This window comes from Paenibacillus sp. RC73 (genome assembly GCF_044908085.1).
GTDB classification, from domain to species: Bacteria; Bacillota; Bacilli; order Paenibacillales; family Paenibacillaceae; genus Paenibacillus; species Paenibacillus terrae_A.
On sequence record NZ_JBIYCV010000009.1, the window covers coordinates 173,015 to 230,685 of the forward strand.

Annotated in this window: 44 protein-coding genes and 1 pseudogene (2 of these 45 running past the window's edge); 23 read left to right on the forward strand and 22 right to left on the reverse strand. The window is 49.5% G+C overall.

Going from position 1 to position 57,671, the window contains the following annotated elements:
• The 5 genes from ABH897_RS20955 to ABH897_RS20975 all read right to left on the reverse strand — a co-directional run.
• A protein-coding gene (locus ABH897_RS20955) for a GerAB/ArcD/ProY family transporter (RefSeq protein WP_404592662.1) crosses the window boundary here: on the reverse strand, positions 1–560 show its 5' end (the start). It extends 592 nt beyond the left edge of the window; the window shows 560 of its 1,152 coding nt (coding positions 1–560); it begins with the start codon at positions 558–560; its stop codon lies off the left edge, out of view.
• Between the two features lie 15 nt (positions 561–575).
• Entirely contained in the window at positions 576–827 is a 252-nt protein-coding gene (locus ABH897_RS20960) for a hypothetical protein (protein ID WP_283657531.1), read from the reverse strand.
• 23 nt (positions 828–850) lie between these two features.
• Complete coding sequence (locus ABH897_RS20965) at positions 851–2,056, reverse strand: Ger(x)C family spore germination protein (protein WP_283654224.1); 1,206 nt, start codon at positions 2,054–2,056, stop codon at positions 851–853.
• A gap of 40 nt (positions 2,057–2,096) precedes the next feature.
• Positions 2,097–3,692: a spore germination protein gene (locus ABH897_RS20970; protein WP_283657532.1), complete on the reverse strand. Its 1,596-nt coding sequence runs from the start codon at positions 3,690–3,692 to the stop codon at positions 2,097–2,099.
• 154 nt (positions 3,693–3,846) lie between these two features.
• Positions 3,847–4,191, reverse strand: a complete 345-nt coding sequence (locus ABH897_RS20975) for a DUF805 domain-containing protein (protein WP_283654225.1) — start codon at positions 4,189–4,191, stop codon at positions 3,847–3,849.
• A 436-nt stretch (positions 4,192–4,627) separates the two neighbouring features.
• Between ABH897_RS20975 and abnB the strand changes: the two genes are divergently transcribed.
• The 3 genes from abnB to ABH897_RS20990 all read left to right on the forward strand — a co-directional run bounded on the left by abnB (position 4,628) and on the right by ABH897_RS20990 (position 8,010).
• Positions 4,628–7,063: an arabinan endo-1,5-alpha-L-arabinosidase AbnB gene (gene abnB / locus ABH897_RS20980; RefSeq protein ID WP_283654226.1), complete on the forward strand. Its 2,436-nt coding sequence runs from the start codon at positions 4,628–4,630 to the stop codon at positions 7,061–7,063.
• A 399-nt stretch (positions 7,064–7,462) separates the two neighbouring features.
• Positions 7,463–7,663 carry a cold-shock protein CspD gene (gene cspD, locus ABH897_RS20985; protein ID WP_013308356.1) on the forward strand — a complete coding sequence of 67 codons (201 nt, stop codon included), beginning with the start codon at positions 7,463–7,465 and terminating at the stop codon, positions 7,661–7,663.
• 131 nt (positions 7,664–7,794) lie between these two features.
• Positions 7,795–8,010, forward strand: a complete 216-nt coding sequence (locus ABH897_RS20990) for a cold-shock protein (RefSeq protein WP_013308357.1) — start codon at positions 7,795–7,797, stop codon at positions 8,008–8,010.
• 151 nt (positions 8,011–8,161) lie between these two features.
• Here the strand turns inward: ABH897_RS20990 and ABH897_RS20995 are convergent, their stop codons facing one another.
• The gene (locus ABH897_RS20995) at positions 8,162–8,983 is read right to left on the reverse strand and encodes an alpha/beta fold hydrolase (RefSeq protein WP_283654227.1); all 822 of its coding nucleotides are present in this window, start codon (positions 8,981–8,983) and stop codon (positions 8,162–8,164) included.
• 187 nt (positions 8,984–9,170) lie between these two features.
• Here ABH897_RS20995 and ABH897_RS21000 point away from each other — a divergent pair, with 187 nt between their 5' ends.
• The gene (locus tag ABH897_RS21000) at positions 9,171–9,500 is read left to right on the forward strand and encodes a hypothetical protein (RefSeq protein WP_404581260.1); all 330 of its coding nucleotides are present in this window, start codon (positions 9,171–9,173) and stop codon (positions 9,498–9,500) included.
• 271 nt (positions 9,501–9,771) lie between these two features.
• Positions 9,772–9,984, forward strand: coding sequence for a hypothetical protein (locus ABH897_RS21005; RefSeq protein ID WP_283654229.1), 213 nt, complete (start codon positions 9,772–9,774; stop codon positions 9,982–9,984).
• Between the two features lie 97 nt (positions 9,985–10,081).
• Here the strand turns inward: ABH897_RS21005 and ABH897_RS21010 are convergent, their stop codons facing one another.
• On the reverse strand, positions 10,082–13,789 hold the full coding sequence (locus ABH897_RS21010; protein WP_483874959.1) for a collagen-like protein: 3,708 nt from the start codon (positions 13,787–13,789) through the stop codon (positions 10,082–10,084).
• Here ABH897_RS21010 and ABH897_RS21020 point away from each other — a divergent pair.
• Entirely contained in the window at positions 13,683–14,063 is a 381-nt protein-coding gene (locus ABH897_RS21020) for a hypothetical protein (protein ID WP_404529722.1), read from the forward strand. The two genes, ABH897_RS21010 and ABH897_RS21020, sit on opposite strands and share 107 nt — an antisense overlap.
• A gap of 622 nt (positions 14,064–14,685) precedes the next feature.
• Here the strand turns inward: ABH897_RS21020 and ABH897_RS21025 are convergent.
• Complete coding sequence (locus ABH897_RS21025) at positions 14,686–15,456, reverse strand: hypothetical protein (RefSeq protein WP_404521667.1); 771 nt, start codon at positions 15,454–15,456, stop codon at positions 14,686–14,688.
• 218 nt (positions 15,457–15,674) lie between these two features.
• Between ABH897_RS21025 and ABH897_RS21030 the strand changes: the two genes are divergently transcribed.
• From ABH897_RS21030 to ABH897_RS21055, 6 genes are all read left to right on the forward strand, one after another.
• Positions 15,675–16,088, forward strand: a complete 414-nt coding sequence (locus ABH897_RS21030; RefSeq protein WP_283654234.1) for a GntR family transcriptional regulator — start codon at positions 15,675–15,677, stop codon at positions 16,086–16,088.
• Positions 16,085–16,798, forward strand: a complete 714-nt coding sequence (locus tag ABH897_RS21035) for an ABC transporter ATP-binding protein (RefSeq protein ID WP_283654235.1) — start codon at positions 16,085–16,087, stop codon at positions 16,796–16,798. Before ABH897_RS21030 ends, ABH897_RS21035 begins: the two co-directional genes overlap by 4 nt.
• Positions 16,795–17,562 (forward strand): ABC transporter permease subunit, encoded by a 768-nt coding sequence (locus ABH897_RS21040; RefSeq protein ID WP_283654236.1) that lies wholly within the window; start codon positions 16,795–16,797, stop codon positions 17,560–17,562. Before ABH897_RS21035 ends, ABH897_RS21040 begins: the two co-directional genes overlap by 4 nt.
• Positions 17,563–17,603: 41 nt before the next feature.
• Positions 17,604–18,089, forward strand: a complete 486-nt coding sequence (locus ABH897_RS21045) for a cytochrome c biogenesis protein CcdC (protein ID WP_283654237.1) — start codon at positions 17,604–17,606, stop codon at positions 18,087–18,089.
• A gap of 281 nt (positions 18,090–18,370) precedes the next feature.
• Positions 18,371–19,591 (forward strand): stalk domain-containing protein, encoded by a 1,221-nt coding sequence (locus ABH897_RS21050; protein ID WP_283654238.1) that lies wholly within the window; start codon positions 18,371–18,373, stop codon positions 19,589–19,591.
• 95 nt (positions 19,592–19,686) lie between these two features.
• Complete coding sequence (locus tag ABH897_RS21055) at positions 19,687–20,364, forward strand: hypothetical protein (RefSeq protein ID WP_404581262.1); 678 nt, start codon at positions 19,687–19,689, stop codon at positions 20,362–20,364.
• A gap of 102 nt (positions 20,365–20,466) precedes the next feature.
• Here ABH897_RS21055 and ABH897_RS21060 read toward each other — a convergent pair whose 3' ends face one another.
• The 3 genes from ABH897_RS21060 to ABH897_RS21070 all read right to left on the reverse strand — a co-directional run bounded on the left by ABH897_RS21060 (position 20,467) and on the right by ABH897_RS21070 (position 27,284).
• Positions 20,467–21,474 carry a LacI family DNA-binding transcriptional regulator gene (locus ABH897_RS21060; RefSeq protein WP_404521626.1) on the reverse strand — a complete coding sequence of 336 codons (1,008 nt, stop codon included), beginning with the start codon at positions 21,472–21,474 and terminating at the stop codon, positions 20,467–20,469.
• Between the two features lie 181 nt (positions 21,475–21,655).
• A complete protein-coding gene (locus ABH897_RS21065) occupies positions 21,656–25,096 on the reverse strand; it encodes a GH36-type glycosyl hydrolase domain-containing protein (protein ID WP_404592664.1) in 3,441 nt (1,146 codons plus the stop codon).
• Between the two features lie 13 nt (positions 25,097–25,109).
• Positions 25,110–27,284 carry a glycoside hydrolase family 3 N-terminal domain-containing protein gene (locus ABH897_RS21070; protein ID WP_283656172.1) on the reverse strand — a complete coding sequence of 725 codons (2,175 nt, stop codon included), beginning with the start codon at positions 27,282–27,284 and terminating at the stop codon, positions 25,110–25,112.
• A 491-nt stretch (positions 27,285–27,775) separates the two neighbouring features.
• Between ABH897_RS21070 and ABH897_RS21075 the strand changes: the two genes are divergently transcribed.
• From ABH897_RS21075 to ABH897_RS21085, 3 genes are read left to right on the forward strand one after another with little or no spacing between them, the layout of a single operon-like run.
• A complete protein-coding gene (locus ABH897_RS21075; RefSeq protein ID WP_404521629.1) occupies positions 27,776–29,029 on the forward strand; it encodes an extracellular solute-binding protein in 1,254 nt (417 codons plus the stop codon).
• Between the two features lie 36 nt (positions 29,030–29,065).
• Positions 29,066–29,950 carry a carbohydrate ABC transporter permease gene (locus ABH897_RS21080; protein ID WP_283654241.1) on the forward strand — a complete coding sequence of 295 codons (885 nt, stop codon included), beginning with the start codon at positions 29,066–29,068 and terminating at the stop codon, positions 29,948–29,950.
• Between the two features lie 18 nt (positions 29,951–29,968).
• Positions 29,969–30,823: a carbohydrate ABC transporter permease gene (locus tag ABH897_RS21085; RefSeq protein WP_044646507.1), complete on the forward strand. Its 855-nt coding sequence runs from the start codon at positions 29,969–29,971 to the stop codon at positions 30,821–30,823.
• Positions 30,824–30,916: 93 nt separating this feature from the next.
• Here the strand turns inward: ABH897_RS21085 and ABH897_RS21090 are convergent.
• Positions 30,917–31,653 (reverse strand): annotated as a pseudogene (locus tag ABH897_RS21090) (Rpn family recombination-promoting nuclease/putative transposase); the annotation flags it as partial.
• Positions 31,654–31,782: 129 nt separating this feature from the next.
• Between ABH897_RS21090 and ABH897_RS21095 the strand changes: the two are divergent.
• The gene (locus ABH897_RS21095; protein ID WP_404521633.1) at positions 31,783–33,546 is read left to right on the forward strand and encodes a sulfatase family protein; all 1,764 of its coding nucleotides are present in this window, start codon (positions 31,783–31,785) and stop codon (positions 33,544–33,546) included.
• A 162-nt stretch (positions 33,547–33,708) separates the two neighbouring features.
• Here ABH897_RS21095 and ABH897_RS21100 read toward each other — a convergent pair whose 3' ends face one another.
• The 4 genes from ABH897_RS21100 to ABH897_RS21115 all read right to left on the reverse strand — a co-directional run bounded on the left by ABH897_RS21100 (position 33,709) and on the right by ABH897_RS21115 (position 37,945).
• The gene (locus ABH897_RS21100; RefSeq protein WP_283654243.1) at positions 33,709–34,827 is read right to left on the reverse strand and encodes a Gfo/Idh/MocA family protein; all 1,119 of its coding nucleotides are present in this window, start codon (positions 34,825–34,827) and stop codon (positions 33,709–33,711) included.
• Positions 34,828–34,898: 71 nt separating this feature from the next.
• The gene (locus ABH897_RS21105; RefSeq protein WP_283654244.1) at positions 34,899–35,627 is read right to left on the reverse strand and encodes a ThuA domain-containing protein; all 729 of its coding nucleotides are present in this window, start codon (positions 35,625–35,627) and stop codon (positions 34,899–34,901) included.
• A 37-nt stretch (positions 35,628–35,664) separates the two neighbouring features.
• Entirely contained in the window at positions 35,665–36,837 is a 1,173-nt protein-coding gene (locus ABH897_RS21110; protein ID WP_283654245.1) for a Gfo/Idh/MocA family protein, read from the reverse strand.
• A gap of 52 nt (positions 36,838–36,889) precedes the next feature.
• Complete coding sequence (locus tag ABH897_RS21115; protein WP_404521666.1) at positions 36,890–37,945, reverse strand: LacI family DNA-binding transcriptional regulator; 1,056 nt, start codon at positions 37,943–37,945, stop codon at positions 36,890–36,892.
• A 490-nt stretch (positions 37,946–38,435) separates the two neighbouring features.
• On the opposite strand from ABH897_RS21115, the gene arfA reads away from it, so the two are divergent.
• From arfA to ABH897_RS21135, 4 genes are all read left to right on the forward strand, one after another.
• Complete coding sequence (arfA, locus tag ABH897_RS21120; RefSeq protein WP_404592665.1) at positions 38,436–39,950, forward strand: arabinosylfuranosidase ArfA; 1,515 nt, start codon at positions 38,436–38,438, stop codon at positions 39,948–39,950.
• Between the two features lie 420 nt (positions 39,951–40,370).
• A complete protein-coding gene (locus ABH897_RS21125; protein WP_404592666.1) occupies positions 40,371–42,218 on the forward strand; it encodes an HSP90 family protein in 1,848 nt (615 codons plus the stop codon).
• Between the two features lie 26 nt (positions 42,219–42,244).
• Complete coding sequence (locus ABH897_RS21130; RefSeq protein WP_283654249.1) at positions 42,245–43,306, forward strand: hypothetical protein; 1,062 nt, start codon at positions 42,245–42,247, stop codon at positions 43,304–43,306.
• An 88-nt stretch (positions 43,307–43,394) separates the two neighbouring features.
• Positions 43,395–44,141: a glycerophosphodiester phosphodiesterase gene (locus tag ABH897_RS21135; RefSeq protein WP_404521641.1), complete on the forward strand. Its 747-nt coding sequence runs from the start codon at positions 43,395–43,397 to the stop codon at positions 44,139–44,141.
• 172 nt (positions 44,142–44,313) lie between these two features.
• Here ABH897_RS21135 and ABH897_RS21140 read toward each other — a convergent pair whose 3' ends face one another.
• From ABH897_RS21140 to ABH897_RS21160, 5 genes are all read right to left on the reverse strand, one after another.
• On the reverse strand, positions 44,314–45,141 hold the full coding sequence (locus ABH897_RS21140) for a class I SAM-dependent methyltransferase (protein ID WP_404592667.1): 828 nt from the start codon (positions 45,139–45,141) through the stop codon (positions 44,314–44,316).
• 174 nt (positions 45,142–45,315) lie between these two features.
• Positions 45,316–46,191, reverse strand: coding sequence for a UTP--glucose-1-phosphate uridylyltransferase GalU (galU, locus tag ABH897_RS21145; protein ID WP_404592668.1), 876 nt, complete (start codon positions 46,189–46,191; stop codon positions 45,316–45,318).
• Positions 46,188–46,610 carry a GtrA family protein gene (locus ABH897_RS21150; RefSeq protein WP_404592669.1) on the reverse strand — a complete coding sequence of 141 codons (423 nt, stop codon included), beginning with the start codon at positions 46,608–46,610 and terminating at the stop codon, positions 46,188–46,190. Before ABH897_RS21150 ends, galU begins: the two co-directional genes overlap by 4 nt.
• 3 nt (positions 46,611–46,613) lie before the next feature.
• Positions 46,614–47,705 (reverse strand): glycosyltransferase family 2 protein, encoded by a 1,092-nt coding sequence (locus ABH897_RS21155; RefSeq protein ID WP_404592670.1) that lies wholly within the window; start codon positions 47,703–47,705, stop codon positions 46,614–46,616.
• 17 nt (positions 47,706–47,722) lie between these two features.
• Positions 47,723–50,059, reverse strand: a complete 2,337-nt coding sequence (locus tag ABH897_RS21160) for a glycosyltransferase family 39 protein (protein WP_404592671.1) — start codon at positions 50,057–50,059, stop codon at positions 47,723–47,725.
• 287 nt (positions 50,060–50,346) lie between these two features.
• Here ABH897_RS21160 and ABH897_RS21165 point away from each other — a divergent pair, with 287 nt between their 5' ends.
• Both ABH897_RS21165 and ABH897_RS21170 read left to right on the forward strand, forming a co-directional pair.
• Complete coding sequence (locus ABH897_RS21165) at positions 50,347–51,033, forward strand: response regulator transcription factor (RefSeq protein WP_283654255.1); 687 nt, start codon at positions 50,347–50,349, stop codon at positions 51,031–51,033.
• Complete coding sequence (locus tag ABH897_RS21170) at positions 51,030–52,520, forward strand: sensor histidine kinase (RefSeq protein WP_283654256.1); 1,491 nt, start codon at positions 51,030–51,032, stop codon at positions 52,518–52,520. The genes ABH897_RS21165 and ABH897_RS21170 overlap by 4 nt, the downstream gene beginning before the upstream one ends.
• A gap of 60 nt (positions 52,521–52,580) precedes the next feature.
• Here ABH897_RS21170 and ABH897_RS21175 read toward each other — a convergent pair whose 3' ends face one another.
• Entirely contained in the window at positions 52,581–56,873 is a 4,293-nt protein-coding gene (locus ABH897_RS21175; RefSeq protein WP_404592672.1) for a S8 family serine peptidase, read from the reverse strand.
• Between the two features lie 361 nt (positions 56,874–57,234).
• Between ABH897_RS21175 and ABH897_RS21180 the strand changes: the two genes are divergently transcribed.
• Positions 57,235–57,671: the 5' end (the start) of a manganese-dependent inorganic pyrophosphatase gene (locus tag ABH897_RS21180; protein WP_280740281.1), read on the forward strand. The gene runs 499 nt beyond the window's last position; the window shows 437 of its 936 coding nt (coding positions 1–437); it begins with the start codon at positions 57,235–57,237; its stop codon lies beyond the right edge, outside the window.

Below are 57,671 nucleotides of genomic sequence, written 5' to 3' on the forward strand. Positions count from 1 at the left end.
GCAGACCCAATAGGCCCGACTCCAGCCTCCAGTACAGGTTGAACATTTTCCAATTTAATATTGGACACTATCAAACCCGTAAAAGAAATATAAAGCAGAATAAATAACGGAAACATCAGTTCGGCAGAACGAGCTATCACTTCCAGTCCCAGCCGGACAGCCAACAATATAATAAGCGCAAAAAGAATGTTTACCGCTTGAATCGGTGTTTCCGGGATCATTTGAGTGGTCATAAAATTCCCCAGGTAGAATAAAACGGGAATAGGAGCATTGATGAAAAATGTGGCGAAAAACAGAAGACCGACAGCTTTGCCTAGCCACTTTCCGAGCAGGGCTTCCATAATTCCAATCAGGGTCTTCTGCGGATACAGCGACGCAAGCTTGATGTACAAATACAAGACGAGAAGCCCGGCCACGACCCCGACAAGCGCGGCCATCCACGCATCCTGCTTGGCTACCTCCGCCATGCCTGACGGGATGATGAGGATTGCGCTCCCGACCGTATATAAAGTCGTCAAGATCATAAGTTGACGTGCTGAGATTTTGATCTGCCCGGGCACTAATTTCACCTCGTCTTATTTTATTAGACCGATATGGGTCAGGAAATCGCTGAATGGTCTATACACGGCTGCGATCCAATCCAGAGGAGTAGGAATAAACCCACTTAATACCTTGGCACTGCTGATCCCGACCCCAAGAAATAGCAGGATGTAAAACAGCCAAAGTTCTTTTTTTAAACCCTTTTTCCGCATGTACGGGACCTCAAACATGCTGATTGCAACAGCGACCAGCAGTATGCCCAGCACGTTCATTATTTTAGGCAGCATCTTTTAACACCTTCTTTGGTAGGTTACTCCTTCATATCATTCAGGAATGAGCTGCCAATCGTGCCCAAGCGTCGAATTTTGAAATCGACCTTGATATCTACAGGCAATTCTGCGAAATGCTCACGATCCCAATTTTTTTTCAGTGCACTCCAGGTCTTCGGATCAGCACGGTGAATGGCTTCGCCGAATCCGAAAATGTCAGCTTTGTACGATTTTTGAGCTTTTCTGACGGCTGATTTCATAATCCCTTCGACCTTTTCTTCCTCTTTCTTCTCCAGCTCATAAATCGTGCTCACTTTAGTTAAATCCAGGCCCTGACATTCGACTTCTCCCACATTGGCCTCAACATGCATTTTAATATTGATCCGGGGCTCCCCCCTATGCACGTTTCCTTTTATGGCAGTTTGGGTCCGAATGATCTCCGTGACGACTTTTCCGCCTTCGGGGCAGGCCACAAAGCCGACAGAGCTTTGCACTTTGCCGAGAATGAAGTTGTAGCCCCTGCTTTCCGTTTCGTCTAACCATCCGATTAATTTGTCTTTTTTGAACACTGCAAGTCCCGAGTACTGTAAACGGACAGGTGGGTCGATCTGTTGGACATTGCTGTTCGATTCTCCCATTTCGGTATTGCCAACGATCCGAAGTCCTGTCAAGACAGGCTGCATTCCTTCGCTGGTGAGAGCTGCAATCAATTCATCCAGGGTTACCGTCATACTGGGCGACCAGTTTTTCTCTGATGTTTCCAGGGCGGAGAAAAGATCATTCGCCGGAATCGGGTCCAGGGGTGTCATAATTTTCAATGTGTCCTCCGCACTGGTGCCCTTTGACACCACAATATAAAAGTCGGTGCGAAACTGATGATCCCTGGAGAGTAAATCGAGAGCTTTCGCCATCCCTTCCGTTGCTATCGACTCACCGATTACGCATATGCGCAGGTGAGAAAAATACATTTTTCGGGGACTGAGCGTCGTAATTTTCCGGATGGCTTCAAACACAGTATCCGCTTCCGTGGTGTACAACGTGGCTGGAGCCCTACTGCCTGATCCTTTTTTGGATGCTGCTTCTCCGGGGTCCACAACCTGGACGGAGACACGGAATTGATCTCCATGTTTATCGATCCCCATCCCGACGGCGATAGCAAGCTCATTCAGCTCCCTGCGGTTCCAACAGCCCGTCAGAAGCAAGACGAGTGTAAGCATCAGGAACAGAAATGCCGTCTTCTGTTTCATGCTTGTCTACTCCTTTCCGTCTGTTCCTGTCTTCTTCGCTTTATTCCCGTGGTTTCCGAGGCGGGGTGCTGTTTCGGCGATTCACATTTTTCTGATTTATCAGCCGGGGACGTGTAATCATCATCCAGTGAGGAAGCCGAAAGATGGTATCCTTGGTGTCCGACGGTATTAAAGGGGCAAAAGGAGCCATATAGGGAATGCCAAACGAACGAAGGCTGCACATATGCAGGATGAGGGCAATGCCGCCGACGATAATCCCGAATAGTCCAAATGAAGCGGCAAGCCCCATCAAGGGGAAGCGCAGCATACGAAAAGCGATGGACATATTATAGGCAGGCAGGACGAAGCTGGAAATCGCAGTAATGGATACGACAATAACCATCGCCGCTGATATGATCCCGGCCTGGACAGCCGCTTGTCCGATGACGAGCGTGCCTACGATAGAGACGGCTGCCCCGATATACTTTGGCATGCGGACGCCGGCTTCCCGTAATATTTCAAAAGTCAATTCCATCATGAGCGCTTCGATAAAGGCGGGAAAAGGAACGGACTCCCGCTGTGCCGCCAGACCGATCAGCAGTGAGGTTGGCAGCATTTCCTGATGAAACGTAGTGATGCTAACATATAAGGACGGACCAAGCAGGGAAATGAAGACCCCGGTGTAACGAAGAACCCGGATGAAACTGCTGATGTCCGCACGCTGATAATAATCCTCCGCCGCATGTAGAAAGGAAACAAACAGCGCAGGTACGACAAGCACAAACGGGGTTCCATCTATCAGGATCGCGATCTTGCCTTCCAGCAGCTCGGCGGCGATGACGTCCGGGCGTTCGGAGTTGTATACTGTCGGAAAAGGGGTAAATGTTTCGTCCTGAATTAACTCCTCGATATATCCGCTTTCAAGAATGCCGTCTACATCAATGCGATTCAGCCGTTCATGTACTTCTTCGACCAATTTATGGTCCACGATTCCCTTGATATACATGACTGCGACATCGGTTTGGGTCACGCGGCCAATTTGTTTTGTTTCCAGCCACAGGTTCGGATCTTTAATCTTACGTCGGATCAAGGCTGTATTCGTGCGCAGTGTTTCCGAAAATCCTTCCCGCGGCCCACGGACGACATTTTCCGAGGCGGGCTCGGTGACCCCGCGATCCTTCCATCCTCGTGCGCTGGCCACGATTCCCTGCGTCTCACCGTCAACCAAAATGATTGCATCTCCGGATAACAGAGCGTTATATAAGGTTTCAAAGTCGGTAACATCCCGGATGTCCCCGATGGTCAGGGCGTAATCTTTTAAAATCTGCAATACATGGGAGGAGGTTTGGATGCTACGCTCCACGTCGCTGGACAAGCTGCTATCCAGCATCATCGACTCCATAATGAAGTCAGAGACTATATTTTTATCCGCCAAACCGTCGGTATAGAGGATCGCAATGATTTGTTCACCATCCTTGCCGATACGAACCTCTCTTATGATGATGTCGGTGCTGTTACCGAGTGCTTGTCTGATCCGCTGAAGATTTGACCCGATATTTGGACTGAGCTGCGCCTCTGAATGTGCAGGCTTACTCTCGGTGTGCTGGACAGGTGGCTTTTTAAACTTGTTGTGGATGCTTCTATTCCGAAAACGCATGAATGTTCGCCCTCTCCTTGCGGATGTTTTTTAATCCAGTATGGACGCAGTGGGCTTCTCATAAACTTACTATTGGAATTTCGATGGGTAGAAGGGGAATATGAAAAGAACCTCTTTCACAAGAATGAAAGAGGTTCTCAGGCATTTGCACCAATTACAATTTAGGATTTTTTCCATATTTGTTCTCAGCGGGTTGACTGTCTTGGCATAAGAATACAATCAGGATAATAGTACCAACAAGAGGGATTAAACTGATCAAAATCCACCATCCGGTTCTGCCTGTGTCGTGCAGTCTACGGGCTATAACGGCCAGAGACGGCAACAGGACAGCCAAAGAATAAAGGTACGTCAAGATCGGAGTTAAGCCCACAAGACCATCGATCAAACCGATTATAAAAGCCGCGATCACATTGAACAGAGCAAACATCCAGTATTCTGTACGTCGTGCTCTACCTTGGAATCCTACATAGTTTTTTAATCCATTTAAATACCATTGCATATATTTTCACCTCCTCAAAAAAATTTAAAGGTTTACTTTAAGGTAATTCAAAATTGTTCTTTTAGGTATATCGGCAGGAAGGAAATAGAATTTTACTTGTAAAATTATGGTTCTAAAATGGGCGTATACACAACTAATTTATTAATGTTAATAATTTAATGAATAATTTATAAAAATATAAAATTATATATTGAATTTTCCACATTCATTGAATAATATAGAGGTACGGTTAACCGTCAGGTTTGAATCCGCCTTCTTAACAGAAGGTACTTTTATTTTCCGAATGAATTGAAAGCGCTTAAATTCAAGATGGGGGGATGAGCGACATTTAATTCGAGGGTGAAGATGCTAATACAAACATAATCCTGACCGCCTTACTTAATATCGTCTTATGTTTAACAATCAGGTATGTTCAAAAACGAGAGGAGATTAGTTTATGAAGCCATTATTTTTTCGCAAGGTAACGGCAGCTTCTCTGGCGGGTGCGCTGCTGCTGCCTGCCTCTTATGCAGGCGCCGAACAAATGCTCAATCCGGATACAGATGGGATTCAAGCTGCAGGGCAGATTACCCTTCAAGATCAAAACCAAGAGAACATTTCCATTCAAAGCAAAAAGACCGTTTCTTTCAAGGAAACTTCCGTACATGATCCATCCATTCTGAAAGTGAAAGATACATTTTACATTTTTGGTTCCCATCTTGCTGCTGCCAAGTCCAAGGACCTCATGAATTGGGATACGATTGCCACAGGAGTAGCGAATGGTAATGTATTGATTCCCAACGTCAAAGAGGAATTAAAAGAAGCGCTGGATTGGGCCCAGACAGACACGCTGTGGGCAGCGGATGTCATTCAACTGGCCAATGGAAAGTTTTACATGTACTATAACGCCTGCAAGGGTGACTCCCCGCGTTCAGCAATGGGTCTAGCAGTTGCCGATAAAATTGAAGGGCCTTATAAGAATAAAGGCATTTTCCTGAAATCTGGCATGTGGGGTCAACTGGGTGAGGATGGGACGATCTATGACGCAACCAAGCATCCGAATGTCGTGGACCCGGACACTTTTTACGATAAGAGCGGCAAGCTCTGGATGGTATACGGCTCCTACTCAGGAGGCATTTTCATTCTGGAAATGGATGAAAAAACAGGGAAGCCGCTGCCCGGACAAGGCTACGGGAAAAAGCTGACAGGCGGTAACCATGCCCGTATGGAAGGGTCGTACATACAGTACAGTCCGCAAACGGACTATTATTACTTGTTCCTGTCTTATGGGGGCTTATCGGCAGATGGAGGATACAACCTTCGTGTGGCTCGATCCAAAACACCGGATGGTCCTTTTTACGATGCTGAGGGCAACGATATGATCAAGGTCAAGGCGAATCCTGACAAGCCTCTTTTTGATGACGCTTCCATTGAGCCGTACGGTGTCAAGCTGATAGGGAACTATCTGATTCCAAGAGAAATTGGGGACTCGGGTACTGGACTGGGTACAGGCTATGTTTCACCCGGACATAACTCGGCTTATTACGATCCCAAAACGAAAAAGCATTTTCTGATTTTTCACTCCCGTTTCCCGGGCAGAGGCGAACAGTTTGAAGTGCGGGTGCATGAAATGTTTATGAACGCTGACGGTTGGCCTGTAGTTGCTCCTTATCGTTATTCTGGGGATGAGGATTCACTGAAGAAGTTGTCGGAAAAGGATGTCCTCGGTCAATACTCGTATGTAAATCACGGGAAAGAAATCTCGGCCAATATTAAGCAAGCCGTGACCGTCAGTTTGGAAAGCGGCGGCAAACTGTCCGGCGGCGCGAGCGGTACATGGAAGCTTGGTACAGGTAATCAGCTGGAGATTACGGCGGATGGCACGAAGTACAAAGGTGTATTCCTGCGGCATCTTGATCCAGATACGGGCACCAAGACGCTTGCCTTCACTGCCCTGTCCTCCAAGGGTGTTGCGGTCTGGGGTACGTTGAAGCCTGAGCAGAAGGCCAGCAAAATTGTAGCCGCGGTGCAGAAGGATTTGAGCTTGGGCGATACGAGCAACGTTTTTTATAATCTGACGCTTCCTACTCAGGGAACACAAGATACCACCATTTCGTGGGAGTCCTCACGTCCCGAGAACATTTCCGTGACAGGTGAAGTGTACCGTCCAGAAGCGGGCTCCCAGCCTGCAACGGTCACATTGACCGCGACCATAAAAAAAGACAAAGCAACAGCGAAGAAAAGCTTTATAGCCACGGTTCCCGAGCAGGCTCAGGGTCCGCAGCTCGCGCACTATTCATGGAGTGAGGATCAAGGGACAACGGTCGTGGATAGCACATACAACAACTATGATGGCAAGGCATTTGGGGGAGCCACATGGGACAAGGAAGGGAAGTCCGGCGGAGCTCTTGTTTTGAACGGCAAGGATGGTTACGTGCAGCTGCCGGGCATGGTAACGGATGCCGAGGACTTTACTTTTTCCGCGTGGGTAAACTGGAAGGGCGGCGCAGCCTGGCAGCGGATTTTTGACTTTGGAAATGGACAGAGCCGCCATATGTTCCTGACTTCATCCCAAGGAAGCGGAGTGCTACAGTTTACGATCCATGAAGGTACGGATCAAAGCTTGCTTTCGAAAGCACCGCTGCCATTGAACCAATGGACGCATGTAGCGGTTACACTGGAGGGGAACACTGGAAAGCTGTATGTAAACGGTGAAGAGGTAGCTGTTAATGATAGCGTTACCTTTAACCCGAGAGAACTGCTGACGAGCGAGGCTTATCTCGGCAAAAGCCGCTTTGCTGCCGATGCCAACTTTAATGGCAGTCTGGATGAGGTTCAATTGTATAACAAAGCGCTTACAACAGATGAAATTAAGGCATTGGCAGGTCTTTGATGCTGGTAAAACAATAACGTAACCGAGTAGATGCAGGAGACGGGCTTATTATAAAAAAAGTTCGTTTCCTGCATAAGTTTTATATATTTATTTTTCTTTTGCTGGTATAATAATAAGCAGTCGTGGATATACTGTTTTAAGTAGGCGTTGATGAATGACTTTCGCCTCATGAATACGGCTTAGAAACGTAAATAGATGACAAGAGCACTCTGCATAATTTAAATTCCCCAGTGCTTGCGTTTTCAATACACTTATGGTAATATGAGTATATTGAAATTGTGACCTGAGATTCGCATATTGTAGAGGGTTATTGTTTTAGGTTGAAATAACCTTGTACAATATGTGAATTTTTATTTGTAAAAAATAAAGGTCATATAAATATATTTTGGAGGTAATTCCATGCAAACAGGTACAGTTAAATGGTTTAACGCAGAAAAAGGTTTTGGTTTCATCGAGGTTGAAGGTGGAAGCGACGTATTCGTACATTTCTCCGCAATCCAAGGCGACGGCTTCAAATCTTTGGACGAAGGCCAACGCGTAGAATTCAACGTAGTTGAAGGAAACCGTGGACCACAAGCTGAGAACGTTGTAAAACTGTAATTTAAAATTACAGCCTACTTCAAATGCCCCGAACATAGCGTTTGGGGCATTTGTTTTTATCTGTTCACAGGGCCGTTTTTGAACTGATTACATCTTATCGCTTTATAAATCATGAAGAAAGAGGGATGTTTATGTACAATTCACGGAAAAAGCCAATGGATGAGATTCCTGAGGAAATTACAACTGTCTGGAATTGCGCCAGTGATACGTGCAACGGATGGATGCGGGATAATTTCGCTTTTTCTGTCGAGCCGACATGCCCCATTTGCGGTTCTGCCATGGTGAAGGGCGAGAAAAAGCTGGCCGTTTTGAATAATACGAGCTTTAATCATACCAAACAATCCTAATTGGATATATGTTTGTAGTAAAGGATGCCCCATAGCCGCTAACGGCGCTGAGGCGTCTTTTTTGTTTTTTGGAGAATGCACCGCAAGGTGCTATTTTTTTGTACATCAGGATTTTGCAAAATCCTCACGTATGAATGTCTTGGTTCTCCGATTATGGCATGGGGGAAGGTTGAGATAGTATGCTCAGTAAGGTGGAATTAAATTCGGGGAGCGCGTCGTAGAATACAGCATGACCGCTTCGTTCAAAAGGAATAAGCCTCGATCCGGCAATTCCTTTTTGGGTTTCGATTGCCAGCGGGAAAGGGCAGACCTGATCCAGCTTCCCGTGTAAAATCCAGGTAGGTACACGGATATATGGCAGATCCGGACGTAAATCAGAATCACGCAGTGAATATAAAGTGAAGGCCATGCTGTTGACAGAGGATGCAAAGCCTTGGTCACGTATCCAATCGCGTAAGCTCTGGCTGACGGGGTTGGCAAACAATAGTTCGCCAAATGAAGTGACCAGTTGCGGTCGATCTGTATAGGCTTGCTTGATGAGCTTATCCACCTCCGTGACCGGAGTGCCTTGAGGAAAGTCGCTGGATTGAGTGAAACGGGGCGTAGCTGCTCCAAGAAGAATAAGCTGAGTGACTCCAAATCCCCGGTGCCTGCTCATATAGCGTACGACAACAGCCCCTCCCATGGAAAAACCAATCAGCCGCACCTGTCTTAGCTGGAGCGACTGAATGACAGCTAGCAGATCGTCCGCAAGCCGATCATAGTTATAGCTTTGCCACGGTCGATCTGACCTGCCGAATCCCCGAAGATCCACCTGAATACAGCGATACCCGTAAGAAGGCAGCAGAGCCGCCTGATATTCGTACATTCGATGATCCAGCGGCCATCCGTGCACCATCAGAATGGGGATGCCATCTCCTGTATCTTCTACATACAGCTTGACGCCGCGTTCTACCTCAACATAATATCCCATTGCTTTCACCCCTTTAGAGTCACGAAAATTCGTTCTTTTTCACATATATGTACCCGGGGCTTAGCTCATTCGAAAAAGGGATGGCAGCAGTCACGATTTGAACGTATTGATTGTTAAAAAATGTATGTCATCCCGTATAGCGATAAGATATAATGATGGGATGAAATAGCAACGGGAGAGTGGAACCATGGCACCATCGAAAACTTTAAAATGGATTACAGGCGGTTTAGAGATATTTTTAGCTATTCCTGTTTTGGGCGGCCTAATCGTCTTGAACTCTGCGTATACCGTGTTGTTTTTTATGATGATTTTCCATATTGTTACATTAGTGCTCTCGGTGGTAAACAAGGAGGCCTATTATGGATCTATCTTAGGGATCGTGACCTCTGTTGTCGGATGGATTCCGTTCGTGGGATGGTTAATGCATTTGTTTTCAGGTATATTTTTGATGATTACCGCAGCACAGCAGCCGCGTTATCAAGATCGCAACTCCTATGATGATTATTATCGTTACTAAAGTACAGAAAGTTGAATCAGCAACCTGCTCTGTGGGATTACGCCGCTTGTGAACATTTTGTGTGAAGTGAGAAGAAGGCTCTGTTGTTAAGAGAGCTTTGCGAAACGAATACAGTATCTGTAAAATGAAAATATAGTTACTCGTTGTTGCATAAAGCTAGACAAGTAACTACATCATTTCATACAGAGTTGTACAAGCTCGTGCCGGAAGATCCGGTATCGGACGTTTCGCAGTTGTCACGTTTCCGAAATCATCGGTTGGGAAGTACGTATTGAAACATGTGGTCCGTCAGTGCATTGAGCAGGGCCTGGAGATAAGCAAAACCATTCTCATGGACGCGACATACGCGTATGTAGGCAGCCAAAAACAGAGGCCGCTCAACGTACTGGGAGTGCAGCTAAGCGCTGTTTTGCTTCGTCGCCAAACAGCAGTCAAAGCTGGTAAGAAACTGCCCAAGTTGCCGTACGTCAAAAGCAACAAGTAAAGAAAAAATCGAGCAGAGCAAAAGTAGCCCCTCCTCGGTAGAGGATGGACTACTTTTTTTGTATTACATTAGCTTTAATTCCAGTTCTGAGTCTCGTTTATGAAAAAGCTGAGAATCTCGAAATAGCTACATGACCTGAGCTGTTAGCTATTACTGGTGAATTAGCAATGGTAATAGGAAACCCAGATATATTTCTAAATTGAATTGTATCTCCGACAGCAAGAGCCTCAATTTGAACTAAAACCAATTGACCACTTGTTGCCGTGGTTACAGCAGGAGCGAGATATGCTGTAGAATTATTTAGTGATAACCCAATTGTTGCTTCTGGTAGTGTGGCAGTTGCAAGATTTATTACAACACTAATGTTATACAACCCCGCATTTTGTATTGTGAAAACACTTGTTACTGCGTTATAAGTAAGTGCAGTAGATTGGTTTGGAGTAATATTTAAAATGTTTGATCCCGAAGCAATTGTCTGAGGTTGAATATTACCGTTAAAGTATGCGTCTATAAACGTAGGAGGTGGGCCAGTGGGGCCGGTTGAACCTGTTGAACCTGTTATACCAACACCTGTGGCACCAGTAGGTCCAATAGCCCCGGTAGCACCGGTGATGCCAGAAACTCCGGTAAAACCCGTAACGCCAGTAACACCCGTGACGCCAGTAGCCCCGGTAGCGCCAGTGACTCCGGTAACACCCGTGACTCCAGTAGCGCCAGTAGCTCCGGTAGCGCCAGTGACTCCGGTAACACCTGTGACTCCAGTAGCGCCAGTAGCTCCGGTAGCTCCGGTAGCTCCAGTAGCGCCAGTAGCGCCAGTGGCTCCGGTAGCGCCAGTAGCCCCGGTAACGCCAGTAGCTCCGGTAACTCCGGTAGCGCCAGAAACTCCGGTAACTCCAGTGACTCCAGTGACTCCGGTAACACCCGTGACGCCAGTAGCTCCGGTAGCCCCGGTATCACCCGTGACACCAGTAGCCCCGGTAGCGCCAGTGACTCCGGTATCACCCGTGACGCCGGTAACTCCGGTAACTCCGGTAACGCCAGTGGCTCCGGTAGCGCCAGTAGCGCCAGAAACTCCGGTAGCCCCGGTAGCGCCAGTGACTCCGGTATCACCCGTGACGCCGGTGACTCCGGTAACACCCGTGACACCAGTAGCCCCAGTAGCGCCAGTGACTCCGGTAACTCCGGTAACTCCGGTAACGCCAGTGGCTCCGGTAGCGCCAGTAGCGCCAGAAACTCCGGTATCACCCGTGACACCGGTAGCTCCGGTAACGCCAGTAGCTCCAGTAGCTCCAGTAGCGCCAGTAGCGCCAGTAACGCCAGTAACTCCAGTAACTCCAGTAACTCCAGTAACGCCAGTGGCTCCGGTAGCGCCAGTGGCTCCGGTAGCGCCAGTAGCGCCAGTAACTCCAGTAACTCCAGTAACGCCAGTGGCTCCGGTAGCGCCAGTGGCTCCGGTAGCGCCAGTAGCCCCGGTAACGCCAGTAGCTCCGGTAACTCCGGTAGCGCCAGAAACTCCGGTAACTCCAGTGACTCCAGTGACTCCGGTAATACCCGTGACGCCAGTAGCTCCGGTAGCCCCGGTATCACCCGTGACACCAGTAGCCCCGGTAGCCCCAGTGACTCCGGTAACACCCGTGACTCCAGTAGCGCCAGTAGCTCCGGTAGCGCCGGTAGCGCCAGTGACTCCGGTAACACCTGTGACTCCAGTAGCGCCAGTAGCTCCGGTAGCCCCAGTGACTCCGGTATCACCCGTAACGCCAGTAACTCCAGTAACGCCAGTGGCTCCGGTAGCGCCAGTAGCCCCGGTAACGCCAGTAACTCCGGTAGCGCCAGAAACTCCGGTAACTCCAGTGACTCCAGTGACTCCGGTAACACCCGTGACGCCAGTAGCTCCGGTAGCCCCGGTATCACCCGTGACACCAGTAGCCCCGGTAGCGCCAGTGACTCCGGTATCACCCGTGACGCCGGTAACTCCGGTAACTCCGGTAACGCCAGTGGCTCCGGTAGCGCCAGTAGCGCCAGTAGCGCCAGAAACTCCGGTAGCCCCGGTAGCGCCAGTGACTCCGGTATCACCCGTGACGCCGGTAACTCCGGTAACTCCGGTAACTCCGGTAACTCCGGTAACGCCAGTGACTCCGGTAACACCCGTGACACCAGTAGCGCCAGTGACTCCGGTAACTCCGGTAACGCCAGTGGCTCCGGTAGCGCCAGTAGCGCCAGAAACTCCGGTAGCCCCGGTAGCGCCAGTGACCCCAGTAGAACCCGTGACGCCAGTAGCACCAGTAACTCCAGTAACTCCGGTAGCACCTGTGGCTCCAGTAGCTCCAGTAGCGCCAGTAGCGCCAGTAGCGCCAGTAGCGCCAGTAGCGCCAGTAGCGCCAGTAGCGCCAGTAGCTCCGGTAACACCAGTAGCACCAGTAACTCCGGTAGCACCTGTGGCTCCAGTAGCGCCAGTAGCGCCAGTAGCGCCAGTAGCGCCAGTAGCTCCGGTAACACCAGTAGCACCAGTAACTCCGGTAGCACCTGTGGCTCCAGTAGCGCCAGTAGCGCCAGTAGCGCCAGTAGCGCCAGTAGCGCCAGTAGCTCCGGTAACACCTGTAGCGCCAGTGGCTCCAGTAACTCCGGTATCACCCGTAACTCCAGTAACTCCAGTAACTCCAGTGACTCCGGTGACTCCGGTGACTCCGGTGACTCCGGTAACACCCGTGACGCCAGTAGCTCCGGTAGCCCCAGTGACTCCGGTAGCACCTGTAACGCCAGTAGCTCCAGTAGCACCAGTAACTCCGGTAACGCCAGTAACTCCTGTGATGCCAGTGACTCCAGTAGCGCCAGTAGCTCCGGTAACTCCGGTAATTCCGGTATCACCCGTGATGCCAGTAACGCCAGTGACTCCTGTAACACCCGTGACGCCAATAGCTCCGGTAGCCCCGGTGATGCCCGTAGCCCCGGTAGCGCCAATAACACCTGTTACGCCAGTGGCTCCGGTAGCGCCAGTAGCCCCGGTAACGCCAGTAGCTCCGGTAACTCCGGTAGCGCCAGTAACGCCAGTAACGCCAGTAACTCCAGTGACTCCGGTGACTCCGGTAACACCCGTGACGCCAGTAGCTCCGGTAGCCCCAGTGACTCCGGTAGCACCTGTAACGCCAGTAGCTCCAGTAGCACTAGTAACTCCGGTAACGCCAGTAACTCCTGTGATGCCAGTGACTCCAGTAGCGCCAGTAGCTCCGGTAGCTCCGGTAACTCCGGTAACTCCGGTATCACCCGTGATGCCAGTAACTCCAGTAACGCCAGTAGCCCCGGTAGCGCCAGTAACGCCAGTAACTCCAGTAACTCCAGTAACTCCTGTGATGCCAGTAACGCCAGTAACGCCAGTAGCCCCGGTAACGCCAGTAGCGCCAGTGACCCCAGTGACCCCAGTAGAACCCGTGACGCCAGTAGCACCAGTAACTCCGGTAGCACCTGTAGCACCTGTAGCACCTGTAGCACCTGTAGCACCTGTAGCACCTGTAGCTCCAGTAGCGCCAGTAGCTCCTGTGACTCCAGTAGCGCCAGTAGCCCCAGTAACGCCAGTAGCTCCGGTAGCGCCAGTGACTCCGGTATCACCCGTGACGCCAGTAGCGCCAGTAACTCCAGTAGCCCCGGTAACTCCAGTAAAGCCAGTAGCTCCGGTAGCGCCAGTGACTCCGGTAGCCCCCGTGATGCCAGTAACTCCGGCTGCACCTGTTACGCCAGTAAAGCCAGTAGCTCCAGTAGCCCCTGTTACGCCAGTAGCTCCGGTAGCGCCAGTGACCCCGGTAGCACCCATGATTCCAGTAACTCCTGTGACTCCAGTAACGCCAGTGGCCCCCGTAACTCCTGTGGCTCCGGTAGCCCCGGTAACTCCAGTAACGCCAGTAACTCCGGTAGCCCCCGTAACGCCAGTGACTCCGGTTGCACCTATTACGCCAGTAACTCCGGTAACACCCGTAACGCCAGTAGCTCCGGTAACGCCAGTAGCTCCGGTAGCGCCAGTGGCTCCCGTTAGCCCTGTCGGTCCCGCGCCTTTTGCTACAAGCAATTCGGAAGATACAACACGGTGAGCTGTCACTAACTGCCCCATTGAATTTTTACCCCAGACTGAAACTTGAATCTCATTTTCTGTAACACTTTCAGTGGTAAAAACAAACTCAAATGAATTAAAATCAGCATAATAATCTTTTGTAATCACTTCATTTGAATTTACAGTTATAAAATCAAGCACATATAACGTTCTTGTACCATTTAGATAAAAACCCTGAATCAATACCGTAGAAGAATTCACAGTATCACGATTATCAATTTTCACGGTAACTCGATGAGTAGGCCGAATACCACTGACATAATTATTTTCTATGGGTCCAGTTGATATAACCGCCATATATTGGATTCTCCTTTTGTCTAAAGTAACGAAGCTATAATCCTATCACTAATGCCACCTCTTCTATAACTAGTATTGAGATTCGAATGTTCACGATTTATATAATATGTAACATCTATATATACGTGTGGACATTTCCTATGTGATAAAAACCCCTTTTGATAAGGGAGCCTTTTTTGTGGGGCACAAAAAATACCGCTCCGCCTGCCGAAAAAGCAGGGGAGCGGTATTTTTTAATTCGTATGCTTTTGTATGGAAAAGCCGGATCATGAGAAACGTTACGGGTAGCTGTATGTGATGACAGGTTACTTCGTTGCCGCTGACTTAGCTGGAGCTTTACTTGTTCCTACTGGCGGTTGGGACGGTTTAACGCCGTTTACTAAATCCGTAACTATTTTCTCTAGGTTAGAGATTCGATTGTTGTATTCGGTGTCAGTAACTTTACCGTTTTTCTTTTCTTCAGCCATCCTCGATTTCGTGTCGGAAACGAGCAAACTAATGACTTCTTTCACGTTCACGCTTTGTGCCTTTGCGATCGCAGCGAGCGTTTTACCGGCTTTCAATTGTGTGTTCAGTTCGCTGGAAGATAGACCTAGCAGCTTCAAAAGGGCTTTATTCTCCGCATAATTACCGCCCGCCGCTTTCGGGCCGTTGGCATCGCCAGGAAGTACATTCCCTTTGGCGGCGAGCAGTTTCTCGGCCATAGCGGAATAGTCCGTTGTATTGGATGCGTTAGCTCCGGCAGGAGGATTTTCCTTCAGCCATGTGGAGAGATTCGTTTTCAGCTTTTCTTTGGACACGCCTTGCTTCTCAGCCACTTCACCCAAGGTGTTTTGTTTAAGTTGGGTTCTAAGCGCATCGTTATCAAGGGACAATAGCTTGCCCAGCTTGTCCTGAAATTGACCGATTTGTCCAAATTGTCCTTGTGCATCCGTAGGCGGCTTTTGTGAAGCATTAGCAGATTTGTCAGCTGTAGCGGCAGCAGCGTGAACCGCGCCCGCAGAATAAAGTGCTCCACCTCCTAGAAATGCCAATGCCATCGTTCCAGCCAAAATTGCTTTCCTGGTGTTCTTCATCTTCATTTTCCACCTTTCGGTTAGGGTGTGTTTGGTACGAGATTTATCATAAGATATGAACTTGAATGCTGTCTGAGTGCAAGCTGAGCATTTGCTGAATAGGTTTTTTTTGGGCGGCATGACTAAAATTTTAACTGAACATTTACTTGTATTATGTGTATTAAGTGATATAATACACTATATGCACGATAGATGCAGCGGATTAGGGGGAAAAACCCATGGAAGAGCAAAGGGTTGGCTCGCTTCGGTTTTTAATTGATTTTAGCCAGCCATTATATGAACAAATATTAAATCAGGTACGAAGCTCCATTGCCAAAGGGGAGATTGAAATGGGAAGCAAAATGCCGTCCGTTCGTGATCTGGCACAGGAATTGCGTATGAATCCGAATACTGTGATGCGGGCGTATCAGGAGCTGGAGCGGGACGGACTGACTGAGAAGCGGCGCGGCTTGGGAACCTATGTTACGTCGTCCAGTGAGCGGGTAGACAGCTTTCGGGAACAACTGGCCCTGACGTATATAGATCAGTTCCTGGGACAGATGAGCAGTCTGGGGCTGTCATGGGAGGATGTACAGCGGTATATAGGAAGCAAACAGAACGGGAAAGATGACGAAGGAGGCGAAGGGGCATGACGGAATCTATTGTGGTTGCGAGTCATCTGACGAAGCAATATGAAAGTAAAAAAGCGCTGGACCACTTGGATGTCGTCATTCCGGCGGGACGCATTGTAGGGGTGCTTGGACCCAATGGTTGCGGGAAGTCAAGCTTGTTTCGGGCGATCACCGGATTGATTCGGCCGGACGGAGGCGAGCTTTACGTGTTGGGGCAAAAGCCCGGTTGGGAAACCAACCGTGGCATATCCTACCTGCCTGACCGGGCCCGCTGGTACCCCAATCATACGGTGCAGCAGACACTGGAGTGGGGACAGTCCTTTTTGCCCGGCTTTAATATGAAGGATGCGCATAAGCTGGCTGATCATATGGACGTAGAGTTGGAGTTGAAAATGACCGGGTTGAGCCGCGGGCAGGAGGCCCGTGTGCTGCTGATTCTGTGTCTGGCGCGTGAGGTTCCGCTTATGATCCTGGATGAACCCTTTGCTGGCATTGATGTCCTTTCCAGAGAAGCAATCGTGGCCGGTATTATTGATTATTTGGAGGATCGGCAGCAATCCATACTCATGAGTACACATGATATTCAGGAAGTGGAAGGTTTATTTGATTACACGATTATGATGGACCGCGGACGGGTGATATGGTCCGGTGATTCGGATGATCTACGTGGAGAGCATGGATCACTGAATCAGGTGTTCCGCAATTTGTACAAAAAGGAGTGGAAGGCGTGAATTCATCAGGGCTGTTCAAAGATTTGATACGCCATGAATTTCGAAATAAAGGAAGCTGGAGAAAGCAGAGCCGCAATCGACTGCCCAGAACGTGGAGACTTGTATATTTCTCACTATTTCTAATTGCGGCGTTCGTTATTTCCTTGTATTTCGCGCTTCACAACCAACTCGAATTGACAAGGCTGTGGTATGTCACCCTAGGCTTGCCGTACATGATCATTTTCATGGGTGTGGGAAGTCTGAGAAGAGAATGGGAGAATGACACCTACGGATGGTGGCTGACCCTGCCCTATCCGCGCATGTGGCTGATTAGCGCCAAATGGATTGCTGCTATTTTACAAGCCATGGTCGTGACATTGTTCCTGTTTGTGGTAGGTTCTCTGTACGCGCTGTTCATCTCATCAACCATCCAGCCTTATACGTTTGCGGATGCAGCGTCCTTTATTATAGCTGGATTGAACTGGTTTGTGATGATTATCGCTTTCACACCGTTTGTTATTGCGCTGGGTCTGCTGACGGCCAGTACCAAATACAGCACTTTGCGGCCGATTAGCCCGATACTGTGGATTCTTTTGATGGGTGGTGGGAGTGTCTTTTATTGGTCAGGCGATCAGGGGCTTTATGAGCAGTTTGACCATGTTCAGACAGGACAATGGTTTCCTTTTACTTGGCATTTCCCGGTTGCGGTGTTGATCAGTTGGGTTGCTGCATACGCATTAATCCGCTTGAACGCTTATTTGCTGGAGAAAAGGCTGTCAATTTAGCAAACGATCCAATGACATATATATAGGAAGGGAGTTTCACTATGGCGACGATATTCATCTATGCATTGTTGGCTGTTTTGGTGGGGCTGATGATCTGGTTGAGAACCAAAAGACGAGGGGGGCCGGTCAAAGGAAACGGAGTGCGTCTTTTGCTTCCCTTGTTTATAGCATTCCCACTCATGATGATGTCTGTGTACCAATTGATGCATATTCCCGGCCAAACGCATGCGCTTCCCGCCTTTTGGGAGCTGCTGGCTGCCGGGCTGTTAGGTGCGGTGTTTGGTTACGTCATTCTGCTGCATACGGCATATGAGAGACGGGACGACGGACACATTTATCCCAAGCCGAACCAATATTTTAAATACATTATTATCTCCATTATTTTGCTTCGCGTCGTTTTGACCCAGTATCTTAGTAGCTTGGGTACGACCGAGATTAGTCTACTGGCGATTACGATGGCGGTCGTCTACATCTCCATCTGGCGGATTGGGAGCTTCGTTAAGTTTCGGAGAACGTTATCGGTATAAATGGTATAAATCGTGTAAAGAAGCGGGTTTTCTGTTCAAAAGCGTTCATTCGCTTGGTGATAGAACCTGTTTCTTTATGGCTTCATCATAAATTCAACGGGCCACAAGTATAAAAATTTGAAAGGAGGGAGCATTGAGGTTTCAAAAGAATCGATTGGGGTTTAAAGGATAGGAGAGGATGTTGTAAATTATTTTTTTTCGTGGTAAGCTGTAACCATATTAGTTACATAAAAGGGAATCGTTTTCCATATTATTTTATAAGATGAGAGGGGCTTACATTCATGAAAAAACATACGGTTACCGCTGCACTCGCGGGCTTGCTTGTGCTATCTTCTGCTGTACCGGCTTTAGCTGCCGAGGTAAAACCCGCTACAGGTATTCAGGTTTGGGTAGATGGCAAGAAAGAGGCTTATCAGATCGCTCCTATTGTGAGAAATAAGCAGGTCTTAATTCCTTTGAGACAATTGGCCTCCAGTTTGGGAATTCCGCTGGATTCCAAGCATATTACGTTCAACACAGCGCGTCAAAGCACGACAATCCGTTATGGTCAGGCTACCGTTGTCCTGGTATCAGGAAGTCCGGAAGCGCAAATCAATGGAATTAAGGTGCCACTGTCCACTTCGACGATTTTAACCAAACAAGGGGTGACCTATGTTCCGGTGGATGTCGTTAAGGAGGCATGGGGCAAGCAAGTGACTTGGGACCCGGCCAGCCAAACTGTGCAAATCGGGATAAGCAACAAGGATAAGGTTGTTGAGATTCTGACAAGCTTTGAAACCGGAGATACGAAAGCGGCCGAAACTTGGGTTAGCAAGGATCAATATATCCAGCATAATCTGAGCTTTGCCAACGGTAGAGAGGGCCTGATCGAAGGTATTAAACAAATGAAAGGAGCCAATACACAGGTTGATATCCAAAGAATCATTCAGGATGGAGACTATGTAGCCGTTCATTATAAGGAAACTGATGATGGCAAACCAAGCGTATTGTTTGATATTTTCCGGTTCGACAAGAACGGTAAGATTGTTGAGCATTGGGACAATAGTCAGGAGCTGGCTCCAGCCAATCCGAGCGGCCGTACGATGATTGACGGAACGACAGAAATCACAGATCTTAACAAAACCGAAGCGAACAAAGCGTTGATTCGTAAGTTTGTGGATGATGTTCTGGTGGGCAAGAACCGCGCTGCACTGGAAAGCTACTATAACGGTGATCATTACATTCAGCATAATCCTTTCTTCGGGGATGGCGTAGCCAATCTGAAACAAGCATTTCCTGCTGTGAGTACCACGGGAACCACTTCTGGATACGATAAGGTTCACATGATCATTGGAGAAGGGAATTTCGTACTGGTTGTGAGTGAAGCGAAAACGCCTCAAGGTACTTCCGGCGCTGTCTACGATCTGTTCCGGGTGGAGAACGGCAAAGTAGCAGAGCATTGGGATGTAGTTCAGGACATTCCGTCTAAATCTGAGTGGAAAAACACAAACGGCAAGTTTTAAAAATGGCATTCACGGCATGACTGATCCTGAAGGTGATTCCCTAACTACCCTATCCTTGCTAAAATGATGGAAACATGATGAGTGGGGATGGGATGATGGGGAGTTTTAAACAGCGGGTAGGCTGTCTGCATGCGCATCACTCGAACATTGCCTATGTGGAAAGGGCTTTTGCCCCTTATGAGGTGGAAGTGAAGCATTTTGTGGACCCTGCACTCATGTACAGAGTTTCAACTGATCCAGACTTCTCGGCGGTGGATGCCAGTCGAAAGGTAGAAGAGCAACTGGAATGGATGGCTCAAAGCGGCATAGATGTTATTTTGATTACATGCACGAATTATATAGTCTTCGCGGAAAGGGTTCAATTGACGATGCCTACACCCGTGATAACGCTGGATGAACCCTTTTTCCATGAGATATGCGATGATCCGTTGCCACAAACCTTGGTATTTACGAATCCGGCTACTGTAGAGGGGACGATGAAACGTCTTTATCATATAGCGGCCCTGTTAGGTAAGTCAGATATCTCTTCGTTGATAGAGGTCAAGGTGGTGGAGCACGCTTTTGAGCTGATTATGCAAGGTCGCAAAGACGAGTATATGGAAGTGCTGGTCCGTTCATTGCATGAACTGAGAGAGGCTGATCCAGACAGAACGCTGGCTGTGGCGCAGTTATCTATGGTTGATGCTGCATTGCAGGTGGAGCTGGAGACGGGTCAGGCGATTGGCAATCCCTTACGGTCGTTGATGAATTTGCTTGAGAATTTGTTAGGTTGAACAATAAGCATGACCAAAAGAACTTCCAACCCGTATTCCGGGGCAGTGGAAGTTCTTTTTTTGCAGGATAGCGTGTGATTAGGCGTGCTTCTATGGTGTTCGTCATAAGGTATTCTGTTGATCTGGAGTGCTTAGTACTGCGCCTGCTGATTCTCTCTGGATGAGCGTAACGTATAGCCGTTCATGCTCCACGTCTTCCCCCGCTATGATTTTGAGAACTTGTTCGGCAGCTACTGCGCCCCATTTATGTTTGGAGTAATCAATGGTCGTCAGACGGGGCTGAATATATTGTGCCAGCTCGATATTATCAAAGCCAACGATATGAATGTCTTGGCCGATTGTAAGTTCCGACTGAGCCATTCGATTGTAAAAGCCTACTGCCATCTCATCATTGAGGCAGAATACCGCGACGGGTTCAGAATCCGGGCTGACATGTTGCTGTAAAATGATCTCGGCCGCCTGTTCACCGCCCGATTTTTCAAAATCGCCACCAATCTCGATCATTTCGGCGGTGCCGCTGCGCTCGATCGTCTGTTTGACCGCCTGCATCCGCTGCCATGAATCATAAGAGCCGTCCGGCCCGGTGACAACGTACAGCTTGCGGTGTCCCATTTCCAGCAAATGCTCTACCGCAAGAGCGGCACCTGCTTTGTTATCCAGCAGTACCTGATTAATGTTAGGATGATTCAGCTCACGGTCCAGCACGACCATTTTATGCCCGCGCTCGGCGTAATTCAGCAGTTCCTGACTATCGAACGTCTGATCCAGTATGATGGCTCCATCAATCATGCGCTCCGGCAGCATTCGGTGAGACTGCTTGCCGCTGCATACGATGAGGTCATAGTCTTTTCGGTTCAAAATTTCCTTGATGCCGTACAACAAATCTCCATAAACGTCTCCACGGAAATCGGTCAGGAAGACGCCGATAATTTTGGTTTCCCTTTTTTTGAGATTACGCGCGGCGGCATTTGGCACATAGTTAAGCTCTTTGGCAATAGCTAAAATACGTGCGCAGGTCTCTTCCGTTACCTTATCACTGCCGTTCAATGCGTATGAAACGGTAGATATGGAAACGCCCGCCTGTTTGGCGATATCTTTAATGCTGACCACATCGTTTCCTCCTTTTCGCCAGTCTTATACTTGCTATTGTATACCTGATTATTAAACTTGTATTTATTTCGAATATCGTAACTGGACGTGCAAGCAGCAAAGGGCGATCCCGCAAGATCGCCATTGCTTTGTTGCCTATACCTGATTTAGAATCGCTCTTGGGATTTAAGCAAAATGCTCTTTATAAAAAAATCTCCAGACGGTGTACACCGTCATGGTCTGCTAACGCCAGCTCGAAAGTCTTGCGCTTGATGCGCAGGGCACCCGAACGGTAGCGATTGTCGTCGACTGGCTCGCTCTTCAGTGGTGTTCCGTTCAATACCGCGCGGCCTTGCTCATCACTGCTATGCTCTTGCGGCATGCGGTAGACGAAGGTAACGGGTTTACCGGCAAAGGAAAATTCGAATTCCAGTCCGTCGAGATCATCCGGCAGTACAGGGTCCAGGATCAGGTCTTCGCCCGACTGACGGATACCAAGGACATTCGATATGAGCTGATTCATATAGATCCCCGGACCACTGGAGTAAATTCTCCAGCCGCCTTTGACTGGAACGGCTCCTTCACGCAGTTCACCAAACCGCTCTTGTGCTTCGTAGCGGGTATTAAACTTTCCGTCCGAGCTGCTGAAATACGCATTGCTCTGACGCCATTCGGCGTTCGGAACGGACGCGCGAATGCCGACCGGGTTGATGAGCTTCAGGCTGCGCCAAGCGTCATCTTTGCGACCGAGCTTGGCCATGGCTTCCGCGAAGCGGATATGGGCATGCACATATTGCAGCCCGACCTCGCGTCCGAAGTTGGCTGCTTGCTCTGCGCGCTTGAAGTGCGAACTCACACCGCCATCGTACTGTGCAGGGCGGCTCATCAGACGCACGCCATCCGGGCACAGGAACTGCTCGCGGATGAGCTGCTCATGAGCCAATGCTTGCTCCGGCGTGAGCAACTGGCTGATCATGCTGCGTGTCATCGGCAGCAAGCGGTAGTGAATCCCCGTCTCCGTATCGGACGGATGGAGCATCAGCTTGGGCTGACCGGGCTCTTCCATATACACGAAGCCCGGGATAATACCGCTCTCCAGCATGTAGCGGTTAAAGTCCTTGCGGATGCCTTCGGCCATCTGGTGCAGATCCCGTGCGATCTCGGCGGCTCCACTAACGACGCCTGCCGGGGCCTGCTCCAGTGCAGCAGCAAAGTTGCTAACCACCTGATAGGTGAGTGCAACGGTCCAACTGCTCGCCATGTATTGCTTCAGTTGAGCGTTAGCTGGCTGGAGCGTGTCATCCCAATCGCCGTCGCCGTAGGCCGACAAATGTGTATCATGAAGGAAATTCGCCCGAATATATTCGATTTCCTTCATCGCATGTTCCATGAGGGTCGCGGTCTGTTTTGTATAATCAAAAGTATGCCGGTTGGTGTAGGGTACATTTTCTTCCAGAATACTGTAGTCCCGGGTAGCGGTCAAATAATCTCCCAGTACCTTGAGCGGCCAGACGATAATATCGCCATGGCTTTCTTCTTGTTGAACGCGAGTATAGTTGTCAAACATAAACCATTGCGGCCAGTTTCCGCTATCCTCGTACTGATGGCTGAACACGGTCAGTAGAATGGAACGGACTTCGTCAAACTTTTGCACGGCTGAAAAATATTCCACCGGACCCTGACATACATCGCGTGTTCCCCAAGCTGCACCACCGTATTGTTCCAGACCATGAGGCACGGAATAGTGGACAAGCATATTGTGGGTATACCACCAGGCCACCGCATTCACACGGAACAGCTCGCTGGTTTCATGTCCGCTATGCGTCAGATGGAAGCCATTCATCAGCCCGGAAAAATATTGCCGATAGCGCTCGCGCTCAGCTTCGAAAGAGGCATCTTGTTCCGCATGTGCTTGACCTTTTCCGGATGGATAGCCATGCAGCCAGCCTTGTACGGTGCAGGTCCATTCGCTGCTGTCGCCTAGCTCCAGCACGACCAGAGATGCGTCGGGGGAAGCTGTACCCTGTAGCAGCGTGTGAGCGTCGCTCACTTGCTGTAACGGAGCGCCTTGTACCTGCATTCGGTACAACAGGTCCGGATAGGTTTCGGCGCTCAGGGAAGCCTGGTCTGCGCGGAAGAGCAGGTCCTCACCGTCCCGTTCCATATGAAACGGAAGCTCATATTCGTTCACATGCATGGACATTTGCTGAGTAACAAGGAACGGATAAGCTTTGCCGCTTGTCGAGCGAACGTGAAGCTGTACTTCTGGCGTGTCGGCGTTGGTATGGTTTGTAATGATGAGCGTATCGTCAGCAGTTTTGTAATACCAGCGCACATAGTTAAAGCCAATCTCGAACAGGGAAGGCATCGTGAGCAGATGGTATCTCCCGTGGATTCCGACATAGATACGCTGACCGGATGTTTTGGGAATATTGAGTGCATTACGCGCATTTGTGATCATTTTATTGAAATTCGTGTTGCCAATCACAAGCTGGGAATTGAACACTCCGTACATATAGGAGGTAGTTGTAATGGTTTCTTCCTTACCTCCCGCGTAATGCCCGCCCATTAAAATATGCCCATGGGGACGCTCTACACGAAGCTCTTTGGATTTGAGTACGACATGTTCATAGCTGTTTGTGAAAAAGGAGAGCAACGTGTCGTCGTCCCGTTCTTCTTCCTGCCGTTTCGGGAAGAGCTGATCCAGCTCGGCTGCGGTCATATCCAGCGTGCGCAGCGGCTCTCCGATGTTCTGGGCTGGAGCCACCCGCCCAGTTTGGAGATGACTTGTGACGTTCGCCGGGATGGCGGTCCCGGAAGCAGCTTCCATAATAGTCGCTACTTCTTCGCGTGCTTTCGTCACCAGTTCCTGGTATTCCAGCTTTGTAACGGCTGCCGGATGATTCGGCTGGAACAGGCCGTAAAAGGTAAAGTGTGCATCCCCGGCGAGCTTTGCCCGCTCGGATTGCAGCGCCGTATAAGCAAATTCGTATTGGTACACTTCATTGGCAAGCGAATCGCGGCGCAGTGCTTCTGGCTCGTTCGTTTCTTTATACGAAAGCCCAAAGAATTGAAATCCGTCCGTCGAATAACCGACGTTGCGGGTCAACGAGCCTTGCTGGATGTAAGGGAACGCTTGACTTTGCGGCTGGTTTTGACGGGAGCAGACCGTATAGCCTCTTTGTTCGTCATGGTAGACGGTATGGTCGATATATTGAGACAGATAAGCTTCATTACTGCGTACAGCCGCTGTATCCGCAATCCCGATATCCTGACCGTACACGATATCAGCTTCCACGTCATCGCCCTGTAGAGTTACATCCCAGAACCATACCCCAAGACGACTTAGCGTGAATGTCACCTGATAGCCGACACCTGATGTAAAGCCTTCCCAAATAATCTGTTGATCCGTTTGTCGTACTACTCCGGGTGAACGGACTCCCAGCAGAGGAGTGATGCTGACGTCGGACGGACGGTACAGTCGCAAGTACAGGTTGTTCAGGGAACCGTCGACAGAGTTGGTCAGCAGTTGATTAATCATGGTCGAGCCATGGGCGATTTTATATACATCACCGCTGCTCAAGAAGGTGAAGGACAGGTCTCCAACCCGTAGCAAAATATTTTGATCCAGACTTGTATTCATCAAAGGTTACGCCTCACTTTCCTGTTTCTTTCACTAAACGAAAACGTCCTTCGGTAGTATCTCGGCTGTTAGGTCCTGTAAAGACGGCGAATTCACCGCTGTCACTATCAAAGCTCAGGTCTGCATGGTGATAGCGCAGTTGAGGCTCGGCCAATGCAAATTCCACTTCCCGGCTTTCGCCCGGGGCAAGAAGAACCTTGCGGAAATCCTTCAGCTCTTTCATCGGGCGAACCGTATCTCCGCTGATATCACGGACATAGAATTGAACCGTTTCCTCGACAGGACGTGTTCCTGTGTTCGTTACCCGTACCTTCACGGTCAGTGCTTGACCGGGATTGAGGGTGTCGCTGGAAAGCTGTACGCTATCATAGGCTACTTTCGTATAGCTCAAGCCATAGCCAAACGGGAATAAAGGTTCGTTCGGTACGTCCAGGTATTGGGAGACGTAGCGTTCCTTTGTATTTGGGTCCAGCTGAGGACGTCCTGTATTAAAATGATTATAGTACACAGGCACCTGCCCCACCGATTGCGGGAAGGACATCGTCAGACGACCCGTTGGTTCAGCATCGCCGTACAGCAGATCGGCAATCGCCGCGCCGCCTTCACCGCCGGGGAACCAGGCTTCCAGTACGGCGTCTGCTTCTTCAATAACACCGTGCAGATCCAGTGGACGACCGTTGAACAGCACGGCTACCATAGGCTTGTTCAGCGTTTTCAGGCGTTTCACCAGCTCCAGTTGGGCTTGTGGCAGGCGAATATCCGAGCGGCTGCCCGCTTCGCCACTCATATCCGAGCGCTCACCGAGCGCCAGTACGATGACCTCTGCCTGGCTGGCAGCTTGCAGCGCTTTTGCATATTGTTCTTCAGATATTTCGTCTATAGAGCATCCAGTCGCTACCGAGAGCAGCGAGGAGGATATTTTCGATTTGAAGCCGTCAATGACTTGAACAGCTTCTTCTTGCGAACCGCTCCACGACCAGGAGCCAAGGATATCACCACTCTCTGCAAAAGGCCCGATCAGTGCGATATGCTGACTGCGATTCAGTGGAAGAACGGAATCGTTTTTGAGCAGTACGCATGATTTGATCGCCAATTCCTTGGCAACCGCACGGTGAGCTTCGCAGAACACGACTTCACGTTCCCGCTCAGGGTCTGCGCCACGCAGCGGATTATCGAACAAGCCCAGCTTTTGCTTGAGCTTCAATACGCGCATGACCGCCTCGTCGACGAGCGCTTCATCCAGCTGCCCGCTGCGAACCAGCTCAGGCAGATGCCCGTTATAGCAGGAGGTCATCATTTCAATGTCTACGCCCGCCAGCAGTGCTTTCTGTGCTGCCTCGCGCTCATCCTCGGCAATGCCGTGGGGAATAAGCTCCTTGATGGCGGCCCAATCCGAGATGAGCACACCGTCAAAGCCCCACTCGTCGCGAAGCAAATCGCGCATCAGGCGCTTGTTGCCCGTTGCAGCTACACCTTCTACGGTATTGAAGGAGGTCATCACCATTTCGCAGCCTTCATCTAGCGCAGCTTTGTAGGAGGGGAGATAATATTCGCGCAGCTGCCATGCGGACAGATCAACGGTATTGTAATCCCGTCCGCCTTCGCCTGCGCCATATGCGGCAAAATGCTTCACACACGCCGCCACCCGGTCCGTATCGTTCGTCAGGTCTTTGCCTTGAAAGCCGCGTACGAAAGCACGGGCAAATACACTATTGAGGTAAGGGTCTTCCCCTGTAGATTCCATTACACGGCCCCAGCGCGGGTCACGTACCAAGTCCACCATCGGAGCAAAGGTAACATGAACACCGGACACAGAAGCTTCTCTGGCAGCAATGGTAGCGCTCTCTTCTGCGAGCTGCACATTCCATGAACAGCCAATAGCCAACGGTATGGGAAAAATCGTTTTGAAGCCATGTACAATGTCTGCCATAATTAGAAGCGGAATACCTAGACGATTTTTGCTTAGATGTGCTTGTTGAACACGAATAGCTTCCTCGGCTCCTGCGATGCCAAGCACCGATCCGACGTTACGGACCGTTTCTTCTGTGATCCCTAAAGATGCCATAGGTCCGGTAATTTGGCCGTCCGTTTCCGCATCCTCAAAAAAGGCTCCGACGAGTTGGAGCAGTTGATCGACTTTTTCTTCAAGTGTCATATTTTGCAGATAGGAATTCAGTTGTTGTTCCATCATATAATCCTCCGTAAGCTGCTATGGTTGCAGCTTTCTTTTTCAGATCCATGAGATTTTTTGGTAAAGAATGATTCAAAGAAGCGACGAACAGGCTACTTTACATAAAAGCTTAGTTTCCTGTCGTATTATTAATCGAAACGTTTCTATTGTTGAACTCAGTTGGATTATATACGCTTTCAAATAGAGAGTCAAATCGAAATGGAGGGTCATTTTACCGAGAAAATAACTATTTATAGATGAAATGAAAGAAAATTGAGCATAATTCTATACGAATAAAAAATAATATCCCTATTGAATACGGTTTCAATTTGTTTTATAATGACTATCGAAACGTTTCTATTGATGGGTATGGTCCTTAGGCTTTCCACATATTTTTTATAAAAGGCAGGATTTAATTGGCTTTAAACGCTGTATGCTTTATCGTGTGTAATCGAATCCGTTATCATATTTGAATGATCGGTGAGCCGGTCATCTCGGGAGGAATTTGTATGATGAAAAGAACGTTAGGGATCATTTTGGCAAGCACCTTATTACTGGGGGGCGCGTTGGCAGGCTGTTCGTCCAAGGATGAATCATCCGGCAAGGATGCGAATGGAAAAACGACGATTACCCTATGGGGCATGGGGGCGGAAGGTAAGTTGCTGCCTGAGATTGCAAAGGATTTTGAAAAGGAAAATCCTGATATTCATGTAGATGTGCAGGCACTGCCTTGGGATAACGCTCACGATAAGCTGCTGACAGCAGTTGCTTCCAAATCCGGTCCGGATGTGGTTCAGTTGGGTACATCATGGGTTCCGGAGCTTGCATCTGCGGGTGCATTGACGGACATCACCCCTTATATCAGTAAATATCCTGAGCTGGAATCGAAGAATTTCTTCCCGGGTGCTGTGGATACGGCAAAATTTGAGGGAAAACCTGTAGGAGTTCCTTGGTATACCGAAACGAAAGTTTTGTTCTACCGTTCAGATCTATTGAAGCAAGTTGGATATAATGAAGCCCCTAAAACGTGGGAAGAACTTTCTGATGCTGCTCAAAAGCTGGCAGCGCGTGGCAAAGGGAAATATGGTATTGCCATTAATTCGAAGGAGCAGTCTCTGGGCTTTATGTTCGCTCTTCAGAACGGCTCCAAGCTGATCGATGAGCAGGGCAATCCGCTGTTCAACCAGCCACCGTTTGTAGAAGCTGTGAAGTATTTGAACACCTTTTTCCAAAACGGCTCCAATGCCCTTGATCTTGGGATAGATTCCGTTCAGGGATTGCAAGGGGATGGTATCGTTCCTATGTTTATCAGCGGTCCCTTCATGATTAGAGAAATCAAGAGCAAGGCACCTGAGCTGGATGGAAAATGGAATATAGCCGAGCTTCCTGGCAAAGTAAACAATCTGTCTGTTTTGGGAGGGTCGAACCTTTCGATTATGCAGTTTAGCAAGCACCCGGAGGAATCGGCCAAATTCCTGGCTTTCATGAGTAAACCGGAAACGCAGCTGAAATGGATGGAGCTGTCCAGTACCTTGCCTGCCGCTACCAAGTCATGGGAAGATGCAAAACTGAAGAATGATCCGATGCTTCAAACGATTCGTAAGCAGCTCGATCATTCCGCAGCATTACCGCAACTGGCAGCATGGGAAGAGGTTTCTCAGCAATTCATCAAGAGCTTCGAACGCATTTACCGTGGTCAAGCCGACGTACAGAAGGAAATGGATGACTTTAACCAGCAAGCTGCAAGTATTATGAAAAAATAATGATCCGTATCCGTCATTGTCAAAGGGAGTGAAGGCATGAAAGGAAGCTCGCAGAAGCTTGCGCCATACTTGTTTATCGGTCCCTCCATCATTCTGCTGACGCTGTTTTCGCTGTTGCCGATTTTACTGGCACTCGTGATCAGCTTCACAGATATGGATCTGTCAGGACTCGTTAATTATGATAATATTCGCTTTATAGGACTGGAAAATTACAAGAATGTGCTAATAGACCCTTCTTTTCTAAAGTCCATTGGGAACACTCTATTTTTCGTCATCATCGGGGTTCCTTTAGTGCTATTGTTTTCACTCAGCATTGCAATCCTGATTAACATGGGTAAATCACGTACTTTCAAAGTTTTCCGCGTGGTGTTCTATCTGCCGTCCGTAACGAACGTGGTGGCGGTAGCGGTGGTCTGGAGTTATTTGTATAATCCGACCCTCGGGCTTTTCAACTATGTACTGGGCATGATGAATCTGGAGCCTGTCCCTTGGCTGACCGATCCTACGATGGCGAAAATTTCGCTTATTTTATTGGCTGTTTGGCGGGGAATAGGCTTGAATATGATTATTTTCATTGCTGCCATTAAAGGGATTCCGGGTTCTTACTATGAGGCGGCTCAGCTTGACGGGGCCAGCACATGGCAACAAATTCGTTATATTACCCTTCCGCAGCTCCGCTACGCTATTTTCTTCGTGTCCATTACAACGATGATCGGCTGGCTGCAATTTTTCGAGGAACCGTTCGTCATGACCAAAGGGAAACCGCTTGACGGCACACTATCAGCATCCCTGTTTATATACAATAACGGTTTCCAATTTAGTAAATTCGGTTATGCCGCGGCGGGATCGTTCATTCTGTTCTTTGCGATCATCGCGGTGACGCTGATTCAGTTCCGTTTGCAAAATAAAGCGGAGTCCTGATAGAGAGAGGTGATGAACGTGAAAACAGCTGTTCAGCAAGCCCGCGCCAATTCGCGCAGTGGAGAAAAAACATTTCAATGGTTCGTGGCGATTCTCCTGACCGTGGGAGGTCTGTTGATGGTGCTGCCTTTTGCGTGGATGATTTTATCCTCCTTTAAGACGGAGAGCGAGGTAACCCAAATTCCTCCAACCATCTGGCCGCAGCATTTCACATTGGACAATTTTAAAACACTATTTGATAGCATGGCTTTTGGCACCTATCTGACCAATACGCTAGTGATTGTATTAGCTTCCTTTTTTGGATTATTCCTGAACGCCATGGCAGGCTACGGCTTTGCCAAATTCAAATTTAAAGGTAAAGGTTTCCTGTTCTATTTGGTGCTGGCCACGATGATGGTTCCGGGGCAGGTGACGATGATTCCTGTATATTTGATTTTGAACCAGATGGGATTAACCAACACCATGATGGGGATTGTACTTCCCGGCTTGGTAGGCGCCTTCGCCATCTTCCTGTTCAGACAGTTCATGTCCGATATTCCGGAAGAACTGCTGGAGGCAACGCGCCTTGATGGTGCAGGGGAGTTTCGTACTTTCCTGCAAATTGTACTGCCTATCTCAACACCGATTTTGGCAGTACAGGCCATTCTGACCTTTATCGGCGGTTGGAACAGCTTCCTGTGGCCGCTCATTATTGCGAACGATGAGAAGCTGTATACGTTGTCCGTGGGACTGTCGTTGCTCAAAGGTCAAAATGAGAGCCAGTTCGCGCTCCAGATGGCAGGCTCGACCTTCATGGTTGTACCGATCATGATCATATTCATTGTTTTCCAAAAGTATATTATCGAAAATTATACGATTTCGGGCATTAAGTAGTAGTTGTAGCGCGGTGGGTTATAGGCTACACATAGCAACGGCGGAGTTTCTTGGTTTAATACCGAGGAACTCCGCCGTTTTGTTGTTTTACTTTTATACTTGAATGGATTTAATTTCTTGTTCAGATAATCCGGTAGCCTTTGCAATCGTTGCTATGTCCAGGCCCATGGACAGCATGTTTTTGGCGATATTCTTTTTCTCTTCTATTTTTCCTTTCGCCATACCGACGGATTCTGCTCTATCGAGCATGGAAGCTTCATCGTGCAGGTATTTCTGCCGGGCTTCATACAGACGTCTTGCTTCCGAATCCTGACTCAAGAATTGCAGCGTGTCCATGGCTTTTTCCAATCCTGGTTCGTTCATTTTCAAAACCTCCCATTTGGATGGATCTGCGCCTTTAAGAAACAACAGCCAGTTGATAAGCCCTCCTTCTTCGAAGGATGCGGTTTGCTCATCCAGCTTCAGCAGTTCCAAAAAGTGTACTTCAATATCATCAATAAGTGATATCCCTGTGCGGTCCTCACGTAAATGGAATACATTGTGGTATTCATCGTTAGGTAAAAAAGAATAGTTGAGGATGTTAATGGTCACACATTTTTTAGTTCCTGGTATTTTTCGCCCTCATGAAGCTGTCCCGCATATCGCTTACTCCAATAAAACAATGTCCGCTTCTCAATATCGTATTTGTTGAAAAGCTGCATTTCGATATCAATTAGTTTGCCCTCTGCGGTCTTGGCATAGACATCAAAGATAGACTGCTTGTCGAGCGGATCGTCCTTATCCGTATAGGGATTCATTAAAATAATTTCGGTTAATTGAGCTTCTCCAGCTCCCGTTTAGTATTAATTATATCATCTTTTTTAAGATATCAGAATGTCTGAACTTCTTTTCCGAATGATACTGTTTTGGGGCTTCACAACATAATCTTAGGGTAAAAACCAACCTAGGATGTGTATTCCATGAACGATAGCTCATTTTCCCCCCGAGCCTTTGATAAACCTAATTTTCTGGTACTCCTTGTGGATGAGGAACGGTATCCTGCGGTTTATGAAAACCGGGAAATCAAAGAATGGAGCAGACAAAATCTTATTACGCAAGGACTCTTGAGGTCTCACGGGCTGGAGTTTCACAGGCATTATATTGGAAGTGCTGCATGCAGCCCCAGCAGGACAACCTTATTTACTGGCCATTATCCGTCACTCCATGGTGTAACTCAGACAGATGGGGTGGCCAAGGGAGCATTCGACTCCGATATGTTCTGGCTGGATAGAAACACGGTGCCTACGATGGGGGATTATTTTCACGCAGCCGGATACCAAACGTATTATAAAGGAAAATGGCATATATCCGATGAGGATATTATCATCCCAGGCACGCACAAAGCCCTCCCCAGCTATCATCCGCTGACGGGTGTACCCGACAGAAGACTGGAAGGCATATATGAGCAAGCCGACCGCTTGGATAACTTTGGATTTTCCGGGTGGATCGGTCCGGAGCCGCATGGGAGAAACCCACGAAATTCCGGTTCCTCCGCCGCTGTTGGTTTAAGCGGGCGAGATGAGGTGTATGCCGCAGAAACCGTTGAGCTAATCGAAGCCCTTGACCGTCGGAAAGAACATGACAACCATGCAGAGCCTTGGTTAGTCGTAACTTCATTTGTGAACCCGCATGATATTGTTTTATATGGTGCTATTACTGCACGGTTGCCCATGTTTCGATTTGAGGTGGAGCCGATGCCAGCGGTCGCTCCTCCACCGACGATCAACGAATGGCTGGCTACAAAGCCGCGCTGTCAGGCAAGCTACAGGGATATTTACCCTAGAGCGTTACAGCCCATTATTGATCAGCCCTTTTACCGAAAGCTGTACTACCAGTTGCAAAAAAATGCAGACCGTCAGATGCTTAAGGTATTTGAAGCACTGACCCGTTCTTCTTTCTACGATAATACCATTGTGATTTTTACGTCCGATCATGGAGATTTGCTAGGCGCTCACGGCAATCTTCATCAAAAATTTTACTGTGCGTACGAAGAGGTTGTGCATGTGCCTTTGGTTATCCATAACCAACATCTGTTTCCTCAATATAAAAGCGAGCATACCCTGACAAACCACGTGGATCTCCTGCCTACCATGCTTGGACTGGCGAATGCTGACATCGCTGCGATCCAGAGCGGCCTGCAAAACAGCTTTAGCGAAGCCCGTCCCTTGGTGGGACGTAATCTTACTCCTGTTATCCGAGGACAGAACCAGGGGGAGATAGCTGACCAGCCGGTTTATTTTATGACCGACGACGATGTGACCCGAGGCCAGCAGCAGATCAATATACTTGGAGAGGCATATCCGTCTGTTGTTCAGCCCAATCATATCGAGACTGTCATTACGACCCTGCAAAGAGATGGTGTGAAGGAGTTGTGGAAGTTTACCCGCTATTTTGACAGTACTCAATTCTGGAGCCAACCGGGGGTGAAGGATGTTACTATGCGACCCGTGGGTGATCATACATGCGGACAGTACTCTCAATGGGCTACACAGGTCAAAACAAAACCGGATCGTGACGAATTTGAATTGTATAACCTGACCAACGACCCTTTGGAAACATGTAACCTTGCCCATCCCGCATTTGCAACGCAGCAGACCAGAAGCGTTCAACAACAGATGATGCACTTACTGGAGGAACAACGTAAACAAAAGCGTTTATATCCCGCTCAATCAGGCATATGGTGAAAACTACGCGTTTCCCCTTTTGTATCTGGCTACAATGTCACAATACGAACAGCGGAGCTTCTCTTTGAAGGAGGGGCTCCGCTTTTTCGGGCTCACATAGCCATGTTTTGTATATGGGTTAGACAATATTGATGGGATCATGTACGAAGATAGAGCGTGTATTCATTTTTTGAAAGCTGCATCCAACGTATACAAGGGCAGATTTTCCGGCAAAGCTGCCGGGCGCAGGCATGTGCTCTGCATCGGATAGAACGACTGTTCATCGGAGGAATCATGGAACGCCCACATCGCCTCCAGCACATGGTAGGCCAGTTCACCGCTGGCGCGGTGAGGCCGTCCGCTGCGGATAGCGTAGGCCATATCGGCAACGCCGATGCCCCGTGTATTCTCCTGGTAGCCCGGCAGCAGCGGCGCCTCTGTCCATTCCTGCTCGCCCAGCAGCCTGTAGCGAACCGGCCCTCCGAACGTGTTCGGGTCAGGCACCTGCAGCGTGCCAAGTGAACCATATACCTCAATCGGTGGCAGGGAGCTTCCACCAAAGATGTCAAAGCTGGTAATCAGCGTGCCGACAGCCCCCTGCTCGAAGCGTAGCAATCCGGCCACATGGGTCGGAATGTCGACCGGGATGGTCTGGCCTCTCTTTTTCTCGCTTGTAATCATTCGCTGGTCCAGCGCCCTGCCTGTCATGCCGGAGATGGTGGCAATCGGACCAAGCAATTGCACCAAAGCTGTCAAATAATAAGGCCCCATATCAAACATCGGGCCGCCGCCCACAGCATAATAAAATTCAGGATCGGGATGCCAATGTTCATGTCCACGGCTCATCATGAAGGCCGTAGCGGCTACCGGCCTGCCAATGACCCCGTCCTCAATCAGCTTCAATGACGTCTGTATGCCGGAGCCGAAGAAGGTCTCCGGTGCGCAGCCAACAAGCAGTCCCTTGCGGCGGGCCAGCTCCAAGACTGCCTGGCCCTGCTCACGGGTGACTGCAAGCGGCTTCTCTACATAGACATGCTTGCCTGTCTCAAGAGCTCTGAGGCACACGTCGGCGTGAACGGCCGGAATGGTCAGATTAATGATGAGTTCGATCTCTGGATCAGCCAGGATCTCGTCTACCGAATATACGTTCGGAACGTTGTACGCTGCTGCCTGCTCCTTAGCCCGGCCTTGGTCCAGATCCGCTACTGCGGACAGCTCCAGAATGTCGAAGCGATGGCAATTTTCCATGTAAATTCCGCTGATTTTACCACAACCGATAATGCCCACCTTCATTTTGTTCATGCCTGGACTCCCTTCACCTTCAAAAAATGGATAATGGAATTTCCTACTGCATCCGAACCATCCTGTCCACGCTACCGCTGCTGGTTGTCTGCCATGCCAGTATAAGCATCTGCCAGGGAGCTTCCCCGGGCAGCCGCCGTCTGTTTGCCTGCTGCCGCCCACAGGAACCCGCTGCGCATCATCTCGGTCACTTGAGGCATATCTATGATATCCGCGTGATGTCCCAGCGAATTGTAGAAGACGCGGCCGTTCCCCCAGCGCTTCGTCCATACAACGGGCATATCCACCAGCCCGTTGGCTGAATGTGGTCCCGGTACGACCGGGAAGCGTGTGGTTGCCAGCACTTCAACCGCCGGGTCTACGTGGAGGTAGTACTGCTCGCTTTTGACCTGAAAATCCTCAATATGGTCCAGCAGCGGGCTGGAGCCGCGCTTCATGTTCACCATATACTCCACCCCGTCATTGCCGGGATGTGCAACCCATTGCCCGCCTGTCATGAACTGCCAGTCCACATTGTTCCGGAAGGCATCACACATGCCGCCATGGCAGCCTGCCAGGCCTACGCCGCTCTGAACTGCTGCCGAGACATTATTGACCAGCTCCTGCTCAATCTGTCCCATGGTCCACAACGGAACGATCAGGTCCAGGCCTAGCAGCTTCTCCGCATCCTGGTAGGCTTCAAGGCTATTAGACACCTCCACCTCGAATTGCTCTTCCTTCAGAATCCGTTCAGAAATGGCCGCCACCTGTTCCGGCTCATGTCCGTCCCATCCGCCCCATACAATCAGTGCCTTGCTCATCTGTAATCCACTCACCTTTCGGAATGTGATAGTTATATTACATTTCTTCAATGGATACCCAGCGGCGCTCCTCTATGGATCGTTCCACTGCTTCAAGCACGGCCTGACAAGCGACCCCGTCGTGGAAGTTCGGTACAGGCTGCCGTCCCTCGGAGATGGCACTCATCAGCTCAAGCATCTCGTGGGTGAAGGTATGCTCGAATCCGATCGTATGTCCCGCAGGCCACCAGGCCTCGGAGTACTTGTGTGCCGGATCGGTGGCGAGCACGCGGCGGAAGCCCTGAACGTCCTCCTCATCTTGCGTGAAATACACTTCCAGTTCGTTCATTCGTTCAAAGTCAAACCGCACACTGCCCAGACTACCGTTGATCTCGAATGAATTGGTGCTCCGGTGTCCAGCCGCAAACCGTGTGGCCTCGAAGCTGCCCAGCGCACCTTCGGCGAAGCGTGCCAGGAACAGCGTGGCATCATCGACCGTCACTTCTCCCATCGGCGCATTCGCCCCGGCGCTGCCCTTGGCGCTCAATCCGGTCATCTCCGAAGCCAGCGGGCGCTGCTTGATGAACGTCTCGCTCATACCGATCACTTCATGGAACTCGCCGACCAGGAACCGGGCGAGATCAATCAGATGGGCGCCAAGATCACCATGAGAGCCAGAACCTGCCACTTCCTTTTGCAGCCGCCACACCAGCGGGAAGGACGGGTCCATGATCCAGTCCTGAAGGAAAAAGGCACGGAAATGATAGATTTTGCCCAGGCGACCGCTCTCGACTAGCTGCTTAGCCAGTTGGACAGCCGGAGAGAAGCGGTAGTTGAAGCCGATCATATGTCTGACACCCGCTTCCTCCGCTGCCTGTAGCATGTCACGGGAATCCGCCAGCGAGAGCGCAAGCGGCTTTTCACAGAACAGATGCTTGCCATGGAGGGCAGCCTCAACGACAATTTCCTTATGGGCATTACTCGGGGCGTTGATGTCAATGAGATCAATATCGTCACGTTTCACCAGATCACGCCAATTGGTAACGCTTTCGGTCCAGCCGAACTGGCGGGCAGCCGCCTGAACCCCCTGCTCGTTGCGTCCACAGATGACGGACATCTCCGGCTGCAGCGGGGCACCCGGGAAGAACATGGGCAGGCTACGGTAAGCGTTGCTGTGAGCCTTGCCCATAAATTTGTAGCCAACCATTCCGATACGAAGCCGATTAGACATGTCGTTATCCTCCTTATGGGTCTGAGTTCCAGCGAATTGTTGACGAATGCGGCTATTGACGAATGGATGATGCCCTGATAATCAACTCTGTGGACAGAAGCTCTCTTATCGAGGCGCGTCCGGTCAGTTCCAAGGCTGAAATGCGGTCCAGAGGATCCGGTATAAGCTTCGAGGCCGCAAGCACCCCCATCTCATAAAAAGGAACGCGGACACTGCTCAGCGGCGGAACGGCCATCTCGGCCACATCCGAATCGTCATAGCCAATGAACGCCGGGAACCGGTCAACTCCCAGTCCGAGCTCGCGCAGACCCTGCATCACCCCGATGGCCATTCGGTCGTTCGCCGCAAATACGGCGTCAATATCATTCAGCCTGCCAGCGATTGTAGCCGACGCTTCGAGCCCGCTTCGACGGCTGTAATTGCCCTCCAGAAGCAACTCGCGATCATATTCAATACCGGCATCCTGAAGCGCGGTGCGGTATCCCTTCAATCGCTCTGTACTGTTGGAATAGATATCCGGGCCGTTGAGAAAGGCAATCCGCTTGCATCCCTGCTCAATGAGGTGACTTACAGCCGTCCGGCTTCCCTCCACATGGTCTGCATCCACTTCACAGAACGATTGTCCTGCAAAATGGTGATTCATGACGCAGAACGGACGCCCTTCTTCCTGAAGTCTCTTCAGCGCTTCCAACTCATCGTGGTCATCTCTGGCCCCAAGGATGATACAGGCATCGACCTTTTGCTGGCGGAAAAGACCGCTGTAATCCATCTTTTCCCCCGGCTTCCGGAACAATAGTAGCAGATCGAGCCCGCTGTCCCTGGCCTTGCTTCCGATGCCGCTCAGCATCTCGGAGAAAAAATAGGCTGAGAACAGGTGCGCCTTCGGTACATAAGGCATAACCACGCCAAGATGGCCGCTCTTGCTTCGGGCAAAGTTGCGGGCCAGCGCGCTGGGAACATATCCAAGCTGATTGGCGGCGTCCTGGACCCTTCTCCGGGTCTCTTCCTTGATGGGACCTGCCGCGTTCAATACCCGCGACACCGTCGCTTCAGACACGCCAGCGAGCTTTGCTACTTCCTTGCGCGATACGATATTGCCCACCTCCAGTCATTTTGTGTACGCGCGTACATTTTCTCATGCAGCCCTGCCTCTGTCAATCCCACTTTCTTTAGTAAAATTTTGATCGCAGCTGTACAACTATAGCTACTTCAGGATTTTGCAAAATTCAACTCCAGCCGTTCCATTACAGGCCGCTTCCCGGATTTTTGCAAAATCCTTACTTAAGAAAGAAGTTATTTGCTAAACGTAACCAATTGCTTATCGTTTATTAATATAGTTAATAAATACATTAAGTATTTAATAATAATATTGACCATGATATTTATGGTGTGTTATATTAAATTCGTAAATGAGCATTTTGCAACAATCCCAAGAGCGATTTCAAATCAGCAATATATAGATCGAAACGGTTTAGTTCGTCTATCTATTGTACTTTCGACCGTTGGGAATCGAATGATGCAAAATGCTGAAATAAAACGGCTTGTTAGTTTTAGAGGTACAACGGATTTTATTTTCGCATTCAGAGAGGATGGTTTAGGTGGCAGCAGCTGTAAAAGCAAAAATGATTGTAGACAAGTCATTTCGTATTGCTGAAGTCGATAAACGCATTTATGGTTCTTTTGTAGAGCATCTCGGGCGTGCTGTATATGGCGGTATTTATGAGCCTACTCATTCAACTAGTGATGAAAGCGGTTTCCGTAATGATGTAAAAGAGCTGGTGAAACAGCTTGATGTTCCTATTATACGTTATCCGGGCGGCAATTTTGTATCGGGTTACAATTGGGAAGATGGTGTCGGTCCTGTCGCGTCCAGACCTAGACAGCTAGAGCTGGCGTGGAGAACGGTCGAGCCGAATGAAGTGGGTACGAACGAATTTTTCAAATGGGCGAAAGATATCGGTTCAGAGGTTATGATGGCGGTTAATCTGGGTACGCGCGGGATTGATGCGGCACGTAATCTGGTGGAATATTGTAACCATCCGGGCGGTTCCTACTGGAGTGATCTACGCCGCAGTCACGGTGTAGAGCAACCGCACAAGATTAAAACCTGGTGTCTCGGCAACGAAATGGATGGCCCATGGCAGATCGGACACAAGACAGCGGAAGAGTATGGTCGCCTTGCGGTAGAGTCCGCAAAAGCAATGAAGCTGATTGACCCTGACATTGAGCTTGTATCATGCGGCAGTTCCAGTTCGACAATGCCGACGTTCCCTGAATGGGAAGCGACGACACTGGATCATACCTATGAGGTAGCCGACTATATTTCTCTGCATCAATACTATGGCAACCACGACAATGATACGGCCAATTATTTGGCACGTTCCATGGATATGGACCATTTTATTCATACAGTTATTTCGACCTGTGACTATATCAAAGCGAAGAAGCGCAGCAAGAAAAAAATGATGCTCAGCTTCGACGAATGGAATGTGTGGTACCACTCCAACGATGCGGACAGCAAAATTGATCCGTGGTCTGTGGCGCCGCCGCAGCTTGAGGATATTTACAACTTCGAGGATGCGCTGCTGGTGGGCAGCATGCTCATTACGTTCCTGCGTCATGCTGACCGTGTGAAAATGGCTTGCCTTGCCCAATTAGTCAACGTTATTGCGCCAATCATGACTGAAAATAATGGAAAGGCATGGAAACAGACTATTTTCTATCCGTATCTGCATGCATCCCGTTATGGTCGCGGTGTATCGTTGATGCCCGTGGTGGACTCGGAAAAATACGATTCCAAGGATTTCACAGACGTTCCTTATCTGGATAGCGCTGTGGTCTATGATGAAGAGGGAGACGCTCTGACCGTCTTTGCGGTAAACCGTCACTTGTCCGAGTCGTTGGAGCTGACGGTGGATGTGCGCAGCTTCGAAGGCTATCGCATTGTGGAGCATACGGTGCTGGAGCATGACGATCTCAAAGCGACCAACAGTCCGGCAGGAGAAAAGGTTACCCCTCATAACGGCGGTAATGCCAAGCTCGACGATGGCATTGTCAAAGCTCATTTGGGCAAAGCCTCGTGGAACGTAATCCGTCTCGCCAAGTCTCAATAATCCGTGTTCTGCAAAAGGTACAGTCCAGGCTGTACCTGAAAAAGCCCGCATTCTCTCTTGTATGGGTATACAGGAGCAGCCATGCGGGCTCTTTGTATAAAATGAGCCATTTGTCCCTCAGCAGATATAGCGATACAAGAACAGGCTGATTTTTAAATAAAAATTATTTTAATTACTAAATTTAACTAAGCGAAGATGATACTTATTAACTATACACTCATATTACATACATTTTTATGAAGTTAATTAGACCCATTTACGATCAGCCAAGGTGAAAAAAGACCCTATTATAGCGTTGTCAACGTATTGATATCTGAAATGCAGGGTGTACAATCCGTCTGTAATCCACGTTATAATTTACATGATGGTTTATTCAAAAGCCAAGGATTGTCGTAGCATTTCCAGAAAGGAATGATCTGTATGAGTCAAACGAACGAATATCGTTTTCAGGTGAACTTGGGCGGGATGATTGATATTTTGGCCAATCATTTATATAGCAGCCCACGCGTGTTTATACGCGAGGTACTGCAAAATGCAACAGACGCAATTACGGCTCGCAAGGAGCTAGGGGAGACTGCTGCTGAAAGTAAAGGATTTGAAGGTAAAGTGACCGTGGAGTTATCTGGCTCCGGTGAACAACAGGTTTTGATGATTCAGGATAACGGCATTGGACTGTCGGAAGAAGACATCCACCGCTTTCTGTCGATCATTGGCCAGTCTTCGAAGAAGGGGGCAGATTTACTGGCCTCGGAGACATCATTTATCGGGCGATTTGGGATTGGCTTGCTGTCTTGCTTTATGGTGAGCGATGAAATTGTGGTGCTGACGCGTTCAGTAAAGGAAGGCATCTCCATGGAATGGAGAGGGAAACCGGACGGAATGTATACGATCCGTCGATTGGAGACTGAACTGCCTGTAGGCACGCAAATTTATTTGCGCTGCAAGCCGGGGAGCGAGTTTTATTATGAGCCAGCTCAGGTGGAGGAGTCTCTATTTTATTATGGGGCGTTGCTGCCATATCCGGTCATGCTGTCTGTAGACGGGGAGACCAGGCGCGTCAATCTTCCATCTACCCATTGGATGCAGGACCCGGAACAATTGCGCAGTCGTCGCGGTGAGGTGCTGGACTTGGGCTATCGCCTGATGGGTGAGCGCTTTGGCGATTTTATTCCACTGCGGACGGCATCGGGCAGAACAGGCGGGATTGCATTCATTTTGCCGCGTAGCATTAATCTCAACAGCAAGCGGCTGCATCGGGTGTATCTGAAGCATATGCTGGTGTCCGACAAAGCAGAAAATGTATTGCCGGAGTGGGCTTTTTTCATTAAAAGCCTGATCTGGACAGATGAATTGCAGCCGACGGCATCACGTGAGTATTTTTATGAAAATGAGCAGCTTGACGGTGTTCGTTCTGAACTGGGAACCTGTATTCGGCAAGAGCTGCTACGCATGGCGGAGTATGAGCCAGACCGCTTGCAGCACTGGATTCGTTTGCATGAGCTTTCCATGAAGGCGCTCGCGGTGGAGGATGATGAATTTCTGCGGATTATGCACCGCTGGTTTTCCTTTGAAAGTACATTTGGGCGGCGGGAGCTGAGTGAACTGATCCGCGAGGCGGGCGGGCGTCCGCTCCATTACACATCGACGGTTGATGAGTATCGCCAGATTACCCATGTGGCGGCGGCGCAATCCATGCTGGTGATCAATGGCGGCTATATTTACGATACGGAAATTTTGGAAAAGCTGCATTGGATCGACCCTGCTCTGCAAGCCGAGCGGCTTAGTCCCGAGGATGTATCTCTTTCATTTACCGGGCTGACGCAGGAAGAGCGCGAGCAGTATTACAGCGTGCTGCGCGTCATGGATGCTGCTTTGCAACCGATGCGCTGCCGTACTGAATTGAAGCGTTTTGAGCCTGCGAGCTTGCCTGTGCTATATACCATTTCGCAGGATGCGCTAACCTTGCGTTCAATGGAAAACACCGTCGAAGAAACAACGGCGCTTTTTTCCAATGTACTCGATAGTCTGAAAGCCGGGGTCCAGCAGAATGCGGGCTACTCGACCTTATATTTTAATCTGAACAATCCGGTGGTGGCGCGTATTTTTGAGGCTACCGATACACAGATGATTACGGCTGCAACGGAAATGATGTATGTGAACGCACTTATGATGGGCCACTATCCGATGAATCGGAGTGAGTTGGGGCTGATGAACCGGAGTGTGCTGCATTTTATCAATTGGGGATTAGGGAACGGACAGAACATGTAATTGCATAATTACAGGAGGCTAGTCGAATGGAAGATACGATATATGATTTGATGGAACAGGCGCAGGATCTGCCCGGTGGGGCGGCAAAGCTGGCGATTTTGGAGGAAGCGGCCCGCTTGGCGGATGCTTCCGGTTTGAAGGAGCTCGCCTACGAAGTCCGGGGAGAAATTGTGGACTGCGCTATTTTTAATGGATATCCGTTGAAGGCGCTGATCGCTTTTTCGTGGCAACTGGGTCAATTTGATCAAACCCCCGACGAATATGATGAGCAAGAGTTGCTGTGGACTTATAAATGGATTCTCGGCAAGGTGTGCAGCTTTCCCAATATACCGAAAACCCAGGTGGAGGATCTTGTCGAGGATATGCGCAAACGTTATGCCGAATACGGGTATAATGAGCGTCCGTATCAATACTATAAGTTCCGTATCGCGATGGATATGGGGAGACTGGATGAAGCACGCCAGTATCTGGATACCTTTCGTACGATTGAACGGGATAGCATGAGTGATTGTGAAGCCTGCGAGCAGAGCCAGATCGTACGGTTTTACTATTTGACCGGAGAGGACGAGCAGGCGCTTTCCGTGGCCAAACCGATTTTGTCGGGACGGATGACATGCGCGGAAGTGCCGCATGTGACGCTCTCACAGGTGCTATTGCCGCTTTACCGTCAAGGGGAAGCAGACAAGGCGAAGGATCATCATCGTAACGGGTATCGCCTGGTTCGGGATGACCGTGATTTTCTGAAAACCATAGCGGAGCATATCGAGTATTTGGCGGTTGCGGACCCGGTTAAGGGAATTGAAGTGGTAGAGCGTCATTTGCATATGGCGCTGGATTATGAGAGCGGGCTGGAACAAATGTATTTTTACGCGGCAATGGTAGGTCTGCTGCAAAAGCTCGATGCTTCGGGTGATAGTAGATTGATCCGTCTGCCTGCTTCTTTGGAGTGGGGCAAAGAGGAGCGTACGCTGACAGAAATTATTGCGTATTTCAGACCACTGGCAGAGTCGGCGGCAGCAGCATTTGATCGACGGAACGGGAATACGTTTTATACCGATTGGATCGGGAAAATTGTTCAAACCGCGTAGAAGAAGACGCACCAGTAACGAACATTTTATACAGCCCAAACAATGAGGCGGTATAATGTTCCTGTGAAATGACAGGAGGGGTTATGTAGTGACTGTAACCGAGAAAGTTATTAATTTTGCACATCGCGGTGCTTCGGGTGTATGCCCTGAAAATACGATGGCGGCGTTCCGCCACGCTTTGGAGCTGGGGGCAACCGGCATAGAGACGGATGTGCAGCGTACCCGGGATGGGCATTTGGTGCTTATTCACGATGAATCGCTGGAACGCACGACAGGTTCCCCGCTGGATGTACGCGATATTACACTGGAAGAACTGAATGGGTTAGATGCAGGCGGCTGGTTTGATGAGAAATTCCGGGGTGAGCGTGTGCCGCTGCTGGATGAACTGCTGGAGCTGGCGCAGGCTTCGGATGCAATCATTAATCTGGAATTGAAAAATAGCATTTACCTCTATCCCGGTATGGAGGAAGAGGTGATTGCCGCTGTACGGCGTTTCGGTTTAGAGGAGCGGGTGATTATCTCCAGCTTCAATCATGAATCACTGGCGCTCTGTGCGCAATTGGCCCCTGAGATCAGGACGGGAGCGCTGTATATCGAGATTATGGTTCGCCCGGCGGAGTATGCAAGCCGATTCGGGGTCACAGCACTGCATGCTTACAAGCATTCCGTCACACCGGAGGGAGTATCTGAGGCACTGGCAGCAGGTGTAGTCTATCACCCGTGGACAGTGAATGAGCCGGAAGAAATGAAGCGGCTGCTGGAGGCGGGGGTGAGTGGTATTATCACCGACTACCCTGATCGCTTGGCATCTCTATTGGCTGTCCGCTCTTCCTAAGCCGACGCCGAAGATACCACGGAACTGCGACTAAGATTCGCAGGGACATGAGTGTGGCTATTTTTTTGAAGCCAAAAGACTCTCCTGTACGCACTCGTTTTTACGAGGCGAAGGAGAGTCTTTTTTGGGCTTGAGCTGAAGAATATATCATCACAATGATCTTGTTTCCTTTCTATTTGACGCCGAGCCGCATACGATAGCTGAACAGGATATCCAGTGTTCTGTCCTGAAAATGATCTTCTACGAGCTTCACAAAGCGGGCCAAATCTTCATCAAGCGCTCGATTGCCGAGTTTGAATAGCGTTTGTATACCGCCTTGACTAAGAACAAGCCCTATATAACGAGCTGCGTCACACTGCTCATGGTTATGGAAGACAATCTCCCGGGTATATCGGAATTGTCCGCTGCGCTGTAGATTAGGCAAATGCTGTTCCTTGCTCCATTTATGGGCTTGCTGCTCTACAGGTGCTTCCCGATTCAGAATCTCATCTGCTTTGGCGATCAGCTGTACATAAGCTTGGTCTATCCCCCATTGCAGCACCGGAGGCCAATCGCAGTCAAAGGCAGCGAATACCCCGCCCTGAGCCAAAACTCTGCCCGCTTCCCTGAGCGTGCTGTCGGGGTCCATCCAGTGAAAGGATTGAGAGCAGGTGATGACGTCTACAGTTCCATCCTCAAAGGGCAGGTTGTTGGAGAACCCGCTTTTGAAGGAGATGGTGCCTGCAGTTATCGCTCCTGCTGTCTCCAGTTTGCGCTGCGCTTTTCCTCTCATGTCCGGGTTGGGCTCGATGCCGACAATTTGCCGGGCCGTCTCTTTCCAAATGAAAGTCGAAAGCCCTGTTCCACAGCCAATATCGGCCACAAGCTCCACTTTTCGTTCCAGATAGCGGGTAATGATCTCGACAACGAGCGACGGTGCTTCCGGACGGTGTTGGTCGTAGTCATCGGCAAAGCCGTTGAAACGGTCTACATTACTTTGCAAATTCCCCTCAGGTATCATATGGACTTCTTCCTCCCTGATTTCGGCGGACAGCCGAGCATATTCCGATGGTACTGTACTTTTACATTGTACAGGTTTATGTGTTTATCCATCTACTCTTGTGGTTCCACAACATGGATCAGATATCAGAATATGCACAGGAAGAGGGGATAGGTGCAATCCTGTGTGCCTAATTTATCGTGAAGCCAGTGCCCACTCGCGCATCATGGAATCAAGCATTGGACGAAGATCCTCGCGCTGCATACCCATGTGGAGTACGGCTTCCAGGTATCCTGCTTTATCACCGATATCATAACGTGTGCCTTCCAGTTCTAGTGCCAGAAGTTGGTTCTGTAATGCTACCTGATGGAGGGCATCTGTCAGTTGATATTCGCCGCCCGCACCAGTGGACAGATTCTCCAATATTGAGAAAATGAAAGGCTCCAATACATACCGCCCAATGACCGCTTGCCGTGAAGGGGCCTCCGCAGAGGATGGTTTTTCAACAAGTCCACCGACTTCATGAATAAGACCGTTCTGATGGATGGGGTCAATAATGCCGTATTTACTTACATCCTGTTCTTCCACTGTGCGTACGCCGACCACTTGCTTGCCAGTCGCTTCGTAGACATCCATCATTTGGCGAATCGCCGGAGTGGAGGAATTCATAATATCATCGCCCAGCAACACAGCGAATGGCTCATCACCAATAAACTGACGGGCACAACGTACCGCATGTCCCAAACCGAGGGGTTCCTTTTGGCGGATATAGTGAATGACTGCTTTGCCCCCGATGCTTTGAACCTCGCGCAGAAGATCATACTTGCCTTTGCTCTCTAGCACTTGCTCCAGTTCTACGGACTTGTCAAAATGATCCTCGATGGCTTTTTTATTACGTCCAGTCACGATAATGATGCTTTCAATCCCGGATTTGATGGCCTCTTCTACAATATATTGAATAGCTGGTTTATCGACAATCGGAAGCATCTCTTTAGGTAAAGCTTTAGTAGCAGGTAAAAAACGAGTTCCTAATCCGGCGGCAGGAATAACGGCTTTTGTAATTTTTTTCATAGAGATTCACTTTCCTTTCGAGATGGGGAACCGAATACCCAGTATCGGCTCCCGATATAGTTGATAATCATTCCGGCTGCGGTGGCGATCAGCTTGCATACGGCAAGCGGTAGCTCGGTTCCACTGTGAAGCATTTGTAATAATAAGGAGGTCAGTCCCAATACGATCAGGTTGATGACGATAAATTTAGGCAATTGACGTTTATGAGTATCGGGTGCTGGTTGTTTGTTGAATGTCCATTTGCTGTTCAAAATGTAACTGTTGGCTGTGCCGCAGCTATATGAAATGATCTGCGACAACACAACCGGAACTCCGGCCCAAGCCAGCAGCATGAAAATGATATAATCTACGCCCGTATTCACCAGTCCTACCATGCCAAAACGGATCATAGGGAGTAGCTGGGCCATGCGGCTTTTCATAGGTTATGCTCCGTGACCGGATTTAGGTCCGGTATATACTGCGCTGTTGCCGCGTACTGTGCGGCTGGCGGATATTAGGCTGTCACGGGAACCTTGCATGTACAGGGATTCACATTGTTCAGGGGCCTTCATGGCATGGGTCGGGCCGTTTTCGTATTGTCCACCCAGATGTTCACGGACAATGTAGAGCGGGCGGGCTTTGGTTTCGTCATAAATCCGTCCAACATATTCACCCATGATACCGAGAATGATCAGGATCACTCCGTCAAAAATCAGGCTGATGCTAATCATGGACGACCAGCCCTTCATGACATAGGAATCGGTGAAAAAGTTGAGAAACAATACGTACATCAAATACAGGAAGCCGGACATGGACAGGAGTGCGCCGATATAACCTGCCAGCTTGAGCGGTTTAATGGAAAAGGATGTGATTCCGTCCAGACTGAGCTTGATCATGCGTTTCAGCGGATACTTGGTTTCACCTGCGAGCCGCTCATCGCGCTCATATTCAACAGCCGTCTGCTTGAAGCCGATCCAGCTAACGAGTCCACGGACAAACCGATTATTTTCCGGCAGCCGTTTCAATTCGTCTATTACCTTGCGATCCATCATGCGGAAATCGCCGGTGTCTACCGGGATATTAATATCCGTCGATGCTTTCAATACACGGTAGAAGAGACTGGCAGACCACTTTTTGAAGCGGGTTTCGCCATTGCGTTTCAGCCGTTTGGCGTAGACTACCTCATAGCCTTCCTTCCATTTGTTGGCCATCTCAACGATCAGTTCCGGCGGGTCCTGGAGGTCGGCGTCAATAACGACGACCGCCTCTCCCACCGCATAATCCATCCCGGCGGTAATCGCTAGCTGATGACCGAAATTACGGGAGAAATCAATCAATACTATGGTATCGTCTCTGAGACTGAATTCCTTGATCAACTGGACGCTGCGGTCCGAACTGCCGTCATTTACGAATATCAGTTCGTAGGGCTCGCCCATCGAGCCCATGACTTGTTTCAGCCGCCGATAGGTTTCGGTAATGACGGCTTCCTCGTTGTACATCGGAATAACTATGGAATAACGGATTTGTTCACTCATTAGTAGTTCCTCCTTATTTAAAATGTGATTTCGTATAAAGTACCGCTTCCGCCACGTTCGTCTCCGCCAGGTCCGCCTTGACCATCCTGAGCGTTCGAGTTGCTGTTCGTGATGTCGCTTCCGCTGTCGGATGCTTCAGCATGGGTACTGGTTTCGCCAGTTGTTGTTTTCCATTCATCTGTAGGAATCACTTTGCCATGATCTTTGATCCATGCAGTGACTTCGGAGTTACCGCTATCCGGTCCACCGCCGCCTCCACCAGAAATCATGAAGTACTTCACTTGACCGCTTTCCACCAGCGCCTTGATCTTATCGACGGTATATACCGGATCGGAGGATACAAAGCCGTTCATAATAATCACTTTTTGCCCGGCTTCAATCATGTAAGGAGCGGCTGTTGAATAATTGCTTGCTGCGAAAAGGTAGGTTTCACCTGTGTTATGCTTTTGTAAATAGCTCAGCGTTTTGCTGTCCAAGCTTTGACTACCGTTTGGTCCACCCATTCCTCTGGAGCGGGTAGAAGATCTCTGTTCTCTGTCTGTGCTTGTTCCTGTGCTTGAAGTAATACCATCAGAGCTGGATTGCTCTGCATTGTTGGTTTGGTTATTCGTTTGAGTTCCTTCAGCTTGTTGCCCATTTGTACCCTGGCCTCGGTTGCCCAAATTACCTCCCGGCATTCCGCCACCGTCTCCACCGCCGCCAAATTGAGACGGTCCGGCTTGTGGAATCATGCTGTTCCCCCCGTAGGTAATTGGCGTCAATGCCCAGTACACAGGGCCGATGAACATTGCGAGTACACTTGCAATGATGGCATATCTCGTGAACTTCTCAGATTTCAATCGTGCTACTACCAGTAGCGCCGTGCCTATGATACCGAGGATCAATACGGCGATGGACCAGCCACTGCCAATGGTGTCGTTGTAATTTTGCAGGACGAACCAGCTAAACACCGAGGTTGCCAGTACCGCTGCGGGTAACAGCCAGGAGAGCCAGCCGGAACGCTCACGATATTGCTCCCATAATTCCACGAATCCGGCTCCGAAGAGCGCTGCAATTGGTGGTGCGAGCATAATCAGGTAATAATGATGGAAGAAACCGGCTACGCTGAAAAATGCAGCTACGGGAATCAGCCAGGCCAGCCAGAAGATGACCTCTTTGTGTTTTTGCGTGATATTACGGCGTCGAATGCTTGCAAGCAGACCAATTGAAGCAATCAATGCGAATGGGAGCAGCCAGCTGGCCTGACCTGACAGGGCAGCTTGGAACAACCGTAAAGGTCCCTTTTCACCAGTGCCGAACATGCCGCCACCAGAATTTCCACCAGGTCCACCCTGACCACCGCCCGGACCGCCTTGACCGTTACCGCCAAATCCGCCCGGCGGCATTTGGCCACCAGCGCCGTTGCCGTATGATGATGTGCCATCGGTACTGGAAGCGCCTGTTGTAGTGCTATCCGTTGATGTAGTTGCTTGAGCTTGATCCGAATTGGTATTGCTGCTGGTTGAAGCGTTTTGTTTCCACTCCGAGCGTTGACTGCCACCAGCGCCCCCGCCTGTTCCTTGGTTTCCCGTCAGACGGGACAGGCCGTTATAGCCAAAGGCCAGATTCAGTACGGAGTTCGTACCGCTGCTTCCCATATAAGGGCGCTGGTCTGCCGGAGTGGAGTCGACCACGACTGCCCAAGAGAGCGACACGGCCACGAGAACGACTGCCGATGCTGCCAGTGTTATCGCTTTTCGCTTCCAGTTAAACTTGGAGGCCAGCAGGTAGAAGAGTCCCAAAGCGGGAACAATCATATAGGCTTGAAGCATTTTTTCGTTAAAGGCGATACCTACGACTGCGAAAGCCCAGAGGATCGGTCCCATTTTGTGGTTTCTAATGCCTCTGAACAGCAACCATGTTGCGAGCAGTAGTGTGAAAACCAGCATCGCATCAATGTTATTGGTGCGGCTGACCGCTACTGCAATTGGTGTAGTTGCCATAGCGAAGGCGGCCAATCGAGCGGCCATCGTACCGAAGCTCGGCTTGACGAGCAGGTAAACGAGCAATACCGACCCGACCTGAGCGAGCGCTTGCGGCAGAATAACGCTCCAGCCGTGAAGCCCGAATATATAGGCGCTCGCGGTCTGAATCCAGAACACGACGGGCGGTTTGTCTACCGTTACCGATCCGGCCGAATCGAGTGAGGCAAAGAAGAAGTTGTGAAAGTTTTCTAGCATGCTTGCTACGGCCGTCGTGTAGTAGGTGTTAACATATTTGTCTTGCCAGATGTTGTATCCGTTCAAAATCGCGGATATCAGCATGATGATGATGAGGGGGACGTCCGCCCTGCTCTTGAACCATTTCTTAATCATGTACATTCCACTCCCTGTGAAATTTCTTTGTATTTTCCGTTGCACTAGCCGCTATCTTCAGGACTGTGGAATGATCAGCCACTTCCGATCTTGGGCCCGGTGAACTACCGGCTTGCTATTATCATGCCTGACGTAGCTGAAATGGTTATGAGCGCTCCCTGAATGTTAGCTGAAAGCTGGATAGGGATGCTTTTTTTACGTAAATATTCAGGTATATTAGATACAGGTGAAGATGAATCGATCTTTTATTAAGAAAAAAAGTGGTTTCATGAAAGGGAAGATAACCGATGAATCCGATACACGGGGTTAAAATTATGCTAGCGGACGATGAGCCGCACATTTTGCAATTTTTGGAGCTTGGGCTGATTAATGAAGGCTATGAGGTTAAAACAGCTGAAAACGGCAGTGATGCACTGGATTTAGCAAAAGAGTTTCGCCCGCATGTTGCAGTGCTGGATGTTATGATGCCTGAAATGAACGGCTTTGAGGTATGCCAATGTCTCAAGGAGACAGAGGATAACATTGCAGTTATTATGCTGACAGCCAAGGATGATGTGGATGATCGGGTAAAAGGATTAAAACTGGGCGCGGACGATTATGTCGTGAAGCCCTTTAGTTTTAATGAACTGCTGGCCCGGATTGAAGCGCGTCTGCGCAATCAGTTTCCCGATCTGCTCGGAGAAGTGGTTCACGGACCCTTTCAGGTGGATGATCGACGAAAGGAAATTCGCTACCAAAATCAGGTGCTGGAGCTGTCGCCTACCGAATATGAACTATTGAAGTTTTTGGTGTTGAATCACGGGATTGTTCTTAGTAAAAGTCGAATTCTGGATCGAGTATGGGGGTACGATTTTGGGGGCGAGGACAATATTGTCGAGGTGTATATTCGCTCCTTACGTGAAAAGCTCAAAGACAAGGAGCATCGGGTCATTCGTACGCTGCGTGGTGTTGGGTACCGGGTGGACTTGCTATGAAGGCGGCGGGGAAAAGTCGGAGAAGAACTGCGCTCCGTTCTCTCCGCTCCCAGCTTTTGGCCAGAACGTTGCTTATTTTGGCTCTGCTGCTCGTCTTGATTGGATTTTTACAATATTTCCTGATGAAGGATTTTCTGTATCGCAGTCGGGCGGATGCGATGGGTACGCAGTTAGGTTCAATTCCTGCCGATTTATTGATTAAAGATTCGCAGGAGAAGAGCGGAAGCTCCACCCCCAAAGAAGGAACCAATCGGAAGGATAACCGACCGAGGCCGTTTCTGTTTTGGCCGGATATGTCGCTTGCTTCCATAGATACAGCTGGAGCCTTTACGAGCCTGTCTAACGAAAATGGACTTACGCCGCCGAGGCTCACCACTCCGCAGTATATTTCGATGCAGCAAAACAAGCACATGCGTTATGGCTATCAATTGCTCACGGATGCCCAAGGGAACGAGCAACTGGTCGTATTCCGTCCGCTCGGTCCGCCTGACCATTCGAATGGGCTGCTTCAAATGGGTGTATCCACAACTTCCATGCAAGAGCAGCTGATTAACCAGTTGCGCACCTTCATTTTGCTATCTCTGATTGCACTTGCAATTGGTCTGGCACTCATGCTTCCAGTGCTGCGGCGCACGTTGGTGCCTCTTTCGAGGATGGTTGAGGCGGTCAAACGCATTGATGCGGGTAATCTGGCCGAGCGCTTTGACGCAGAGCAGGGGCAGTATGAGGTGGACCGTTTGGCGGTATCCTTTAACGGGATGCTGGAACGGCTGGAGCATTCTTTTGCTGCCGAGCGTGAGTTGCAGATGCAGATGAGACGGTTTATTGCCGATGCTTCCCATGAACTGCGCACCCCGCTTACGTCAATTCACGGTTTTTTGGAGGTGCTGCTTCGTGGAGCGGCATCTAATCCTAAGCAGCTTCAATCTGCATTGGAGAGTATGTATGGTGAATCCAAGCGGATGAATAAGCTTGTCTCCGATTTACTGCTGCTGGCTAAGTTGGACCGGACGCCCGAATTGAAGCTGGAAGATATGTCGCTGGATACGTTGCTGCTGGAAATGAAGCCGCAGCTTCTGATGCTGGCGGGCAAGCGAAGAGTGATTTTTGATATGACGGCGGGTGTGAGAGTGCTGGCGGAAGGGGATAAAATCAAGCAGGTCATGCTCAACCTGTTCCATAATGCTGTTCAGCATACAGATATGGAAAGAGGTGTGATCCATGTAAACTTGTCTGCCGGGAAAAAGCTGGCGGATATTCAGATTCGGGATAACGGGCCAGGTATGAGCAAAGAGCAGTTGGAGCGGATTTTTGAACGCTTTTACCGTGGAGATGAGTCACGTACACGCAGCTCGGGCGGAGCTGGTCTTGGTCTGGCGATTACACAGTCCATTGTGGAAGCACACGGCGGGAAAATCACCGCTGCAAGTACGCCGGGAGAAGGTAGTGTATTCAAGGTTGCGCTACCGTTAGCGGGGACGGTATAACATAAAAGCAGCCTCCCGAACCGTGACGTTGTCTATAACGCGGCTCGGGAGGCTTTTGGGTTAGTTAATCAATGCAGCCTTTTGTAAAAGCACATGCAGCACCTTGGCAGATGCTTCACGCGTTGTAGGTGCATCCGGCTGGAAGTAGGAGGAGCCTTTGATGGTTTCCCCGTTGATAATGCCTGCTGCGCTCACTTTTTCAATGCTATCCTTGGCATAGCCTGCAAAAGATGAAGCATCATGATACGGTGTGCGCGCAGGGCCATCGACAGACGCTTTGATCTGGAGCAGATCTACTGCCTTGCTCAGCACGACAGCAATTTCCTGCCGACTGATGTTAGCGTTCGGATCGAATTTGTCGCCGCTGCGACCTGTGATCAATCCGGCCTCATAAGCGGCTGCCACATCGCCAGAATACCAGCTACCTGCTGGAATATCGCCGAATGGTGCGGCAGTACCCGGTGTCAGGCCAAGAGCCCGGGTTACCAAGGCTGCAAATTCCGCACGTGTCACGTTCTTCTTCGGTGAGAAGGCCGTGTCTGTGGTGCCGTTGATCAGCAGCTTGTTCGCAAGCGACTGAATCTCGGATTGAGCATACGACGATGAAATATCTTCAAAGCTAACGGGACGAGTCGCCGCTGCATACGTCGAGAAGCCCGGACGGCTTACCTTAACGACTGTTGATCCATCTGCCTGCTTGGTAAAGACGGATGGAACCGGGTAGACATTTCCGTTAGCTGTATAGAGAACACCGGCTGTATTCGGCTCAATTTGGCCAGGTACGGTGAAGGAACGACTAATGAACTGTCCTGGCGCAACTTTAAGCGGTTCGCTCTTGCCTCCAGTGACAACATTAGCTTCAAACCCTACAGGGGTGCCAATCACAGTCGCCCCTTTCAGCTTGCTCGTAAATGTGTTGCTTTCCTGTACCTGGCTGCTGATTACCACTTCAATGCCTGCACCGGCAGGAGCATTTTTCAATGCGGATATCGGCAAAGCCAGGGAAGATCCTGTGTTGCTCACAATCAGGCTGCTTCCTGCCGCAGCCTTGCCCAGTGTTGTCAGTTGGGCAGAAGTCAGCGCTGCTTTGGTCGTTTGACCCGCTTGGCTACTGGCCGACAGGACAATGGCTATTGGGCTGGAGCCTGCTGCCGTCACAGTAGCCTGCAAATCTGCATCGGTTACAGTCAGTGACTGTACATTGTTGTTAACCACGACAGTTGTGGCTACCGCTTTTACCGCCTGTCCTTGCTTCACTACGGATTGAAGTGAAGGTGCAGATGTAGCGACAGGGGTGGATGTGGTGGTTGAAGCGGAAGGTGTAGTATTACTTCTGCCGCCACCTCCACCACTTCCTCCACCGCTACTGCTGCCGGAAGCGGCACTATTGTCGACGCGAATGGCCTTCATAGCGCTGAAAAATTTAGGACCGTCAGTATTGGTCTCGACTTCGCCTTTCGCATTCAGTTCCGGCGAATTAACCTCCAGCTTATACACACCGTCCTTCAAATGCTGAATAACGGGCTGACCGCTGGCATCCAGAACAGGTTTTCCGTTAGCATCGTATTCGACATAGCTTCCGTCAATGTCCTTGAAGGAGTATGCGCCTTGCTTGAGACGGGCGTTAACTCCTTGCTCCTTAGGAGTCGTAATTCCATTAATAAGACCAATCAACTTATCATCTATGCCATATACATAGAGCGCAATTTGGTTCGTTTTATCCGTGGTCAGGCGGAAAGCGAGATCTGTTGAGCGTTGGGCACCTGTACGATTCGGGTAAATAATCGGGTTGGTTACACTCAGGTCCTGCAAGCCGAAGCCTGTAGTCGGATTTTCCTTGCCAACATGAACGACGAACGGCAGATGCAAGGTAGGTAGTCCGGCGCTTTTCAGGATGACTTCTCCCTCATATACGCCTGTAGCTGCACTTGAGCTTGGCTGCACGGACAGGAAGAACGGTTGGGATTTACCCGCTTCTGCCGAGATCGCTCCATTCGTGCCGACACCTTGCAACTGAACAGCGATATTGCTCACGTCAGGCGTGACAATCGGGTTCTTGGGATCAGAGGTTACATGATCATGCAAAATGTAGCTGGCTTCATACTGTACGCTGTTAGCGGACAGATTTTTGAGCTGCAATTGAATTTGCTTCGCATCACTGCCTGGTTTTAACACCCCGAAGCTGGCGGAAGGATTGTAGTTCACGACCTCCTGCCGATTGAAGTTCTTATCGAGAATCGTAATCTTTTCAACAGTTTCCAGCAGGGCTGGTGTCTGAATCGCATTGGCGATGTTTACAAGTCCTGCACCTTGGGAATACACATCGTATTGGATTTGATCCTCATCGTAAAGCGTATCCGACGTGTTCGCCAGAGCAGCACGGATATCGAACGGCGTCCAGTTTGGATGCTGCTGCTTCAGCAATACAGCAAGTCCGGCTACATGCGGAGAAGCCATACTGGTTCCGTTGCTACGTTTGTAAGCATGATCATAAGAAGCATCCGGATAGAACTTGGCGAAAGCAGGATAGGTTGACAAAATGCCGACCCCCGGTGCACTCACATCCGGCTTGATGCTAAGCAGCTCGTCGCCGTTCGGCCCACGGGAGCTGAATCCAGCCATCGTGTTGCCTGCATTATCTGTGCGAATATAATCCTTTCCGAAGGAGACAGAGAACTTCTCTCCGGCGTTGTCGACGAGTTGTTTAGCCAGCGCGCGACCTTCCTTACCTTTCATATCAAAGGTCGGAATAAAATCAAAGCTGTCGCCCTGGTTAGCGTTTACGTAGCTATCTAGACTCGGAATGGAGTCTGTCAAATCAGCCTGCATGATGTCAGTCGTTTTTGCTCTCCCGTTAAAAATGATTACGGCCTTTGCGCCGTTTTCTTTTGCATTTGCAATTTTATCCACGAATGCCAGGCTTCCACGTGACACGAGGACAATTTTTCCGGCTACATCTTTTCCTTCAAAATCATCAGGCTGCCCCAAATTTGCATATACCAGTTCATAAGGGGCAGTTCCCATAATTGAAGCAAAATCCTCTTGGCCTGTTCCCCAGCCCAACAGATTAAACCCGTAATGTGCATAAGCATCAGCGGTTACTGTTTTCTTCAATTCACCATTCGCTTCCCAATAGGAATCACGGGTAACTGAAGCTGTGCCTGAAAAGCTTTTGCTTGGCGAGGTTGCCGCACCGACGGAAATGGCCAACTGGGATGAGGCAGGGGAACCCATTGAATAATAATAATTCCCGTCTTGTGCCGCATTACCATTCGCAATGACAGCAACTACACCGGAAAGCACCGCATTATTGATGGCAATGGAGTCCGGGGAGTTCGGGTCCTTCTCGGAGTCTGAGCCGAGGGACAGGTTAATCACGTTCATGCCATCCTTGACAGCGCGTTCAATACCGTCAATGACCTGTGCGGAGGAACCGGAGGAACGCCCCGTCTTGGTATTACGTCCAAGTACTTTATACACGTATAAGTCCGATTTATAGGCAATACCCTTTTGTACAATATCTGCCGTTTTATTAGCGGCCTGGCCAGCAATCGTACCGGAGACGTGTGTACCGTGTGTTGTTCCGGCAAAACCTGTGCCGTACGGGTCATTCTCTTTTTCAAGGAAAGGCTCCTCGTAAGGATCATTGTCCTGCTCAAAAGAGTCATATCCACCTTTGTAAGCTGCTTTCAAATCCGGGTGCTCATAATCGATCCCGGTATCAATAACCCCGACCTTAATCCCTTCGCCTGTCAAACCTTTAGCCCAGGCTTCAGGAACGCCAATTTGATCCAGCGGTGCGTTATCATACGTTGCTTCGCTGACGGTGAGTGCTGGCGGGTCCTGTACGGGGATGGAATAATACGTTTTGTTTTCGTGGATGGATTTTACACCTGGCAGCTTTGCCAGTTCCGGAATTTTATTGGCTGGCAGCGTAATCTCCAAACCGTTAAGTACCGTATTGTACTTGTAATTCACTTGGAGCGGAATACCGTTCTGTGCTGCTTTGTCCACGAACGTTGTTTGCTCATTGACGATAGCCGATTCCGCTTTTTGCTCGGATCGTGCCGTGAAAGTCTGGTTACCCGACCGTGCCGCATATTGGTCCACGGCTAGTGGCTCACCATCAAGCTGCACGATGACTCTGACCTGCTGGGAGGAAGTGGTATTCAGCTCGGGTGAAATGAACGCCGGAGTCGCTTCGGAAGTCAAAGCTTCCTGTGCTTCTAAAAATGAACGAGTTTGCAGGTCTACGGTAGCGGCAGAACTGACAGACGGAAGAGACAAGCTTACCATCAAGGCAAGAGCGAGTGTTACGACAGGAATTTTTTTCGAAATGATCGGATTTTTCAAAGATTTCCCTCTTTTCAATCAAAATATGATTTGTCTACATACTAGGATTTGAAGTCACTGCCGAAGTTCTCACGCCTCCCTCAAGATTCAAATGAAAGAATTGACCACTGGTGACTAACTTGTCAGTTTTGAGGAATATCTTACCATGTTGGTGGGATATATTACTATATGTTTTTTATATTTTTAGAAAAAATAAGGTTAACTTCACGTGCATGTTCCATGGAAATGTTATGAATTTACTAGATTATTTTTGAAATCATTCAAAGGGGAATGGGAGAATACGAGATTTAATGATATAATCTGCATTGGAATTGTTGATATTTTATGAGGATGTAAAATGCTTAGTGCAAAGGAGTCGATTATGTTGGCAAAAACATTGATTTTCGGGCATAAAAATCCGGATACGGATACTATTTGCTCAGCTATTGCTTATGCAGACTTGAAAACCAAACTGGGCGCGGACGTGGAGCCGGTTCGTCTGGGCGAGGTAAACGGGGAAACGCAGTATGCACTGGACTATTTCAAAGTGAGTGCGCCGCGTCTGGTTGAACAGGTTGCTGCGGAAACAGACAGCGTTATTCTGGTCGATCATAATGAACGCCAGCAAAGTGCGGTTGACATTGACAAAGTGCGTGTAACTGAAGTCATCGACCATCACCGGATCGCTAACTTTGAAACAAGCCAGCCGTTGTACTTCCGCGCTGAGCCTGTAGGCTGCACAGCCACAATTTTGAACAAGCTGTACAAGGAAAACGGGATAGCGATTCCGAAAGAAATCGCAGGTCTGATGCTGTCCGC

Excerpts from the sequence above, each read along its gene's own strand:
- ABH897_RS20960 (WP_283657531.1), bottom strand. The coding sequence starts at position 827 with ATGCTGCCTAAAATAATGAACGTGCTGGGCATACTGCTGGTCGCTGTT.
- ABH897_RS20965 (WP_283654224.1), bottom strand. The coding sequence starts at position 2,056 with ATGAAACAGAAGACGGCATTTCTGTTCCTGATGCTTACACTCGTCTTG.
- ABH897_RS20970 (WP_283657532.1), bottom strand. The coding sequence starts at position 3,692 with ATGCGTTTTCGGAATAGAAGCATCCACAACAAGTTTAAAAAGCCACCT.
- ABH897_RS20975 (WP_283654225.1), bottom strand. The coding sequence starts at position 4,191 with ATGCAATGGTATTTAAATGGATTAAAAAACTATGTAGGATTCCAAGGT.
- abnB (WP_283654226.1), top strand. The coding sequence starts at position 4,628 with ATGAAGCCATTATTTTTTCGCAAGGTAACGGCAGCTTCTCTGGCGGGT.
- cspD (WP_013308356.1), top strand. The coding sequence starts at position 7,463 with ATGCAAACAGGTACAGTTAAATGGTTTAACGCAGAAAAAGGTTTTGGT.
- ABH897_RS20990 (WP_013308357.1), top strand. The coding sequence starts at position 7,795 with ATGTACAATTCACGGAAAAAGCCAATGGATGAGATTCCTGAGGAAATT.
- ABH897_RS20995 (WP_283654227.1), bottom strand. The coding sequence starts at position 8,983 with ATGGGATATTATGTTGAGGTAGAACGCGGCGTCAAGCTGTATGTAGAA.
- ABH897_RS21000 (WP_404581260.1), top strand. The coding sequence starts at position 9,171 with ATGGCACCATCGAAAACTTTAAAATGGATTACAGGCGGTTTAGAGATA.
- ABH897_RS21020 (WP_404529722.1), top strand. The coding sequence starts at position 13,683 with ATGCCAGTAACTCCGGCTGCACCTGTTACGCCAGTAAAGCCAGTAGCT.
- ABH897_RS21010 (WP_483874959.1), bottom strand. The coding sequence starts at position 13,789 with ATGGGTGCTACCGGGGTCACTGGCGCTACCGGAGCTACTGGCGTAACA.
- ABH897_RS21025 (WP_404521667.1), bottom strand. The coding sequence starts at position 15,456 with ATGAAGAACACCAGGAAAGCAATTTTGGCTGGAACGATGGCATTGGCA.
- ABH897_RS21030 (WP_283654234.1), top strand. The coding sequence starts at position 15,675 with ATGGAAGAGCAAAGGGTTGGCTCGCTTCGGTTTTTAATTGATTTTAGC.
- ABH897_RS21035 (WP_283654235.1), top strand. The coding sequence starts at position 16,085 with ATGACGGAATCTATTGTGGTTGCGAGTCATCTGACGAAGCAATATGAA.
- ABH897_RS21045 (WP_283654237.1), top strand. The coding sequence starts at position 17,604 with ATGGCGACGATATTCATCTATGCATTGTTGGCTGTTTTGGTGGGGCTG.
- ABH897_RS21050 (WP_283654238.1), top strand. The coding sequence starts at position 18,371 with ATGAAAAAACATACGGTTACCGCTGCACTCGCGGGCTTGCTTGTGCTA.
- ABH897_RS21055 (WP_404581262.1), top strand. The coding sequence starts at position 19,687 with ATGGGGAGTTTTAAACAGCGGGTAGGCTGTCTGCATGCGCATCACTCG.
- ABH897_RS21065 (WP_404592664.1), bottom strand. The coding sequence starts at position 25,096 with ATGAATACAAGTCTGGATCAAAATATTTTGCTACGGGTTGGAGACCTG.
- ABH897_RS21070 (WP_283656172.1), bottom strand. The coding sequence starts at position 27,284 with ATGGAACAACAACTGAATTCCTATCTGCAAAATATGACACTTGAAGAA.
- ABH897_RS21075 (WP_404521629.1), top strand. The coding sequence starts at position 27,776 with ATGATGAAAAGAACGTTAGGGATCATTTTGGCAAGCACCTTATTACTG.
- ABH897_RS21080 (WP_283654241.1), top strand. The coding sequence starts at position 29,066 with ATGAAAGGAAGCTCGCAGAAGCTTGCGCCATACTTGTTTATCGGTCCC.
- ABH897_RS21095 (WP_404521633.1), top strand. The coding sequence starts at position 31,783 with ATGAACGATAGCTCATTTTCCCCCCGAGCCTTTGATAAACCTAATTTT.
- ABH897_RS21100 (WP_283654243.1), bottom strand. The coding sequence starts at position 34,827 with ATGAACAAAATGAAGGTGGGCATTATCGGTTGTGGTAAAATCAGCGGA.
- ABH897_RS21105 (WP_283654244.1), bottom strand. The coding sequence starts at position 35,627 with ATGAGCAAGGCACTGATTGTATGGGGCGGATGGGACGGACATGAGCCG.
- ABH897_RS21110 (WP_283654245.1), bottom strand. The coding sequence starts at position 36,837 with ATGTCTAATCGGCTTCGTATCGGAATGGTTGGCTACAAATTTATGGGC.
- ABH897_RS21125 (WP_404592666.1), top strand. The coding sequence starts at position 40,371 with ATGAGTCAAACGAACGAATATCGTTTTCAGGTGAACTTGGGCGGGATG.
- ABH897_RS21130 (WP_283654249.1), top strand. The coding sequence starts at position 42,245 with ATGGAAGATACGATATATGATTTGATGGAACAGGCGCAGGATCTGCCC.
- ABH897_RS21140 (WP_404592667.1), bottom strand. The coding sequence starts at position 45,141 with ATGATACCTGAGGGGAATTTGCAAAGTAATGTAGACCGTTTCAACGGC.
- galU (WP_404592668.1), bottom strand. The coding sequence starts at position 46,191 with ATGAAAAAAATTACAAAAGCCGTTATTCCTGCCGCCGGATTAGGAACT.
- ABH897_RS21150 (WP_404592669.1), bottom strand. The coding sequence starts at position 46,610 with ATGAAAAGCCGCATGGCCCAGCTACTCCCTATGATCCGTTTTGGCATG.
- ABH897_RS21155 (WP_404592670.1), bottom strand. The coding sequence starts at position 47,705 with ATGAGTGAACAAATCCGTTATTCCATAGTTATTCCGATGTACAACGAG.
- ABH897_RS21160 (WP_404592671.1), bottom strand. The coding sequence starts at position 50,059 with ATGATTAAGAAATGGTTCAAGAGCAGGGCGGACGTCCCCCTCATCATC.
- ABH897_RS21165 (WP_283654255.1), top strand. The coding sequence starts at position 50,347 with ATGAATCCGATACACGGGGTTAAAATTATGCTAGCGGACGATGAGCCG.
- ABH897_RS21170 (WP_283654256.1), top strand. The coding sequence starts at position 51,030 with ATGAAGGCGGCGGGGAAAAGTCGGAGAAGAACTGCGCTCCGTTCTCTC.